Annotated in this window: 52 protein-coding genes, 1 tRNA gene and 4 pseudogenes (2 of these 57 only partly in view); 14 read left to right on the forward strand and 43 right to left on the reverse strand. The window is 70.1% G+C overall.

Annotation, left to right across the window (positions count from 1 at the left end; translation table 11 throughout):
* Positions 1-164, forward strand: partial view of an ABC transporter permease subunit gene (locus tag OG844_RS20420; RefSeq protein ID WP_406392113.1) — the 3' end only. Its footprint begins 751 nt before the window's first position; the window shows 164 of its 915 coding nt (coding positions 752-915); its start codon lies off the left edge, out of view; the stop codon is at positions 162-164.
* Positions 165-180: 16 nt separating this feature from the next.
* Here the strand turns inward: OG844_RS20420 and OG844_RS20425 are convergent, their stop codons facing one another.
* A complete protein-coding gene (locus tag OG844_RS20425) occupies positions 181-510 on the reverse strand; it encodes an ATP/GTP-binding protein (RefSeq protein WP_329207283.1) in 330 nt (109 codons plus the stop codon).
* Between the two features lie 217 nt (positions 511-727).
* Between OG844_RS20425 and OG844_RS20430 the strand changes: the two genes are divergently transcribed.
* Entirely contained in the window at positions 728-1759 is a 1032-nt protein-coding gene (locus tag OG844_RS20430; RefSeq protein WP_406392115.1) for an LLM class flavin-dependent oxidoreductase, read from the forward strand.
* A 97-nt stretch (positions 1760-1856) separates the two neighbouring features.
* Here the strand turns inward: OG844_RS20430 and OG844_RS20435 are convergent, their stop codons facing one another.
* Positions 1857-2249 (reverse strand): SCO5389 family protein, encoded by a 393-nt coding sequence (locus OG844_RS20435; protein ID WP_014154035.1) that lies wholly within the window; start codon positions 2247-2249, stop codon positions 1857-1859.
* A 262-nt stretch (positions 2250-2511) separates the two neighbouring features.
* On the opposite strand from OG844_RS20435, the gene nucS reads away from it, so the two are divergent.
* On the forward strand, positions 2512-3183 hold the full coding sequence (nucS, locus tag OG844_RS20440; protein ID WP_406392116.1) for an endonuclease NucS: 672 nt from the start codon (positions 2512-2514) through the stop codon (positions 3181-3183).
* Between the two features lie 145 nt (positions 3184-3328).
* On the opposite strand, the gene OG844_RS20445 is transcribed toward nucS, so the two are convergent.
* The 3 genes from OG844_RS20445 to OG844_RS20455 all read right to left on the reverse strand — a co-directional run bounded on the left by OG844_RS20445 (position 3329) and on the right by OG844_RS20455 (position 7445).
* Positions 3329-5815, reverse strand: coding sequence for an ATP-binding protein (locus OG844_RS20445; protein ID WP_406392118.1), 2487 nt, complete (start codon positions 5813-5815; stop codon positions 3329-3331).
* A gap of 212 nt (positions 5816-6027) precedes the next feature.
* A complete protein-coding gene (locus OG844_RS20450; protein ID WP_329207290.1) occupies positions 6028-6351 on the reverse strand; it encodes an STAS domain-containing protein in 324 nt (107 codons plus the stop codon).
* A 245-nt stretch (positions 6352-6596) separates the two neighbouring features.
* Positions 6597-7445 carry a 3-hydroxyacyl-CoA dehydrogenase family protein gene (locus OG844_RS20455; RefSeq protein ID WP_329215049.1) on the reverse strand — a complete coding sequence of 283 codons (849 nt, stop codon included), beginning with the start codon at positions 7443-7445 and terminating at the stop codon, positions 6597-6599.
* A 314-nt stretch (positions 7446-7759) separates the two neighbouring features.
* Here OG844_RS20455 and OG844_RS20460 point away from each other — a divergent pair, with 314 nt between their 5' ends.
* Positions 7760-8332, forward strand: a complete 573-nt coding sequence (locus OG844_RS20460; RefSeq protein ID WP_406392121.1) for a cob(I)yrinic acid a,c-diamide adenosyltransferase — start codon at positions 7760-7762, stop codon at positions 8330-8332.
* 28 nt (positions 8333-8360) lie between these two features.
* Here OG844_RS20460 and OG844_RS20465 read toward each other — a convergent pair whose 3' ends face one another.
* Entirely contained in the window at positions 8361-8927 is a 567-nt protein-coding gene (locus tag OG844_RS20465; protein WP_406392123.1) for a hypothetical protein, read from the reverse strand.
* A 151-nt stretch (positions 8928-9078) separates the two neighbouring features.
* Here OG844_RS20465 and OG844_RS20470 point away from each other — a divergent pair, with 151 nt between their 5' ends.
* From OG844_RS20470 to OG844_RS20480, 3 genes are all read left to right on the forward strand, one after another.
* Complete coding sequence (locus tag OG844_RS20470) at positions 9079-10275, forward strand: sensor histidine kinase (RefSeq protein WP_406392124.1); 1197 nt, start codon at positions 9079-9081, stop codon at positions 10273-10275.
* Positions 10272-10922, forward strand: a complete 651-nt coding sequence (locus OG844_RS20475) for a response regulator (protein ID WP_406392126.1) — start codon at positions 10272-10274, stop codon at positions 10920-10922. The genes OG844_RS20470 and OG844_RS20475 overlap by 4 nt, the downstream gene beginning before the upstream one ends.
* Before the next feature lie 172 nt (positions 10923-11094).
* Complete coding sequence (locus OG844_RS20480; protein ID WP_406392128.1) at positions 11095-12975, forward strand: glycosyl hydrolase family 18 protein; 1881 nt, start codon at positions 11095-11097, stop codon at positions 12973-12975.
* A 157-nt stretch (positions 12976-13132) separates the two neighbouring features.
* Here the strand turns inward: OG844_RS20480 and OG844_RS20485 are convergent, their stop codons facing one another.
* From OG844_RS20485 to OG844_RS20610, 26 genes are all read right to left on the reverse strand, one after another.
* Entirely contained in the window at positions 13133-13579 is a 447-nt protein-coding gene (locus OG844_RS20485) for a DUF2550 domain-containing protein (RefSeq protein ID WP_406392130.1), read from the reverse strand.
* Between the two features lie 137 nt (positions 13580-13716).
* Entirely contained in the window at positions 13717-14091 is a 375-nt protein-coding gene (locus OG844_RS20490) for a F0F1 ATP synthase subunit epsilon (protein WP_351165886.1), read from the reverse strand.
* A 109-nt stretch (positions 14092-14200) separates the two neighbouring features.
* Positions 14201-15643: a F0F1 ATP synthase subunit beta gene (atpD, locus tag OG844_RS20495; RefSeq protein ID WP_329207307.1), complete on the reverse strand. Its 1443-nt coding sequence runs from the start codon at positions 15641-15643 to the stop codon at positions 14201-14203.
* Positions 15643-16560, reverse strand: a complete 918-nt coding sequence (locus OG844_RS20500; protein ID WP_329207309.1) for a F0F1 ATP synthase subunit gamma — start codon at positions 16558-16560, stop codon at positions 15643-15645. The genes atpD and OG844_RS20500 overlap by 1 nt, the downstream gene beginning before the upstream one ends.
* A 3-nt stretch (positions 16561-16563) precedes the next feature.
* Positions 16564-18135 carry a F0F1 ATP synthase subunit alpha gene (atpA, locus tag OG844_RS20505; protein ID WP_329207311.1) on the reverse strand — a complete coding sequence of 524 codons (1572 nt, stop codon included), beginning with the start codon at positions 18133-18135 and terminating at the stop codon, positions 16564-16566.
* 143 nt (positions 18136-18278) lie between these two features.
* Complete coding sequence (locus OG844_RS20510; RefSeq protein WP_406392133.1) at positions 18279-19094, reverse strand: F0F1 ATP synthase subunit delta; 816 nt, start codon at positions 19092-19094, stop codon at positions 18279-18281.
* Positions 19091-19636, reverse strand: coding sequence for a F0F1 ATP synthase subunit B (locus tag OG844_RS20515; RefSeq protein WP_406392134.1), 546 nt, complete (start codon positions 19634-19636; stop codon positions 19091-19093). Before OG844_RS20515 ends, OG844_RS20510 begins: the two co-directional genes overlap by 4 nt.
* A gap of 43 nt (positions 19637-19679) precedes the next feature.
* The gene (gene atpE, locus OG844_RS20520) at positions 19680-19910 is read right to left on the reverse strand and encodes an ATP synthase F0 subunit C (protein WP_024884520.1); all 231 of its coding nucleotides are present in this window, start codon (positions 19908-19910) and stop codon (positions 19680-19682) included.
* A 70-nt stretch (positions 19911-19980) separates the two neighbouring features.
* Entirely contained in the window at positions 19981-20802 is an 822-nt protein-coding gene (gene atpB / locus OG844_RS20525; protein ID WP_406392135.1) for a F0F1 ATP synthase subunit A, read from the reverse strand.
* Positions 20803-21027: 225 nt separating this feature from the next.
* On the reverse strand, positions 21028-21465 hold the full coding sequence (locus OG844_RS20530; RefSeq protein ID WP_406392137.1) for a hypothetical protein: 438 nt from the start codon (positions 21463-21465) through the stop codon (positions 21028-21030).
* A gap of 265 nt (positions 21466-21730) precedes the next feature.
* A complete protein-coding gene (locus OG844_RS20535) occupies positions 21731-23116 on the reverse strand; it encodes an MraY family glycosyltransferase (protein ID WP_406392139.1) in 1386 nt (461 codons plus the stop codon).
* 84 nt (positions 23117-23200) lie between these two features.
* Positions 23201-24481, reverse strand: coding sequence for a serine hydroxymethyltransferase (gene glyA, locus OG844_RS20540; protein ID WP_406392141.1), 1281 nt, complete (start codon positions 24479-24481; stop codon positions 23201-23203).
* 190 nt (positions 24482-24671) lie between these two features.
* Positions 24672-25313, reverse strand: coding sequence for a protein-tyrosine-phosphatase (locus OG844_RS20545; RefSeq protein WP_351165903.1), 642 nt, complete (start codon positions 25311-25313; stop codon positions 24672-24674).
* Complete coding sequence (locus OG844_RS20550) at positions 25310-25957, reverse strand: L-threonylcarbamoyladenylate synthase (RefSeq protein WP_329207325.1); 648 nt, start codon at positions 25955-25957, stop codon at positions 25310-25312. The genes OG844_RS20545 and OG844_RS20550 overlap by 4 nt, the downstream gene beginning before the upstream one ends.
* A gap of 67 nt (positions 25958-26024) precedes the next feature.
* On the reverse strand, positions 26025-26870 hold the full coding sequence (gene prmC / locus OG844_RS20555) for a peptide chain release factor N(5)-glutamine methyltransferase (protein WP_329207327.1): 846 nt from the start codon (positions 26868-26870) through the stop codon (positions 26025-26027).
* Positions 26871-26912: 42 nt separating this feature from the next.
* Entirely contained in the window at positions 26913-27989 is a 1077-nt protein-coding gene (prfA, locus tag OG844_RS20560; protein ID WP_351165908.1) for a peptide chain release factor 1, read from the reverse strand.
* A 159-nt stretch (positions 27990-28148) separates the two neighbouring features.
* Positions 28149-28373, reverse strand: a complete 225-nt coding sequence (gene rpmE / locus OG844_RS20565) for a 50S ribosomal protein L31 (RefSeq protein WP_328905900.1) — start codon at positions 28371-28373, stop codon at positions 28149-28151.
* 178 nt (positions 28374-28551) lie between these two features.
* Entirely contained in the window at positions 28552-29655 is a 1104-nt protein-coding gene (locus OG844_RS20570; protein ID WP_406392145.1) for an LCP family protein, read from the reverse strand.
* A gap of 429 nt (positions 29656-30084) precedes the next feature.
* On the reverse strand, positions 30085-31866 hold the full coding sequence (locus tag OG844_RS20575; RefSeq protein WP_406392147.1) for a trypsin-like serine protease: 1782 nt from the start codon (positions 31864-31866) through the stop codon (positions 30085-30087).
* A 210-nt stretch (positions 31867-32076) separates the two neighbouring features.
* Positions 32077-34167 carry a transcription termination factor Rho gene (gene rho, locus OG844_RS20580; protein WP_406392149.1) on the reverse strand — a complete coding sequence of 697 codons (2091 nt, stop codon included), beginning with the start codon at positions 34165-34167 and terminating at the stop codon, positions 32077-32079.
* 390 nt (positions 34168-34557) lie between these two features.
* A complete protein-coding gene (gene thrB / locus OG844_RS20585) occupies positions 34558-35475 on the reverse strand; it encodes a homoserine kinase (RefSeq protein ID WP_384613476.1) in 918 nt (305 codons plus the stop codon).
* 277 nt (positions 35476-35752) lie between these two features.
* Complete coding sequence (gene thrC / locus OG844_RS20590; RefSeq protein WP_329207338.1) at positions 35753-36823, reverse strand: threonine synthase; 1071 nt, start codon at positions 36821-36823, stop codon at positions 35753-35755.
* Positions 36824-36829: 6 nt separating this feature from the next.
* Positions 36830-38131 carry a homoserine dehydrogenase gene (locus OG844_RS20595; RefSeq protein WP_406392151.1) on the reverse strand — a complete coding sequence of 434 codons (1302 nt, stop codon included), beginning with the start codon at positions 38129-38131 and terminating at the stop codon, positions 36830-36832.
* Between the two features lie 95 nt (positions 38132-38226).
* On the reverse strand, positions 38227-39618 hold the full coding sequence (gene lysA, locus OG844_RS20600) for a diaminopimelate decarboxylase (protein WP_406392152.1): 1392 nt from the start codon (positions 39616-39618) through the stop codon (positions 38227-38229).
* A gap of 19 nt (positions 39619-39637) precedes the next feature.
* Positions 39638-40699, reverse strand: coding sequence for an ArgS-related anticodon-binding protein NrtL (gene nrtL, locus OG844_RS20605; RefSeq protein ID WP_406392154.1), 1062 nt, complete (start codon positions 40697-40699; stop codon positions 39638-39640).
* A gap of 102 nt (positions 40700-40801) precedes the next feature.
* Positions 40802-41284 (reverse strand): response regulator, encoded by a 483-nt coding sequence (locus OG844_RS20610; RefSeq protein WP_406392156.1) that lies wholly within the window; start codon positions 41282-41284, stop codon positions 40802-40804.
* A gap of 204 nt (positions 41285-41488) precedes the next feature.
* Here OG844_RS20610 and OG844_RS20615 point away from each other — a divergent pair.
* Positions 41489-41560, forward strand: a tRNA-Arg gene (locus OG844_RS20615).
* A 302-nt stretch (positions 41561-41862) separates the two neighbouring features.
* Here OG844_RS20615 and OG844_RS20620 read toward each other — a convergent pair.
* Positions 41863-42177, reverse strand: coding sequence for a hypothetical protein (locus tag OG844_RS20620; RefSeq protein ID WP_406392158.1), 315 nt, complete (start codon positions 42175-42177; stop codon positions 41863-41865).
* Between the two features lie 84 nt (positions 42178-42261).
* Complete coding sequence (locus tag OG844_RS20625; protein WP_406392160.1) at positions 42262-42789, reverse strand: tetratricopeptide repeat protein; 528 nt, start codon at positions 42787-42789, stop codon at positions 42262-42264.
* 74 nt (positions 42790-42863) lie between these two features.
* Between OG844_RS20625 and OG844_RS20630 the strand changes: the two are divergent.
* Positions 42864-43196, forward strand: a pseudogene (locus tag OG844_RS20630) (alpha/beta hydrolase-fold protein); the annotation flags it as partial.
* 462 nt (positions 43197-43658) lie between these two features.
* Here the strand turns inward: OG844_RS20630 and OG844_RS20635 are convergent.
* From OG844_RS20635 to OG844_RS20650, 4 genes and pseudogenes are all read right to left on the reverse strand, one after another.
* Positions 43659-44390, reverse strand: a complete 732-nt coding sequence (locus OG844_RS20635; RefSeq protein ID WP_406392161.1) for a hypothetical protein — start codon at positions 44388-44390, stop codon at positions 43659-43661.
* 170 nt (positions 44391-44560) lie between these two features.
* A pseudogene (locus OG844_RS20640) lies at positions 44561-44961 on the reverse strand (DNA-binding protein).
* 186 nt (positions 44962-45147) lie between these two features.
* Positions 45148-45810, reverse strand: coding sequence for a formylglycine-generating enzyme family protein (locus OG844_RS20645; protein WP_406396197.1), 663 nt, complete (start codon positions 45808-45810; stop codon positions 45148-45150).
* Positions 45811-45918: 108 nt separating this feature from the next.
* Positions 45919-46119: pseudogene (locus OG844_RS20650) on the reverse strand (2-oxoglutarate ferredoxin oxidoreductase subunit alpha); the annotation flags it as partial.
* 253 nt (positions 46120-46372) lie between these two features.
* On the opposite strand from OG844_RS20650, the gene OG844_RS20655 reads away from it, so the two are divergent.
* Positions 46373-46558 carry a DUF6059 family protein gene (locus OG844_RS20655; protein WP_406396199.1) on the forward strand — a complete coding sequence of 62 codons (186 nt, stop codon included), beginning with the start codon at positions 46373-46375 and terminating at the stop codon, positions 46556-46558.
* On the opposite strand, the pseudogene OG844_RS20660 reads toward OG844_RS20655, so the two are convergent.
* Positions 46530-46859 (reverse strand): annotated as a pseudogene (locus OG844_RS20660) (acyltransferase domain-containing protein); the annotation flags it as partial. The gene OG844_RS20655 and the pseudogene OG844_RS20660 sit on opposite strands and share 29 nt — an antisense overlap.
* Before the next feature lie 120 nt (positions 46860-46979).
* Here OG844_RS20660 and OG844_RS20665 point away from each other — a divergent pair.
* On the forward strand, positions 46980-48086 hold the full coding sequence (locus OG844_RS20665) for a winged helix DNA-binding domain-containing protein (RefSeq protein WP_406392162.1): 1107 nt from the start codon (positions 46980-46982) through the stop codon (positions 48084-48086).
* 78 nt (positions 48087-48164) lie between these two features.
* Here OG844_RS20665 and OG844_RS20670 read toward each other — a convergent pair whose 3' ends face one another.
* The 3 genes from OG844_RS20670 to glyA (OG844_RS20680) all read right to left on the reverse strand — a co-directional run bounded on the left by OG844_RS20670 (position 48165) and on the right by glyA (OG844_RS20680) (position 51700).
* Positions 48165-49124 carry a D-2-hydroxyacid dehydrogenase family protein gene (locus tag OG844_RS20670; RefSeq protein ID WP_406392163.1) on the reverse strand — a complete coding sequence of 320 codons (960 nt, stop codon included), beginning with the start codon at positions 49122-49124 and terminating at the stop codon, positions 48165-48167.
* 52 nt (positions 49125-49176) lie between these two features.
* A complete protein-coding gene (locus tag OG844_RS20675; RefSeq protein WP_406392164.1) occupies positions 49177-50268 on the reverse strand; it encodes a nuclease-related domain-containing protein in 1092 nt (363 codons plus the stop codon).
* 151 nt (positions 50269-50419) lie between these two features.
* The gene (gene glyA, locus OG844_RS20680; RefSeq protein ID WP_406392166.1) at positions 50420-51700 is read right to left on the reverse strand and encodes a serine hydroxymethyltransferase; all 1281 of its coding nucleotides are present in this window, start codon (positions 51698-51700) and stop codon (positions 50420-50422) included.
* A gap of 293 nt (positions 51701-51993) precedes the next feature.
* Between glyA (OG844_RS20680) and OG844_RS20685 the strand changes: the two genes are divergently transcribed.
* Positions 51994-52779, forward strand: coding sequence for an SGNH/GDSL hydrolase family protein (locus OG844_RS20685; RefSeq protein WP_406392167.1), 786 nt, complete (start codon positions 51994-51996; stop codon positions 52777-52779).
* Positions 52780-52870: 91 nt separating this feature from the next.
* Here OG844_RS20685 and OG844_RS20690 read toward each other — a convergent pair whose 3' ends face one another.
* Positions 52871-53962 (reverse strand): Ku protein, encoded by a 1092-nt coding sequence (locus OG844_RS20690; protein WP_406392168.1) that lies wholly within the window; start codon positions 53960-53962, stop codon positions 52871-52873.
* 59 nt (positions 53963-54021) lie between these two features.
* Here OG844_RS20690 and ligD point away from each other — a divergent pair, with 59 nt between their 5' ends.
* Together ligD and OG844_RS20700 are read left to right on the forward strand one after the other, a co-directional pair.
* On the forward strand, positions 54022-54915 hold the full coding sequence (ligD, locus tag OG844_RS20695; RefSeq protein ID WP_406392169.1) for a non-homologous end-joining DNA ligase: 894 nt from the start codon (positions 54022-54024) through the stop codon (positions 54913-54915).
* 180 nt (positions 54916-55095) lie between these two features.
* Positions 55096-57069, forward strand: the 5' portion of a protein-coding gene (locus OG844_RS20700; RefSeq protein WP_406392170.1) for a PBS lyase. 147 nt of this gene lie beyond the right edge of the window; the window shows 1974 of its 2121 coding nt (coding positions 1-1974); it begins with the start codon at positions 55096-55098; its stop codon lies off the right edge, out of view.

Below are 57069 nucleotides of genomic sequence, written 5' to 3' on the forward strand. Positions count from 1 at the left end.
AGGCGCTCTTCGAGTACTCGATCCCCAGCCAGCTCAGCGCTTTCTACGGTGAGTCGATGACCTCGTCGGGACCGACCGGCTGGGACCCGCTGTGGATCATCCTCGGCGTGACCGCTGTGGCCATGGCCGGCGCCTTCGCGTCCCTGGACCGGCGCGACGTGTGACGCACGCTCCGCGCGGTCAGTAGCGTGGCGCGTTCCTGGACCGCTGCACCCTCGTGGTGCGGCGGTCCTTCGCGTTCCAGCAGGCCTTGTGCCAGTGCCTGCGGTCGTCGATCCCGCCGAACTCCGGCCAGGCGACGAGGTGCGGCACACCGGACGGGATCTCCTGGTCGCAGCCGGGGCAGCGGTACCGCTTGCCCATCGCGCTCGCGCCGCTCACCGGACGCACCGACCACTCCTCGCCCTGCCAGCTCTCGGTGTCTCCGCCCCCGCCGTACCGCTCCGCCGCCTCGCGGGCGTTACCGGTGGGACTCTCGCCGCCTCGGGGGCGGTTGCGGCGCGGGGACACGTGACACCTCACGGGGCGGTACGGGCAGTACGGCAGATCCCGTCCAGCGTAGGGCCATCGGAAGAGCCTTCGTGTCCGGTTGTGGCGTGAGCGCACTCGCGAGACGGATGAGTTACCGGAAAATCGCAACAACTTCTCTCCGGACCGTGCCTTTGGCACGTGTCAGACGTTGTTGCGGGTAGGGGGAGCCGCGTCGGCCGCAAGGAGGCAATAGGCGATGCGCGTGGGAACATTCGTACTGGCAGCCCAGTTTCCGGGCCAGGGACAGGGAGAAGCCCTGCACCGGGCGGTCCGGTCCGCCGAGGTCGCGGAGGATTCCGGGCTCGATTCGGTCTGGCTGGCCGAACATCATTTCGTGCCGTACGGCGTCTGCCCGTCGGCCGTGACACTGGCCGCGCTGCTGCTCGGCCGCACCCGCAGGATCCGCGTGGGTACGGCGGTGAGCGTGCTGCCGTCCCAGCATCCCGTCGCGCTCGGCGAACAGGCGGCACTGCTGCATCTGACCAGCGGCGGCCGCTTCACGCTGGGCGTGGGGCGCGGCGGGCCCTGGGTGGACCTGGAGGTGTTCGGAGGCGGCCTGGAGGCGTACGAGAAGGGCTTCCCGGAGTCGCTGGAGCTGCTGCTCGACTGGCTGGGCAAGCCGCGGGTGGCGGGCCGCGGGGAGCGCTACGGCTTCCGGGAGGTGGCGGTCGTGCCGCGGGCGGACGAGCTCCTCGGGGACGGCCCCGCGGGCCCCGAGGTGATCGTGGCCTGCACCTCGCCAGAAAGCGTGAAACTCGCCGCCGGAAAGGGTTTGCCCATGCTTCTCGGAATGCATTGCGGTGACGAGGAGAAGGCCGACATGGTCGCGCTGTGGCGGTCGGCAGCACGGGAGGCCGGTCAGCCGGCGGACGTGGTGGAGACGGTCGGACATGTGTCCGCAGGGGTGGCCCAGATCGCGGACCGTCCCGCCGACGCGGTGGAGACACTCGTGAAGGCGATGCCGGGCTGGCTGCGGCAGGGCCTCGACGCCCATGTGACGGTCGACGGCAGGCACCGGGTGATGCGCGACCCCGTCGCGTACACGGAGTTCCTGTGCGGTCTGCATCCGGTGGGTCCGCCCCGGCTCGCGGCCGACCGGCTCGCGGCCACGGCGGAGCGCACGGGCATCACCCGCTTCGCACTCCTGGTGGAGGGCTCGGGCGATCTCGCGGCGACCGAGGAGAACGTGCAACGGCTGGGCACCGAAGTGCTGCCGTTGCTGAAGTGATCCGTTCATGCAGGTCGTCCCGGTGGTGCGGTGGTGCGGGAGCTGCCGCCCCGGAGCCAGTTGCACCTCCCGCGGCCCGAAGCGGCAGCAGGAGCGTTCAGCAGTCCCGTAGTTCGGGCGACTGATTGAGCAACTGGCCCCTCACCGAGGTGAATCGGGCCAAGCGCTCGTCGACCGAGGCGTCCAGCGGGAACACCGCGACGCGGTGGCAGTTCTGGAATGCCAGACGCACCCCGAAGTGCCGCTGCAGCGCGCCGCGTATCGCATCACTCGCGAGCGCGCGCAGCAGCTGACCACGTGCCTGCTCGTCCGGCGGGGGCGTCTGGTTGTCGGCGAACTGACCGCCGTCGACCTTCAGCTGGGCCACCAGAGAGCTGATCATCTCCCATGCGTAGGGCAGGGAAGTCCGGACGCAGTCGACGAAGTCGGCTTCGTCGACCTCGCCTCGCTCGGCCTGTTCCAACAGCGCCGGTGAGACGTCGAGCGACATGGGTTCTCCTCTCGCGACCCCGACAGGTGGCCGGGGCCTTACGGGCAGGGAAGGAGGATGGCGACGCTGTGTACACAGACGGCGACCTCCTGCTTCCACGTTAAGGGCGCAGTCCGGGCCGCACCAGGAGATTGGGAACACAACCGGCCAATTACGAACGGTTGCAAAGAGGGGCAAGCCAGATGCGCGCCCGTCAAGGGGTGTGACGGGCGCCCGTACGGGAATCGCGTGGACCGCCCGCAGTCGAGTAGCGTTGCCGACCATGCGTCTCGTCATCGCCCGTTGCTCCGTCGACTACGCGGGCCGGCTCACCGCCCACCTGCCCTCCGCCCCCCGTCTGATCCTGGTGAAGGCGGACGGCAGCGTCTCGATCCACGCAGACGACCGGGCCTACAAACCCCTCAACTGGATGTCCCCGCCGTGCACCCTGAAGGAGGGCGCCGACGACAACGGGGGCGTCTGGACCGTGGTGAACAAAGCGGGCGAGAAACTGATCATCACGATGGAGGAAATCCTCCACGACTCGTCCCATGAGCTGGGTGTCGATCCAGGGCTCATCAAGGACGGTGTGGAGGCGCACCTCCAGGAACTTCTCGCCGACCGGATGGAAATCCTCGGCGAGGGCTTCACCCTGATCCGCCGCGAGTACCCGACCGCCATCGGTCCGGTCGACATTCTTTGCCGGGACGCGGACGGTGGGACCGTGGCCGTCGAGCTGAAGCGGCGGGGCGACATCGACGGTGTGGAGCAGCTGACCCGCTACCTGGAGCTGCTCAACCGGGACCCCCATCTGGCGCCCGTCAAGGGTGTGTTCGCGGCCCAGGAGATCAAGCCGCAGGCCCGCGTGCTGGCGACGGACCGCGGGATCGGGTGTCTCGTCCTCGACTACAACGCGATGCGGGGCATCGAGGACGACAAGCTGCGACTGTTCTGAGCCGTGGCGGGGGCCTCGGCCGCCGGGCGGGCTTGAATTCCGGACCGTCCGGCGGTACGGGTCCCGGCCACCGCCGGGGCGTACGGGGCCCTCGCACGCCATCGCCGGACGGGCCCGGGTGTCCCCGTCCGGCGATGTTCCGGTTTCAGGCCACCGTGGCAGTGCTGTCGGGCGTCTCCGCACGGCCGGTGCCCGGGCTCGTCGCCGAGGCGGTCGCCGGCCCGCTGGCCGAGTTGGAGGTTGCCGGGTCGGTCGTGGGCGCCGGCGTGGTCGGCGTTTCCGTCGGGTCGGGAGACTCCGTCGGGGTCGTCGACGGCGTGGTGGGCGAAGTGGTGGGCGTCTTCGTCGGCTTCTTCGTCGGCGACGGGTTGCCGGACGTGGGCCGGCCGCTGGGACTGCCGCTCGACGTGGCGCCCGTGGTCGGGCCCGAGTCCGAACCCGATGTGCCGGGCGACGGGGTGTCGCTGCCGGACGGGGCGGCCCGGCCCGATGCGCCCGGGGTCGTGTCCTTGCCGGGCGTGGCGTCGCCGGAGGCCGTACCGTCGGTCGGCTCGTCAGCGGAGAGGCCGCTCTCGCTGTCGTCCTCGTTCGCCGACTGCTCGGTCGTGACGTTCTGGCCCTCGGGGTCCTCGCTTCCGGACGTCGCGCCCAGGGTCACCACCGTGCCGAGCACGGCGGCCAGCAGCGCGCCGGCACCCACGGCGACCAGATTGCGCCGGGCGCCCTGCAGTACCGCGACACGGCCGCTGAATCCGCCCTTGCCCGCCGCGGGGGAACTCTGCCGGGAAACCAGCGTGGCCGGCTCCTCCGCCTGGCGGGGGAACAGGGACATGGCCGCTGATATGCCGCCGGGCGGCGAGGCCGACTCGTCGTGGCGCGCGGCCGGTATCTCCTCGCCCGCGGGCGTGCGCTCGTTCTCTCCCGGACCGCCGGAGCGGTCCGCGACCAGGGCGAGCGCCCTGCGTCCGGCGACCGCGCCGGACTTGTCGGCGAGCGCGCCGCGCATGCCGATGGAGGCCTCCAGCTCGGCCCTGGCCCGGTCCAGATTGCCGGTGCACAGTGCCAGGACGCCCAACTCGTGGTGGAAGTAGGCCTCTTCGGCCACCTCTCCGGCGATCCTGGCGGCCTCCTGGCCGATTCTGAGGGCCTTCTCCCAGGCTCCCCAGTACATTCCCGCCGCGAAGGCCGGAGAGGCGCTGCGGGCCAGCAGGACCGCCGCGCTGGCCTGCCCTGCCCGGTCGCCCAGGACGAGGCGGGCCATGGCCGCGAGGACCGCGTCGGCCTCGGCGACCGCACGCTCGGGAGTGACGGAGGGGTGGCCCGCCCACCAGGCGTAGTGCTGGGCGGCGGTACGGGCGCGCACGTCCGCGTCCTCGCCGTATCCGCGCGCCTCCAGCTGGGCCAGGATGCCGGCGGCGAGCCGGTAGCGGGAGCCCGCCGGGGAGAGCAGTCCGCACGCGGCCAGTTCGCCCATCGCGGCATCGGCGTGGGTGTCCCCCACCAACGCCGGCAGGTGCGCCTGGTGCGGGACCTCGCCGCCGAGTGCGACGGCGAAGTGCAGGGTGTCCCGCGCGGCCTCGCTCAGCCGGGAGGCGAGCAGGGCGGCGGGCGCCGCGCCTTCCCCGAGGCTGGGCAGCGGTGTGTCCTGGGCCTCGGCCCGGCCGAACGGTGCGTCCCCGGGCTCGTCGTCGAATTCGTCGCCGAAGGTCTCCGGGTCGGTGCGCAGTTCGTCGCGCTGGCGCAGCAGCGCGCCCGCCTGGACGAAGCGCAGCGGCAGCCCTTCCGACTCGAACCAGAGGTCGCCCGCCCAGTTCGCCTCGTCGTCGGTGAGGGGGCGCTCCACGACGCGCTCGAGCAGCTCGATCGAGGAGCTGCGGCCGAGTCCGGCGAGGAAGACCTCTTCGAGGTTCGACTCGGCTGTGGGCGCGGCGACGTCGGGTGTCGTGCCGAGCAGGAACGCACACTCGGGCGTCGCGTCGAGGAGTTCCTGCAGCGCGACACCGCCGACTTCCAGGTCGTCGAGGACGACGACGGCGCCGATGCCGTGGACGAGCGCCAGAAGCCCTTCGCGGTCGGGCCGGTGCAGCGGAGCCTGGTGGACGGCTTCGAAGAGGTTGTACAGCAGGTCGGTGGTGGTGCGCTTGTAGCCGGAGAGGCGTACGACACCGTCGGGCGCCAGGTCCGCGCAGTCGGCGGCCACGGCACTGAGCAGCGCCGTGCGGCCGGAGCCGGCCGGGCCGGTCAGCCGCACCGAGCGGCCCCGTGCCAGCAGCCGCACCAGCCGCTCCCGCTCCTCCTGGCGCTCCAGCAGAGGCAGCTGCGGTCCCGGAGGCCCCGGCGGTACGGGCGGTGCGGTGGCGCGCTCGCGATCGGCGCGCTCCGCGGCCGTGTGCCGTACGGGCGTGGCGGGCTGCTCACCAGGCCTGCAGGGCTCGATCTCGCTGCCGTCGACCGGATTGACCGTGAGCAGGAAGTCGCCCGATATGAGCTGGACCGTGCGTGACTGCTGTGGCGTCTGGTGCCCGAAGTCGGGCGTCAGAGGATCGCGGGACTGCCGACGCCGCGCAGCGTCCTCCCCGGAACGGTCGTGTTCACGGCCGTACTCTTCCGGTCCCCGGTTGGTCGGGTCCATCGTCAAAGCCCCCCAGACGCGTAGCGCGCGGTTGCCCCTCCCGGCCTCGCACGCCCACTGTCGCTCCGGTCCGGTGTCTGCTCTTCGGGTCCGTCGTCGGCAGACGGCCGAACCCTAAACCTTCGCACAGTATCTACGAACGGGTGGGGGGCCGCGCCGCCCAAGACATCACAGTCTCGTGAGGATTGTGCGTGGTCCGCGACGCGGTCGCCTCAGACGCGCGGCAGGGAGTCTGCGGCGATTCCGCCCTCGATGGCCAGAATGCGATGCAGTCTGGTCGCCACCAGCAGACGCTGCATCTGCGGCGGCACCCCGCGCAGCACCAGCCGCCGGCCTGCCCGGCCGGCTCTGCGGTGCGCGCCCATGATGACGCCGAGTCCTGTGGCGTCCCACGAGTCCAGCTCGGTCAGGTCGAGCACGAGGTCGCCGGCTCCGTCGTCGACGGCCGAGTGCAGGACCGTACGGGCGTCCGCCGCGCTTCGGACGTCGAGGCGGCCCCCGACGACCAGCTCGGCATGGTCGCCCCTGATGTACATATGCGCTCCCCGGAAGTACTCCGTAGCAAGGTCGGTCTGTCTGGTTTTCTCTTCTGCCTCTGCCACCACTGACTGCCCCGGCGACGGAGAAGTTGCCGTCTGTAAGCGAACCGATACCGAATTCACCCTGAGGGGTGAATGTGGCCCGCCGGAGCTACGCGATCCGGATCCCGGCCGACGTGCCGGGCTCCGGGGCTCCCGGGCCTGATCGACGGCAGATCAGGCGGCCGGGGGCCCGGAAACGATCAGTAGGTGTAGAAGCCCTGCCCACTCTTGCGGCCGATGTCACCTGCATCGACCATCCGGCGCATCAGCTCCGGGGCGGCGAACTTCTCGTCCTGAGACTCGGTGTAGATGTTGCCCGTGGCGTGCAGGAGGATGTCGACGCCGGTCAGGTCGGCCGTGGCGAGCGGGCCCATGGCGTGGCCGAAGCCCAGCTTGCAGGCGATGTCGATGTCCTCGGCCGAGGCGACGCCCGACTCGTACAGCTTGGCGGCCTCGACGACGAGAGCCGAGATCAGCCGGGTGGTGACGAAGCCCGCGACGTCACGGTTGACGACGATGCACGTCTTGCCGACGGACTCGGCGAACTCGCGCGCGGTGGCGAGGGTTTCGTCGCTCGTCTTGTAGCCGCGCACCAGCTCGCAGAGCTGCATCATGGGCACCGGCGAGAAGAAGTGCACACCGACGACGCGCTCCGGCCGCTCCGTCACGGCCGCGATCTTGGTGATCGGGATGGCGGAGGTGTTGGAGGCGAGGACGGCGTCCTCCCGTACGACCTTGTCGAGCGTCCGGAAGATCTCGTGCTTGACCTCGAGCTTCTCGAAGACGGCCTCGACGACGACGTCCGCGTCCGCCACCGCGTCGAGATCGGTGGTCGTGGTGATCCGGGCGAGTGCGGCTTCGGCGTCGGCCGCGTCCAGCTTGCCCTTGGAGACGAACCTGTCGTAGCTGGCCTCGATGCCGCCGCGACCGCGGGCCAGGGCCTCGTCGGTGACATCGCGCAGCACGACGTCCCAGCCCGCCTGGGCGGAGACCTGCGCGATACCGGACCCCATGAGTCCGGCGCCGATGACGGCGAGCTTCCTGGCCACGTTCGCACCCCTATGCATTCAACAACCGGTTCTTCCACATGCTCTCCGGCGGAGATTAGTACCCGTGAGGGGCCCTGGGGCCGCGAAGAGATGCGCGTCACGTCTCACATGACGGACATCACACCGCCGGAGGTCATTCGGCGGCGCGCCGCGCGTAGTTGGGTACGCCTGCCGGCCGTCCCCGCCGCCTTTCCATGGACGTGCGGGCAACCGCTGGCGGGAGTGGGCCCGGCGTGCCGCTCTGCATCGCCTCCTGGCCGTGACGGCCGGCACACGTGTCCTCCGCGGGGCCGGAGCGTAACTAGGCTGGCCGCATGGTCAATCTGACGCGCATCTACACCCGTACCGGCGACCAGGGCACCACCGCCCTCGGCGACATGAGCCGGACCGCCAAGACCGATCTGCGGATCTCGGCGTACGCCGACGCCAACGAGGCCAACGCCGCCATCGGCGCGGCGATCGCGCTCGGGCAGCTCTCCGAGGACGTCGTGAAGGTCCTCGTCCGCGTCCAGAACGACCTGTTCGACGTGGGCGCCGATCTGTGCACGCCCGTCGTGGAGAACCCCGAGTACCCGCCGCTGCGGGTCGAGCAGTCCTACGTCGACAAGCTGGAAGGGGACTGCGACACCTTCCTGGAGGACCTGGAGAAGCTGCGCAGCTTCATCCTGCCGGGCGGCACCCCCGGAGCGGCCCTGCTGCACCAGGCATGCACGGTGGTGCGGCGGGCGGAGCGGTCCACCTGGTCGGCGCTCGAGGTGCACGGGGACTCGATGAACGCGCTGACGGCGACCTATCTGAACCGGCTCTCCGACCTCCTGTTCATCCTGGCGAGGACGGCGAACAAGGAGGTCGGGGACGTGCTCTGGGTGCCGGGCGGCGAGCGCTGAACCCGCTCGCCGGACGGCAACCGGGCGCTCAGCGGTCCGCCTTCACCCGCTTCGCAGGGTTGTCCGGTTCCGCCTTGGGGAACAGCGTGTAGCTCCCGGCGATGATCACGTTGATCCCGATCACCCAGAGCATCTTCTGCTGCCACATCCGCAGCGACCCGATGGCGCCGTCGCCGCCCACGTACCAGATCGCCAGCTGGAGCAGGGCCGTCGCAGTCACGGCGGCCACCGTCCAGCGTGCCGCGGTGCGCCACTCGTGGGCGGCCCGCGCCATCCCGTACTTCGGGGGCCTCACCGGCGGCGGGCCGCCCGCGAAGCGGTGGGCGACCCTGGCGTCGACCCACTTGATGGTGGAGTGGCCGAGTCCCACGGTGAAGCCGATGTAGACGGCGGCCAGGCCGTGCTTCCAGTCCGGCTCCGCGCCGTTCTTCAGGTCGATGGCCGTCACCACCAGCAGGACGACCTCCAGCAGGGGCTCGCACAACAGTACGGCCGCACCCAGCCGGGGCTTCCCCGCGACGTACCGCAGCGCCAGTCCGGCGGCGAGCAGCACCCAGAAGCCGACCTCGCAGAGCACGATCAGTGTGACGATCACGGCACTTCTCCTCCCGGTCCCCTCCAGCCTCCCGTCCGCTGGGCCCAGAGCCGTCGTCGGCAGTGACGAGTCGTGACTGCATCCTTCGATGTAGCCGCGCCTCACCCGTCGTACGGACGTCCGGCGCCGCCCCGACGTGTTGGATGGACGGGTGTCCCTCTCTGCGCGCCCGCACCGCCACGACGTACTGATCGCGGTCATCGGGCTGTCCGGCGGTCTGGTGCTCTGGCTTACGGGCCTGCACACGCAGAACGGCAGGCTCCTCGACGCGCACTGGGTGACCCTCGTGCCGCTCGCGGTCATGGCCGGGCTGGAACTGCTCCGGCGGAGCGCACCGCGCACGGCACTCGTCGTCGGCACACTCACCCTGGTCGCCGATCAGTTCACGACGGGCAGTCTGGCCACCGTGCTGATGTTCACCGACATCGTGTACGCCGCCGTGCTGTACGGAACGCCGGCCGCGGCCCGCCGGATCCCGGTGGCCACGTTCCTGGTCACCGTCGCGGTCACGATCGGCTTCCTCGCCTGGTACCGCACCGCGGAGGCGCTGCTGATCGGCGTCGTCACCGGACTGGTCTCGTTCGGCCCCGCCATCACCGGCGTCAGCGTCCGCAACCACCGCGACGCCGCCGAGACCGCCCGGCTGCGCGCCGACCAGACGGCGCTTCTGGCGGAGATGGACCGGGCCCAGGCGGTGACCGCCGAGCGCTCCCGGATGGCCCGCGAACTGCACGACATGGTCGCCAACCACCTCTCCGCGATCGCCATCCACTCCACCGCCGCGCTCTCCATCGACGAACCGGACACCTCGCGCGACGCCCTCGGGGTGATCCGGCAGAACAGCGTCGACGGCCTGGCGGAGATGCGGCGGCTGATCGGGCTGCTGCGCGCAGGCGGCGCCGACGCCCGGCCGAGCGCGGCACCGACCCTGGCGTCCTTGGACGCCCTCGTCGAACAGGCGGGGGCCAATTCCGCGTCCAGCGGACTGACCGTCACGCTCACCGACACCCGCGAGGAGCCGGGGCGGCTGCCCGCACCGGTGGAGCTGGCCGCGTACCGCATCGTCCAGGAGTCCCTGACGAACGCGTTGAAGCATGCCGCGCCGGGTCCGGTGGCGGTCGGCCTCGGCCGCTCGGGGAACCTGCTGACGGTGGAGGTCAGCAGCGTGTTCGGCAGCCGCCCGGGACCGCGTGCACCCGGTTCGGGATCCGGCCTCGTGGGGATGCGTGAGCGAGTGGCCCTGCTCGGCGGAACGATCGAGGCGGGGCCCGTTTCCGCGGGCGGCGGCACGAAGATCTGGCAGGTGCGGGCGGAACTGCCCGTCGAAGAAGGGACGTTGGGGACATGACGATCCGGGTACTGGTCGCCGAGGACCAGGCGGCGGTGCGCGCGGGGCTGGTACTGATCCTGGGCAGCGCACCGGACATCGAGGTGGTGGGCGAGGCGGGTGACGGCGAGAGCGCCGTGCGCCTGGCCCGCGAACTGCGCCCGGATCTGGTGCTGATGGACGTCCAGATGCCCCGGCTCGACGGGGTGTCGGCGACGCGGCAGGTCGTGGCGGAGCGGCTCGCCGACGTACTGGTGCTGACGACGTTCGATCTGGACGAGTACGTTTTCGGGGCGCTGCGGGCGGGCGCGGCGGGCTTCCTGCTGAAGGACACCGACGCGCACGACCTGCTGGAGGCGGTGCGTACGGTGGCGCGCGGCGAGGGGCTGATCGCGCCGGCCGTGACGCGGCGGCTGATCGCGGAGTTCGCCGGAACCGCGCCCGTACGCCGGCCGGATGCACCGGATCCGGCGGTGCTCGATGCGCTGACCCGACGGGAACGCGAGGTGCTGGGCGCTCTCGGTGAAGGGCTGTCGAACGCGGAGATCGCGGAGCGGCTCTCGATGGCGGAAGCGACTGCGAAGACGCACGTCAGCAGGCTGCTGGGCAAGCTGGAGCTGCGGAGCCGGGTCCAAGCGGCAGTACTCGCCCAGGAGTTGGATCGCTGAGATTGAGCTCTGATCTTTGGTCTGGACCTCTTGACGATTGGTCCAGACCTTCCTAATGTCACCGAACACGCACACTGCGGTGAGTACGCCATGACAAGGCGCTCTCAGGGCGACGCAGGGTTTGCAGTCCACGGACCACCCCCGTATGTCGGACCTCACCCGAGGAGCACCGTTGAGCACTGAAACCCCCCTACGCCGATCCGGACTCAGATGGAGATTCGGAGCCAGCGGAGCCACCAGATCGAAGGCTGTCGCGGGCTTCACCGCGCTGCTTCTGCCGCTCGCCGCGATGGTCGGCCTGGCCTCCCCCGCCGAGGCAGCCACCTCGGCGACGGCCACCTACGTCAAGAAGTCCGACTGGGGCACCGGTTTCGAGGGCCAGTGGACGGTCAAGAACACCGGCACCACGGCCCTCTCGTCCTGGACGATCGAGTGGGACTTCCCCTCCGGCACCGCGGTCGGCTCCGCCTGGGACGCCGCCGTCACCAGCTCCGGAACGCACTGGACCGCCAAGAACCTCAGCTGGAACGGTACGGTCGCCCCGGGAGCCAGCATCAGCTTCGGCTTCAACGGCACCGGCACCGGCTCCCCCTCCGGCTGCAAGCTGAACGGCGCCTCCTGTGACGGCGGCAGCGTTCCCGGCGACAACGCCCCGTCGAAGCCCGGCACTCCGACCGCCGGCAACGTGACGGACACTTCGGCGAAGCTCACCTGGGCCGCCGCCACGGACGACAAGGGCATCAAGAACTACGACGTCCTGCGTGACGGCGCCAAGGTCGCCACGGTCACCACGACGACGTACACCGACACCGGTCTCACCAAGGGCACCGACTACTCCTACACGGTGCAGGCCCGCGACACCGCCGACCAGACCGGTCCGGTCAGCTCCTCGGTGGCCGTCCGCACCACCGGCACCACGGACCCGGGCCCCGGCACCGGTGACAAGATCAACCTCGGTTACTTCACCGAGTGGGGCGTCTACGGGCGCAACTACCACGTGAAGAACCTCGTGACCTCCGGCTCCGCAGCGAAGATCACCCACATCAACTACGCGTTCGGCAACGTCCAGAACGGCAAGTGCACCATCGGTGACTCCTACGCCGACTACGACAAGGCCTACACCGCCGACCAGTCGGTCGACGGCGTCGCCGACACGTGGGACCAGCCGCTGCGCGGCAACTTCAACCAGCTGCGCAAGCTGAAGGCCAAGTACCCGCACATCAAGGTCCTCTGGTCCTTCGGCGGCTGGACCTGGTCCGGCGGCTTCCCGCAGGCAGCCCAGAACCCGGCCGCCTTCGCGCAGTCCTGCTACGACCTGGTCGAGGACCCCCGCTGGGCCGATGTCTTCGACGGCATCGACATCGACTGGGAGTACCCCAACGCCTGTGGCCTCACCTGTGACACCAGCGGTCCGGCGGCACTGAAGAACGTCGCCTCCGCCCTGCGGACCAAGTTCGGCGCCAACAACCTGGTCACCGCGGCGATCACCGCGGACGGCTCGACGGGCGGCAAGATCGACGCGGCCGACTACGCCGGCGCCGCGCAGTCCATGAACTGGTACAACGTGATGACGTACGACTTCTTCGGCGCCTTCGCACCGAAGGGCCCGACGGCCCCGCACTCGCCGCTGACCTCGTACTCCGGCATCCCGCAGGAGGGCTTCAACTCCGCCGCGGCCATCGCCAAGCTGAAGGCCCAGGGCGTCCCGGCCTCGAAGCTGCTCCTCGGCATCGGCTTCTACGGCCGCGGCTGGACCGGTGTGACCCAGTCCGCCCCCGGCGGCACGGCGACCGGTGCGGCCCCGGGCACCTACGAGGCCGGCAACGAGGACTACAAGGTCCTCAAGAACACCTGCCCCGCCACCGGCACCATCGCCGGCACCGCGTACGCCCACTGCGGCACCAACTGGTGGAGCTACGACACCCCGGCGACGATCACGTCCAAGATGGCCTGGGCGAACAGCCAGGGCCTGGGAGGCGCGTTCTTCTGGGAGTTCAGTGGTGACACCGCCAACGGCGAGCTCGTGAGCGCCATGGACAACGGCCTCAACTAGATCCCCACGCCGTAGGCACGCACGCCCCCGAAAAGCGCCGGGGAGACAGGTCCGCCCCCTGTCTCCCCGGTTTTCGCATGTCTGCGGGCCCTCAGGCCACGTTCACCATCCCCCGGACTCCGTCCGGGGGAACCCCCAACCAGCGGGGACCCTCTACTCAAGCCACATTGACTCGCTGGCCGGGCGGAGCCGCCTCGAGCCAGGCGAGGAAGCCGGTCAGCGCGTCCTCGCTCATCGCCAGCTCCAGGCGGGTCCCCCGGTGGAGACAGCCGAGCACGACGGAGTCGGACAGGAGTGCCAGCTCCTCCTCGCCCTCGGGCAGCCGGCGCGCGACCACCTCGATCGCGGAGCGCTCCAGGCCGCGGCGCGGACGGGGCGCGTAGGAGAAGACCCGGAACCAGTCGACACGGTCACCGCTGTAGCGCGCGACGCCGTACACCCAGCCCTTGCCGGACGGGTCCGGTTCCTGCGACACGTCCCAGCGCAGACTGCAGTCGAAGGTCCCGCCGGAACGCTGGATCAGCCGCCTGCGCAGACCGAAGACGAACAGACCCACCGCGACCAGTACGACGACCAGACCGCCCACCCACAAAGCGAGGACCATCTCCACCGACCTCCTCGCATCGTCGAGTAACGGATACCGAACCGAACCGGACTGCACCTGCATCGCCTCAGCCGCGACACGGTCTGGATAATTCCAGCTCGGGCCGCGGCTGAGTCAAAAAACACATCGTGGGGGTGTCAGGACACCGCCACCGCACGCAGTCGCACATCGGCACGCCGCTCGGCGGCGGCGTCCGTGTCCGACTTCGCACGGTCCAGCGCACGCTCCGCGCGCTGGACGTCGATCTCGTCCGCAAGCTCGGCAATCTCCGCCAGCAGCGAGAGCTTGTCGTCAGCGAACGAGATGAAACCGCCGTGCACAGCGGCGACAACAGTCCCGCCGTCGCTCGTACGGATCGTCACCGGGCCCGATTCCAGCACACCCAGGAGCGGCTGGTGACCGGGCATGACGCCGATGTCGCCGGACGTGGTACGTGCGACAACGAGGGTGGCCTCGCCGGACCAGACACTGCGGTCCGCGGCGACCAGCTCGACATGCAGCTCAGCAGCCAAGGGTGGCTCCTCGGGTCACCACCCGGCGGTCATGCCGGGTGTTGGGTCAATTCTACGGGGCGTGGTGAGGGGGGCGGGACACACCCACCCCCCTCGGTGAGCCGGAGGCTCAGGAGACGCCGAGCTCCTTGGCGTTGGCCTTGAGGTCCTCAATGCCACCGCACATGAAGAACGCCTGCTCGGGGAAGTGGTCGTACTCACCGTCGCAGATCGAGTTGAACGCGGCGATCGACTCGTCGAGCGGCACGTCCGAACCGTCCAGGCCGGTGAACTGCTTGGCGGCGTGGGTGTTCTGCGACAGGAAGCGCTCGACGCGACGGGCACGGTGGACAACGAGCTTGTCCTCCTCGCCCAGCTCGTCGATACCGAGGATCGCGATGATGTCCTGGAGGTCCTTGTACTTCTGCAGGATCCCCTTGACGCGGCTGGCCGTGTCGTAGTGGTCCTGCGCGATGTAGCGCGGGTCCAGGATGCGGGACGTGGAGTCCAGCGGGTCCACGGCCGGGTAGATGCCCTTCTCGGAGATCGGACGGGAAAGAACCGTCGTCGCGTCGAGGTGGGCGAACGTGGTGGCCGGGGCCGGGTCGGTCAGGTCGTCCGCGGGAACGTAGATCGCCTGCATCGAGGTGATCGAGTGACCACGCGTCGAGGTGATGCGCTCCTGGAGCACACCCATCTCGTCGGCCAGGGTCGGCTGGTAACCCACTGCGGACGGCATGCGGCCGAGCAGCGTGGAGACCTCGGAACCGGCCTGCGTGAAGCGGAAGATGTTGTCGATGAAGAGCAGCACGTCCTGCTTCTGAACATCGCGGAAGTACTCCGCCATGGTCAGGGCGGACAGCGCGACCCGAAGACGGGTGCCCGGCGGCTCGTCCATCTGGCCGAAGACCAGTGCGGTCTTCTCCAGGACGCCCGAGTCGGTCATCTCGTCGATGAGGTCGTTGCCCTCACGGGTGCGCTCGCCGACACCGGCGAACACCGACACACCGTCGTGCAGCTTCGCCACACGCATGATCATTTCCTGGATGAGGACCGTCTTGCCGACGCCCGCACCACCGAACAGACCGATCTTGCCGCCCTTGACGTACGGGGTCAGCAGGTCGACGACCTTCAGGCCGGTCTCGAACATCTCGGTCTTGGACTCGAGCTGGTCGAAGGCCGGGGCCTTGCGGTGGATCGGCCAGCGCTCGGTGATCTGCGACTCGGCCTCGGGCTCGTTCAGGATCTGACCGAGGGTGTTGAACACCTTGCCCTTGGTGATGTCACCGACCGGCACCATGATGCCCTTGCCGGTGTCGGTCACCGGGGCCTGGCGGACCAGACCGTCGGTGGGCTGCATCGAGATCGCGCGGACCACGCCGTCACCCAGGTGCTGGGCGACCTCGAGGGTCAGCGTCTTACGAGCGCCGGCCTCGGCCGGGTCGTCGACCTCGACGTGCAGGGCGTTGTAGATCTCCGGCATCGCGTCGACGGGGAACTCCACGTCGACGACCGGGCCGATGACCCGGGCGACGCGGCCCGTGGCAGCGGCCGTCTCAACTGTCGTCGTCATTACTTGTCACTCCCCGCGGACGCGTCGGCCAGCGCACCTGCACCGCCGACGATCTCGCTGATTTCCTGGGTGATTTCGGCCTGGCGGGCCGCGTTGGCAAGCCGGGAGAGGCTCTTGATCAGATCCCCGGCGTTGTCGGTCGCCGACTTCATCGCGCGGCGGCGGGCAGCGTGCTCGGAAGCGGCTGCCTGCAGCAGTGCGTTGTAGATGCGGCTCTCGACGTAGCGCGGCAGAAGGGCGTCGAGGACGTCCTCGGCCGACGGCTCGAAGTCGAACAGCGGAAGGATCTCGTCCTTCGCACCGCTCTCCTCCGCGACCTGGTCGAGCGAGAGCGGCAGCATCCGGCCGTCGACCGCGTTCTGCGTCATCATCGACACGAACTCGGTGTAGACGATGTGCAGCTCGTCGACGCCACCCTCGGCCGTGTCCTTCTGGATGGACTCGATCAGGGGCGCGGCGATCTTCTTGGCGTCCGCGTACTCCGGGCTGTCGGTGAAGCCGGTCCACGACTCCGCGACCTTGCGCTCACGGAACCCGTAGTAGGCGACACCCTTGCGGCCGACGATGTACGTGTCGACCTCCTTGCCCTCGGCCGCCAGCCGCTCACGCAGCCGCTCCGCCGCCTTGATGGCGTTGGAGGAATAGCCGCCGGCCAGACCGCGGTCGCTCGTGAGGAGCAGGACCGCGGCCCGCACCGGGGCGTCGGCCTCGGTGGTGAGCGGGTGCTTGGTGTTGGAGCCGGTCGCCACCGCGGTCACCGCGCGGGTGAGCTCGGTCGCGTACGGCATCGACGCCGTCACCTTGCGCTGCGCCTTGACGATGCGCGAGGCGGCGATCATCTCCATCGCCTTGGTGATCTTCTTGGTCGCGGTGACGGCTTGGATGCGGCGCTTGTAAACGCGAAGCTGAGCGCCCATCGATCAGCCCTCGCCCAGAAGCTTGCCGTCCGAGGTCTCGAACTGCTGCTTGAAGGCTGCGATCGCGTCGGCGATCGACTGCAGCGTGTCGTCGGACATCTTGCCGCCCTCGGCGATGCTGGTCAGGAGGTCCTTGCGCTCACGGCGCAGGTACTCCAGCAGCTCGCCCTCGAAGCGGCGGATGTCCTCGACCGGGACGTCGTCCATCTTGCCCGTGGTGCCGGCCCAGACGGAGACGACCTGCTCCTCCATCGGGAACGGGGCGTACTGGGGCTGCTTCAGCAGCTCGACCATGCGCTTGCCGCGCTCCAGCGAAGCCTTGGAGGCCGCGTCCAGGTCGGAACCGAAGGCGGCGAACGCCTCCAGCTCGCGGTACTGGGCGAGGTCCACGCGCAGACGGCCGGAAACCTGCTTCATGGCCTTGTGCTGGGCGGAGCCACCGACTCGGGAGACCGAGATACCGACGTTGAGCGCCGGACGCTGACCCGCGTTGAACAGGTCGGACTCCAGGAAGCACTGGCCGTCGGTGATGGAGATGACGTTGGTCGGAATGAACGCCGACACGTCGTTCGCCTTGGTCTCGACGATCGGGAGGCCCGTCATCGAACCGGCGCCCATGTCGTCGGAGAGCTTGGCGCAGCGCTCCAGCAGACGCGAGTGCAGGTAGAAGACGTCGCCCGGGTAGGCCTCACGGCCCGGCGGACGGCGCAGCAGAAGCGACACGGCGCGGTAGGCGTCGGCCTGCTTCGAAAGGTCGTCGAAGATGATCAGAACGTGCTTGCCGTCGTACATCCAGTGCTGACCGATGGCCGAACCGGTGTACGGCGCCAGGTACTTGAAGCCGGCCGGGTCGGACGCCGGGGCGGCGACGATGGTCGTGTACTCGAGCGCGCCGGCCTCTTCCAGGGCACCTCGCACGGAGGCGATGGTGGAACCCTTCTGACCGATGGCGACGTAGATGCAGCGCACCTGCTTGTTCACGTCGCCCGAGCGCCAGTTGTCGCGCTGGTTGATGATCGTGTCGACAGCCAGAGCGGTCTTACCCGTCTGACGGTCACCAATGATCAGCTGACGCTGGCCGCGGCCGATCGGCACCATGGCGTCGACGGCCTTGTAGCCGGTCTGCATCGGCTCGTGCACCGACTTGCGGACCATGACGCCAGGGGCCTGCAGCTCGAGGGCGCGGCGGCCTTCGGTCGCGATCTCGCCGAGACCGTCGATCGGGTTGCCGAGCGGGTCGACGACGCGGCCGAGGTAACCCTCGCCGACGCCGACGGAGAGCACCTCACCGGTGCGCTGCACCGGCTGGCCCTCCTCGATTCCGCTGAACTCGCCGAGGACGATCGCACCGATCTCGCGCTCCTCGAGGTTGAGGGCGAGACCGAGGGTGCCGTCCTCGAACTTCAGCAGCTCGTTCGCCATGGCGGAGGGCAGGCCCTCCACCTTCGCGATGCCGTCGCCGGCAACGCTGACCGTACCGACCTCCTCGCGCGAGGCCGCGTCCGGCTGGTACGACTGGACAAAGTTCTCCAGTGCGTCCCGGATCTCCTCCGGCCGGATCGTGAGCTCCGCCATCTGGGTTCCCTGCTCTCCTTGTTGGGCCCGAAGTTTCTTAAGGGGGTCTGGGGGCGACCCCCAGGAATCTTCTGCAATTTCTGCACGGCCCAACCGGGCCGCTGTTCTTGCTCGTTCAGTTGGTGCGGTTGCGCTGCTCGCTGTCAGCCGGCCATCCGGCGGGTGGCCTCTTCGAGGCGCTCCGCGATCGTGCCGTTGATGACCTCGTCACCGACGCGCACCGAGATCCCGCCGAGGACCGCGGGGTCCACGTCCAGGTTCAGGTGCATCTGCCGGCCGTAGATCTTCGCCAGAGCGGCGCCGAGGCGCTGCTTCTGCCGATCGGACAGCGGCACCGCCGAGGTGACGACGGCGACCATGCGGTCCCGGCGCTCCGCGGCGAGCTTGGACAGGGAGTCGAGTCCCGCTTCCAGGCTACGTCCACGGGGCTGGGTCACGAGACGCGTGACGATGCGCTCGGTGACGGGCTGCGCCTTGCCGCCGAGCAGGCTGCGGAGCAGCTCGCCCTTGGCGGCGGTGGACGCCGTCCGGCTGGTCAGCGCGGAGCGCAGTCCCTTGTCGGAACCGACGATCCGGCCGAACCGGAACAGCTCGTCCTCGACGTCGTCGAGCGCGCCGCTGCGCTGGGCGGCGGTGAGGTCTGCGGTGTTCGCCAGTTCCTCGACCGAGTCGACCAGGTCACGCGACTGCGACCAGCGGGAGCGGACCATGCCGGAGACCAGGTCCACGGCTTCGCCGCCCACCTGACCGCGCAGCAGCCGTCCGGCCAGCTCGGCCTTCGCCTCGCCGCCCTGCGACGGGTCGGTGAGGACCCGGCGCAGCGATACCTCGCGGTGGAGCAGCGCGGTGACGGCTGCCAGCTCCTCGGCGAGCTTCGCCGCGTCGACCGACGTGTTGTCGGTCAGTGCGTCGAGACGCTCACGTGCGGCAGCCAGTGCCTCGCGGCTCGCTCCGTTCATCGGACAGCCTCGGCCTTCGCCTCGAGCTCGTCGAGGAAACGGTCGACGGTGCCGCTCTGCCGGGCGTGGTCCTCGAGGGACTCTCCGACGAGCTTGCCGGCCAGGGCGGTGGCGAGCGTGCCCACGTCCTGGCGCAGCGCGGAAGCCGCGGCCTTGCGGTCGGCCTCGATCTGGGCGTGGCCGGCGGCGATGATCTCTTCGCGCTGCCGCTGACCTTCCGTCCTCATCTCCTGGATGATGACGGCACCCTGCTCCTGCGCCTCCTGGCGCAGACGGGCGGCTTCGTGGCGGGCCTCGGCGAGCTGAGCCTTGTACTGCTCAAGAACGCTCTGGGCCTCGGTCTGGGCCGCATCGGCCTTTTCGATACCGCCTTCGATGGCCTCGCGACGCTCTTCCAGAACCTTGTTGATGTTCGGGAGGAGCTTCTTGGCGAGGAAGCCGAAGACGATGAGGAAGGCGATGAGGCCGATGACGAGCTCTGGAATCGGCGGGACGAGGGGATTTTCCATCTCCTCGGCCGCGACCGTAAGCAGCTGGCTCACATCAGTGCCTTTCGTCTAGGTGGCTGGTCGTGGATCCGAAGATCTACTTGCCGTAGACGAACGGCATGACCAGACCGATGAGGGCGAGCGCCTCACAGAAGGCGAAGCCGAGGATCTGGTTGGCGCGGATCAGGCCGGCAGCCTCGGGCTGACGGGCAAGAGCCTGGGTGCCGTTACCGAAGATGATGCCGACGCCGACGCCGGGGCCGATGGCAGCGAGGCCGTAACCGATGGAGCCGAGCGAACCGGAGACAGCGGCAAGGGTCTGGGACATGCCTGTTCTTCCTTTTCTTTACGTACCGGTGGGGGTTGGCCACCGACGACTGTGGTCAGGGAGCAGGTGCTCAGTGGTGCTTGGCGAGCGCGCCCTGGATGAAGGTGCAGGTCAGGAGTACGAAGACGTACGCCTGCAGCGCCTGGATGAAGAGCTCGAACGCGGTCATCACGATGACCATCACGAACGAGACGCCGGCGTAGGCGATACCGATGCCGTTGAGCAGGTACCAGCTGGCGATCGTGAACAGCAGCAGCAGGGTGTGACCCGCGAACATGTTCGCGAACAGTCGCACCGCGTGCGTGAACGGCCTGACCAGCAGGTTCGAGAAGAACTCGATGAACATGGCCAGCGGCAGCACCGGGCCGAGCGACTTGTCGTAGCCGGTGATGTTCTTCCAGCCACCGATGAAGCCGTGGCGCTTGAAGGTCAGGCTGACCCACAGCACGTAGACGATCGCCGCCAGCACCGCCGGGTACGCGATGATCGACGTCACGGGGAACTGGGCGACCGGAATGATCGACCAGAGGTTCATCATCCAGACGAAGAAGAACAGCGACACGACCAGCGGGACGTACTTCTCGCCCTCGCGCTTGCCGATGGTCTCGTAGACGATGCCGCGACGGATGAAGTCGTAGCCCATCTCCGCGATCGACTGCAGCTTGCCGGGGACCATCTTGGGCTTCCGGAACGCCGCCCAGAAGAAACCGACGATGATGAGCGAGCCGAGGAGCGCCAACAGCATCGGCTTGTTGAAGTACAAGTTGCTGTCCGGGTCACCCCACAGCGGCTCGAACAGGAACGAGTGCAAGCCGGGTGCCGGGAAACCACAACCGTCGAAGATGTGGCAATCGGTCTCGAAGGCGAGCACCTGTGTCGGGTCAGCACTCACCGCGGGCTCCTTCAGCGTGGCGCATAGGTACGGCAACCTCGATGTGTCGGCGCGGCGCACGGCCGCGGTTCGGCACTGGACTGGTGTTACGAATGTGTGAGCGGCAGTCAGGCATTGAGCCTCGCGATCGAGCAGGCGTCAGCTCACATGCCCGCGCCCGCAGTGCCGCAGTTGAAACCGGACGATAGCAGGGTCCGGAGAGCACCCTTATTCCGCCCCTACCCTTCACGCCGACGGGCCCTTCTTCTTGGGCTTGTCACCCTCGCTGGACTCGGGTTCGACGTAGAGGATCTTGGCCTTCATGTGCGCACGCGCCTGTGCGCCGATCCACACGAGAGTCGTCGCAACCAGCGTGATCGCGAAGGCCTTCGGGTTGAACAGCGAGGTGTCCTTGAACACGGCGACGAAAATGAACAGCAGCAGGAGCTGTGCCGTATACAGCATCAGCCCCATTGCCTGGAACAAGTGCGGCAGGGACTTGGCGGTCCGTTCCAGGACCACGAGTCCGATCCCCATGAAGAGAATCACGACCAGCGTCGCAACGACCGCACCCAGGGCTCCCTTGCCACCGGCGATGCCGGCGCTGATCGCGGCGGCAACTGCGCCGGCGACAGCGGTGGGCACGGCGGCCTGGAGGAGAGTCCGGACGTCGTTGGACGGCATGGCGGCAACTCCGCTTGTGCAGGGGGTGGGCAGTGGTGTCGTCATGGACGAGCGTAGGCCCGGTCCGAGTCGATGCCTCGGGCCGATGGACCGTCTCACTAGGGTCCTTCGGCTCCGTCACCGGGCTTAGTGAACGGTATCACAAACTATTTGATGAGGTCTTTACCTGGAAAGTGTGCCAACTGTCACACATGAGAGTTAGTCCGCGCGTGTGTGCAGGACAACACGGCACATTGCCTGGTAATGAGCCTCGGCGTCCGAATCGTCAACGCGACGAATCGGCGCGGTCACGATTGCCGAACCGAGAACGGGCGCCGATCGCGGTCGCCCCGTTGACGCCGGAGACGCCCACGGCCACCGGGACCTGTTCCGGGGTCCCGGAGGCCATCTGCGAGCCTGCGGGCTGCTGTTGATCCTTCGGGGCCTCCCCCGCAACGGCGTACGAGCCCCGCTCCCCCGCCTCGTCACCGCCGCGGCGCCGGTAGCGCGGCGGCACGAACGCCTCCGCCCAGCGGGGAGCGCGCGGGGTGAAGCGCGGCATGAGCAGCAGCACCAGACCCACGGCGCTGAGGCCCACGATCACCAGGACGATCCACAGCGACGCCGAGTGCACGGAGTAGCCGACCGCGCCGAACGCGATCAGCGCGGACCAGAAGTACATGATCAGCACGGACCTGCTGTGCGAGTGCCCGATCTCCAGCAGCCGGTGGTGCAGGTGACCGCGGTCGGCCGCGAACGGCGACTGTCCGTTCCAGGTGCGACGCACGATCGCGAGCACCAGGTCGGCAGCCGGGATCGCGATGATCGTCAGCGGCAGCAGCAGCGGGATGAAGACGGGCAGCATCGCGTGGGTCGCCTGCCGCTCGCTGCCCTCGAAGAGCTTCATGGCGTCCGGGTCGACCTGCCCGGTGACGGAGATCGCACCCGCGGCCAGCACCAGGCCGATCAGCATCGACCCCGAGTCGCCCATGAAGATCCGGGCCGGATGCATGTTGTGCGGCAGGAAGCCCAGGCACATGCCCATCAGGATCGCGGCGAAGAGCGTCGCGGGGGCCGCCGCCTCGATTCCGTACCCGTACCAGAGGCGGTAGGTGTACAGGAAGAACGCCGCGGACGCGATGCAGACCATGCCGGCCGCGAGGCCGTCCAGGCCGTCGACGAAGTTGACCGCGTTGATGGTGATCACGACCAGCGCGACCGTGAGCAGCGTGCCCTGCCACTGGGTGAGGGCGACCGTGCCGACGCCGGGGATGGGCAGCCACAGGATCGTCAGACCCTGGATGACCATGACCGCTGCGGCGATCATCTGCCCGCCGAGCTTGATCAGCGCGTCGATCTCGAACTTGTCGTCCAGGACGCCGATCAGCCAGATCAGCGCGGCGCCGGACAGCAGCGCACGCGGTTCGTTGGAGAGCTCGAAGACACCGTTCAGGTTGAACAGGTGGTCCGCGACGATCAGTCCCGCACACAGTCCGCCGAACATGGCGATGCCACCGAGCCGCGGTGTCGGTTCTCGATGTACGTCGCGCGCACGGATCGCGGGCATCGCCCCGACCGCGATGGCGAACTTCCGCACCGGCCCGGTCAGCAGATAGGTAACTGCGGCCGTGACACAGAGCGTCAGCAGGTAATCACGCACGGGCTGCCCCACAGATTTCGCCGACCATCTCAGCCCCACACCCTAGTCTCATGAACAAGGACTCCAAGGTACGGGTGATGGTTGCACAGACATCGCCTACCCCGGGTACGGCGGATTCCGCTCTGTGAGTTGACGCACCTCGGCCCGCAGCCGTTCCGCGTCGGCCCCGTCCCGTACGGCCGCGCCGAACAGGGCGGCGATCCGCGCCATGTCGGACTCGTCCATGCCCTGGGTGGTGACGGCCGCGGTGCCGAGCCGGATCCCGCGGGCGTCCCCGTACGGCAGGGCACAGGTGTCGAGGACCATGCCCGCCGCGACGAGCCGCTCCCGGGCGGTGCGGCCGTCGACGCCCAGCGGGCCGGGGTCGGCGACGACGATGTGGGTGTCCGTACCGCCCGTGGTGATCTCGAAGCCCTCGGCCTCCAGTCCGGCGGCGAGCACCCGCGCATGGGCGACCACCTGGTGGGCGTAGAGCGCGAAGGCCGGGGTCGCCGCCTCTCCGAACGCGACGGCCTTGGCCGCGACGGTGTGCATCTGGGCGCCGCCCTGGGTGAACGGGAACACCGCGCGGTCGAGCCGCTCGGCCAGCTCCGCGCCGCACAGGATCATGCCGCCGCGGGGCCCGCGCAGCACCTTGTGCGTCGTGGCGCACACCACGTCCGCGTACGGGACGGGGCTGGGCGCAGCTCCCCCGGCGATCAGGCCCATCGGGTGGGCGGCGTCGGCGATCAGATACGCGCCGACCTCGTCGGCGATGTCCCGGAACGTCTCGTAGTCGGGGTGGCGCGGGTACGAGATCGAGCCGCAGACGATCGCCTTGGGGCGGCGGGCGCGGGCCAGGGCGCGGACCTGTGCGTAGTCGATGAGCCCGCTGTCGGGGTCGACGCCGTATCCGGTGAAGTCGAACCAGCGGCCGGAGAAGTTGCCGGGGGCGCCGTGGGTGAGGTGCCCCCCGTACGGGAGTCCCATGGCCAGTACGGTGTCGCCGGGGCGCAGCAGCGCCGCGTAGGCGGCCAGGACCGCCGAGGAGCCGGAGTGGGGCTGCACGTTGGCGTGCTCGGCGCCGAAGAGCGACATGGCACGCCTGACAGCGACGCGTTCGGCCTCGTCGGCCTGTTCGCAGCCGCCGTGGTGGCGGGCGCCCGGGTAGCCCTCGGCGTACTTGTTGGCGAGCGGGGAGCCCAGGGCGGCGAAGACCGCGGGTGAGCTGAAGTTCTCTGCGGCGATGAGCTGCAGCGTGCTCGACTGGCGCAGGACCTCTTCCTGGAGGATGCCGGCGATCTCCGGATCCTGTCGGGCCAGCGCGCCGAAGTCCTGCGGCAGCGCGGTGTCGGACGGGGGCACGGCTGCGGGTGCGGCTGGAGTGGTGACCGGCATCTGACGGCTCCGGGCCTGGGAAGGGGGCTGGCTTCAGATCCAATGTAGGCCCGCTCCGCGCCCCTTGCCTGCCGCCGTGCGGCCCCGTACGCCGGTCGGGCGCACTCGGGGCCCGGGTGCCCGCCGGTGAGGGTCCGCGTACCCGTCGGCACGGGGCCGGCTCGGGCGGCTCCCGCGGCTCCCGGCGGTGTCAGTGCGGGTCGCGCACGCCCGTCAGCGCGGTCACCACGGGATCGAGCGCCTGGTTGATCTCGTCGCCGATGGAGCGGAAGAACGTGATCGGGGCGCCGTACGGGTCGTAGACCTCGTCCGCCTCGGCGGTGGGCGCCAGCAGCCAGCCGCGCAGTGCCGCCGCCGCGCGCACCAGTGCGCGGGCGCGCTCGACGACGCCCTCCTCGCGGGCGTCGGGCAGCGTCGCGGGGTCGATCGCCCGGACGAGCCGGGTGAACTCCTTCAGGGTGAAGGTCCGCAGGCCCGCCGAGTGGCCCATGGAGATCACCTGGGCGCGGTGGTCGCGGGTGGCGGTGAGGACCAGGTCGGCGCGGATCACGTGCTCGTCGAGCAGCTCGCGGCCGACGAAGCCGGTGGCGTCGGCGCCGAAGTCGGCGAGGACGACCTCGGCGTTGGCCTCCATGGGCGCGCCTTCGTGCCCCCAGGTGCCCGCGCTCTCCACGATCAGGCCGCCGCTGAGCGGATCGCCGAGGCGGTCCACCAGGGCATGGCGGGTCAGCCGCTCGGTGATGGGCGAGCGGCAGACGTTGCCGGTGCTGACGTGGAGGATGCGGAAAGTGTCGTGTCGCCCCGCTATGCCACGCCCCTCAGGGGCGGTCAATTGGCCACCTCGAGGTCGGGCACTACCTTCCGGAGGTCCTCGACGGACAGCGCGCCGGCCCGCAGCAGCACCGGGACCTTGCCGGTGACGTCGACGATGGAGGACGGGACGATGCCGGGGGTCGGACCGCCGTCGAGGTAGACGGACACGGAGTCGCCGAGCATCTCCTGGGCCGCGTCGCAGTCCTCGGGCGAGGGGTGTCCGGTGAGGTTGGCGCTGGAGACGGCCATCGGGCCGACCTCCGTGAGGAGCTCGATCGCGACCGGGTGCAGCGGCATCCGGATGGCGACGGTGCCCCGGGTGTCGCCGAGGTCCCACTGCAGTGAGGGCTGGTGCTTGGCGACGAGGGTGAGGGCTCCGGGCCAGAAGGCGTCGACGAGCTCCCACGCCTGCTCGGAGAAGTCGGTGACCAGGCCGTGCAGGGTGTTCGGGGAGCCGATCAGCACGGGCGTCGGCATGTTGCGGCCACGGCCCTTGGCGTCGAGCAGGTCGGCGACACCCTCGGAGCTGAAGGCGTCCGCGCCGATCCCGTACACGGTGTCCGTGGGCAGCACGACCAGTTCGCCGCGGCGGACGGCGGACGCGGCTTCACGCAGGCCGGTCGTACGGTCGGTCGCGTCGTTGCAGTCGTATCGCCGTGCCATCAGCCGGCCTCCTCGGACATGTACGGGTCTGGCGGGTAGGGGTGGTGCGCTTCCGGTGTCCCGGTGGTCACGGCATGGCCTTGCGTGCCGTGGCGAACCGGGGCCGGTTGTTCAGGTCGGGGTGGTCGGCCGCGTCGGCCCAGCCCCGCTCCTCGGTGAAGATCCACGGCACCTGGCCGCCCTGGGTGTCGGCGTGCTCGATGACGACGAGACCGCCGGGCCGCAGCAGACGGTGCGCGGTGCGTTCGATGCCCCGGATGGTGTCGAGGCCGTCCTCACCGGAGAAGAGCGCCATCTGCGGGTCGTGGTCGCGGGCCTCGGGCGCCACGTACTCCCACTCGGTGAGCGGGATGTACGGCGGGTTGGAGATCACCAGGTCGACCTGGCCGTCGAGCTCGGGGAGGGCGCTCAGGGCGTCTCCGCGGTGGATGGTGACCCTGGACCCCTCGGCGTTCTTCCGCGTCCAGCGCAGGGCGTCCTCGGACAGCTCCACGCCGTGCACGCGCGAGCGCGGCACCTCCTGGGCCATGGCGAGGGCGATGGCGCCCGATCCCGTGCAGAGGTCGACGATCAGCGGTTCGACGACGTCCATCGCGCGGACGGCGTCTATCGCCCAGCCGACGACCGACTCGGTCTCCGGGCGGGGCACGAAGACGCCGGGGCCTACCTGGAGTTCCAGGTAGCGGAAGAAGGCGCGGCCGGTGATGTGCTGGAGCGGCTCGCGGGCCTCGCGGCGGGCGATCGTCTCCCAGTAGCGGGCGTCGAAGTCGGCGTCCGGCACATGGTGCAGCTCGCCCCGCTTGACGTCGTGCACGAATGCGGCGAGTTCCTCGGCATCGAAACGCGGCGAGGGGACACCGGCGTCGGCCAGCCGCTGAGTGGCCTGGGCCACCTCGGCGAGCAGCAGGTTCATCGCGGTTCTCCGTACAGGTTCACGTGCGGGGCGGGGCGCAGCTTATGCGGCGGCGAGCTTGGCGGCGGAGTCGGCGTCCACGCAGGCCTGGATGACGGCGTCGAGTTCGCCGTCGAGCACCTGGTCCAAGTTGTACGCCTTGAAGCCGACGCGGTGGTCCGAGATCCGGTTTTCCGGGAAGTTGTACGTGCGGATCTTCTCGGACCGGTCGACGGTACGGACCTGGCTGCGGCGGACGTCGGAGGCTTCCTGCTCGGCCGCTTCCTGGGCCGCGGCCAGCAGCCGGGACCGCAGGATGCGCATGGCCTGCTCCTTGTTCTGGAGCTGGCTCTTCTCGTTCTGGCAGGAGGCGACGACGCCGGTCGGCAGGTGCGTGATGCGGACCGCGGAGTCGGTGGTGTTGACGGACTGGCCGCCGGGTCCCGAGGAGCGGTAGACGTCGATGCGCAGGTCGTTGGCGTGGATCTCCACGTCGACCTCCTCCGCCTCGGGCGTGACGAGCACACCGGCGGCGGAGGTGTGGATACGGCCCTGCGACTCGGTGGAGGGCACGCGCTGCACGCGGTGCACGCCGCCCTCGTACTTCATCCGGGCCCAGACGCCCTGACCGGGCTCGGTGGCACCGTTGCCGCCCTTGGTCTTCACGGCGACCTGGACGTCCTTGTAGCCGCCGAGCTCGGACTCGGTGGAGTCGATGATCTCGGTCTTCCAGCCGACGCGCTCCGCGTACCGCAGGTACATGCGCAGCAGATCGCCGGCGAACAGGGCGGACTCGTCGCCGCCCGCGCCCGCCTTGATCTCCAGGAGCACGTCCTTGTCGTCGCTGGGGTCGCGCGGGACCAGGAGGAGCCGGAGCTTCTCGGTGATCTCTTCGCGCTGCTTCTCCAGGACCTTGACCTCGGCGGCGAAGTCGGGGTCGTCGGCGGCGAACTCGCGTGCGGTGCCGATGTCGTCACCGGTCCGCTTCCAGGACCTGTACGTGGAGACGATCGGGGTCAGCTCCGCGTAGCGCTTGTTGAGCTTGCGCGCGTTGGCCTGGTCGGCGTGGACCGACGGGTCGGCGAGCTTCTTCTCGAGATCGGCGTGTTCGCCGATCAGTTCCTCGACCGCCTCGAACATCTTCGGGCTCCTGGTTCCGTGCGTCATACGTCTTCGGGCCTGCTGGACGGCGTGCTGCCGACCGTGCGGTCCCGAGGACGCCCCGGGACCGCACAGCCGGAAAAAACGCCGGCCCCGGCGCCCCCGCAAGAGGGCGCCGGGAACCGGCGCAATGGCTCGCTACTTGGCGGCGGAGCCGGCAGCCTTGCCGAAGCGGGCCTCGAAGCGGGCCACACGGCCACCGGTGTCGAGGATCTTCTGCTTGCCCGTGTAGAACGGGTGGCACTCGGAGCAGACGTCGGCGCGGATCGCACCGTTGTCGATGGTGCTCCGGGTGGTGAACGACGCACCGCAGGTACAGCTGACCTGGGTCTCGACGTACTGGGGGTGAATGTCGCGCTTCAAGGTGTCTCCTAGTTTCGGGAGGGCGCCGGGTCGTACGCGCGGATTGCGCGTCCGTGAACCGGGACCGACGTACCAGTCTGCCAGGACCGGCCGTATCTCCCAAAACGGAGGACCGGCCGCGCATATTCCCCGCGCGTTCCGGGAACACTCCGCGACCACCCGGTGACGAAAAGCGCCGTCACCGTACGACGTCTCCCGCTTCGCCCTTGTCGCCGGCCGACTTCGCGGTGGCGGACGCGGGGATCGGCAGGTCCCGCTTGAGCGCCGCCCACACCTGCCGGTCCGCCTTTTCCTGCGGCAGCACACGGTTCGGGTCGGCCGGGTCGTACTCGACGGGCAGCGTGACCATGTGGACGTCCTCGGAGCCGAGGCCCTTCAGTCCGTTCGCGAAGCCGGTGAGCTTCTTGACCGACGCCAGCTCCGAGTCGGTGGTGACGGCCTTCGTCGCGGTGTCGGCGAGGCCGAAGAGCGTCTTGGGGTTCGAGAACACCCCGACGCTCTTCGCCTGGTCCATCAGCGCCTTCACGAAGGCCTGCTGGAGCTGGATGCGGCCCAGGTCGCTGCCGTCGCCGACGTCGTGGCGCGTACGGACGAGGCCGAGCGACTGCTCCCCGCTCAGGGTGTGCGGACCGGGCTTCAGCGCGAGATGGCTGTCGGGGTCGTCGATCGCCTGCGAAGTGGTGATCCTGACGCCGCCGAGCTCGTCGACGAGCTTCTTGAACCCGGTGAAGTCGACCTCGACGTAGTGGTCCATGCGGATGCCCGACATCGACTCGACGGTCTTCACCGCGCAGGCCGGTCCGCCGACCTGGTAGGCGGAGTTGAACATCGTCCCGTGCTCCGCGCCGACCTGCTTCCCGGTCGTGTCGCTCGTGCAGGCAGGACGGTCGACGAGGGTGTCCCGCGGGATGGAGACCACGCTCGCGGAGGTGTGCCCCTCGTTGACATGGACGATCATCGCGGTGTCCGCCCGCGCGGAGCCTTCGTCGGCGCCGTACCCGGAGTTCGCGCCGGAGCGGGAGTCCGATCCCAGCACCAGGATGTCCTGCGAACCGTTGTCCACGTCGTCGGGGCGCTGCGTACCCAGTGCGGCGTTGATGTTGACGCCCTTGAGGTTGCCGTTGAGCGTGACGTACGCGTAACCGAGCCCGGATCCTCCGGCCACGACCACCGCGGCGGCGGTCCACAGCGCCACGGTCTTCACCCGGCGGCCCCGCGAGGGTTTCCTGCGGCGGCTGCCGGTGCCCCGTATTCGGCCGGTGCTCCTGCTCTGCTCGCTCATGCGGCTCCCTCGGTCGTCGGCTGCTCCCTGCTGCCCTGCCGCCTCGAGAAGAGGCTCGGCGGTGGCCGTGTCGACACGATGTCGGACCCCGAAGCAGGGAAAAGAGTTGCACAGGCGGACATGGGGCCCGGGTGACCGTTCCCGGCGGCACGGGGGCCTCCCTCGCTCCCGGCGTGCCCCGAATCAGGGCCTCACCTGCGTGTTCTCCGCGCGACACAGGGGCGCGTCCCGGCGGGGCGCCGGGTCCGCCGCTGTGGGAAAGGTCTCCCGGCAGATGCGAACCAGGTAAATTTCCGTACATATATGGACAGTTCATGCCCGCCCGGGCTGTCCGGCTGTCCGGGAAACAGTCCAGGAAGGGGTACGGGGAGAGAGAAACCGGCCCCGGACCATGAAGGTCCGGGGCCGGTTCCGGCCTGCGATGAACCATCAGCCGAGCAGGCTGTAGGACTTCCAGCCCGTGCCGAGCTTGATCCTCGCCGCAGTGGCGAACGGGACCGTGGCCGAGCCCGTGCTCTTGTACGCCCAGAGCTCGCCCGCGGCGTCGCGGACGATGAAGTCGGCGCGGCCGTCACCCGTCACGTCACCGGTCGTGGCGTACGCGGTGAAGTTCCAGCCGCTGCCCACCTTGACGCGTCCGGAGAACGGGGCGGAGGCGGAACCGGTGCCCTTGTACATCCAGAGCACCGCCTGGCCGTCGCGGGCGATCAGGTCCGGCTTGCCGTCCCCGCTGTAGTCGCCCTTGCCGTACACCTGGTACGAGCTCCAGCCGACACCGATCTGCACCTTGGGTGCGAACGTGCCGTTGCCCCGGCCCGTCCACAGGAACAGCTTGCCGGTCGAGTCGTTGGCCGTCAGGTCCACCAGACCGTCGCCCGTCACATCACCGGTGAAGGTGATGTTGCGCAGGTTGGTCCAGCCGGTACCGATCTTGTGCTCGGTGTAGGCGTCGGCGGCACTGTCGTAACCCCACCACCAGAGCTCGCCCGCCGTGGTGCGGTAGACGTAGTCCTGGAAGAAGTCACGGTTGACATCGGCCTGGCGGACCAGGTTGATGCCTTCCCAGTTGCCTACCGACTCGCGGCTGCCGACCGAGGTGCCCCGCGAGTAGTAGTTGAAGCCCTCGCCCGTCGACGCGCGGGCGAACAGGTCCGCCTTGTCGTCGAAGTTGAGGTTGGCGTCGTCGATGCGGGGGTTGACCAGCCCGGCGAACGTGGCGGTCTTGGCGTACACGCCGTACGCACCCGCTGCCACGCAGTCGGTCCGTCCCCAGGAGACGACACCGGCGATCCGGCCGTTGACCACGAGCGGCCCGCCCGAGTCGCCGTTGCACGGCGAGACCGTGCCGGCGTCCTGGCCGCTGGCCGGCGTTCCGGCGCAGACCATCTGCCCCGCAACGAAGTCGCTGCCGAAGTAACCGGAGCACGCCGAGTCCGCCTGCACGGGCACGGAGGCCTTGAGCAGGGTCGGCGAGATGTCGTCGCTGGTGGAGCTGGTGCGCCCCCAGCCGTAGACGGTCGCCGGCGTGCCGGTCTTGTAGCGCGCCGTGTCACCGGACGCTGCCGGCTGCAGCGTCTTGTACGGGAGCGCGGAGCCGAGCGTCAGAACGGCGACGTCGCCCTTGATGGCGGCGTCGTCGTAGTTCGGGTTGACCCACTGACGCCAGACGCCGACCGCCGTACCGCCGTGGAGGTCGTCGCCGACCGGAAGCTGCGCGGTGCCGCCGAGGACGGCTCCGTTCGCCTGCCAGTCCAGACCGTCCACGCAGTGCGCGGCGGTGAGGACCTTCGCGGGGGCGACGAGCGTGCCCCCGCAGAAGTAGCCCTCGTCATCGGTCTCGTCGGCCGTGCCCTTGTCGTCGTAGTAGTGCAACTGCACCATCCACGGGGCCTCGCTGAGCGTGGCGGGGGTACCACCGATGATCTTCGGGTCGATGGTCCGCCCGGAAGCCTCCGGCGTGGGCTCCGAGCCGTTGTCCGCTTCTGCGGGTGCACCGGACCCGCCCTGCTGCAGCTCCGCGACCGAACCCTTGACGGTTTCGCGCAGTTCGGCCTGCGAGGCCGTCGAGCGCTGCTGAACGCTCTGCTTTCCGGCCGGCTGGGGCGAGTCGGTGGCCTGCGCGGGAACTGCGGACAGGGCCGCGGTTCCCAGCGCGAGCGCGGCGACCGCCGCGGGGAAGGTGATGAAGCCCTTCCGTCTGCCAGATGTCACTCAAGAATCCCTTCGATCGACGCGGCGCAACGCGAGTACGGCGCCGGGTAGTTGCACTCGAAGGAGAGAGAAAGACGCCCACTGGAACACCACACAGTGGGCGTATCGAAAATACGTTCCCCCCCACATATAGCCAGCTGATCCTACAACGCAGAACTGCCCTCGTCACCAGTGTGACGAGGGCAGTTCTGCGTGACTCCTGATGCGACGTCAGTCGTTGCCGTTACCCGGCGTCGTCTTCTGGATCTGGAGCAGGAACTCCGCGTTGGACTGCGTCTTCTTCATGCGGTCCAGGAGCAGCTCGATCGCCTGCTGCTGGTCGAGTGCGTGCAGCACCCGGCGCAGCTTCCAGACAACCGCAAGCTCGTCGCTGCCGAGCAGGATCTCTTCCTTACGGGTGCTGGACGCGTCCACGTCCACCGCCGGGAAGATGCGCTTGTCCGAGAGCTTCCGGTCGAGCTTGAGCTCCATGTTGCCGGTGCCCTTGAACTCCTCGAAGATCACCTCGTCCATGCGCGAGCCGGTCTCGACGAGCGCGGTGGCCAGGATCGTCAGCGAGCCGCCGTCCTCGATGTTCCGCGCGGCACCGAAGAAGCGCTTCGGCGGGTACAGCGCGGTCGAGTCGACACCACCGGACAGGATGCGGCCCGAGGCCGGTGCGGCCAGGTTGTACGCACGGCCCAGGCGGGTGATCGAGTCCAGCAGGACGACCACGTCGTGACCCAGCTCCACGAGGCGCTTCGCGCGCTCGATGGCCAGCTCGGCGACCGTGGTGTGGTCCTCGGCGGGACGGTCGAAGGTCGAGGAGATGACCTCGCCCTTCACCGACCGCTGCATGTCGGTGACCTCTTCCGGACGCTCGTCGACCAGGACGACCATCAGGTGGCACTCGGGGCTGTTGACCGTGATCGCGTTGGCGATCGCCTGAAGGATCATGGTCTTACCGGTCTTCGGCGGGGCCACGATCAGGCCTCGCTGGCCCTTGCCGATCGGGGCGACCAGGTCGATGATCCGGGTGGTCAGGATGTTGGAGTCGGTCTCCAGACGGAGCCTGTCCTGCGGGTACAGCGGGGTCAGCTTCTGGAACTCGGGCCGGCCGCGGCCGGTCTCCGGCGCCATGCCGTTCACCGAGTCGAGGCGGACCAGCGCGTTGAACTTCTCGCGGCGCTCGCCGTCCTTGGGCTGGCGCACCGCACCGGTGACGTGGTCACCCTTGCGCAGGCCGTTCTTGCGGACCTGGGCGAGCGAGACGTACACGTCGTTCGGTCCCGGCAGGTAGCCGGAGGTCCGGATGAACGCGTAGTTGTCGAGGATGTCCAGGATGCCCGCGACGGGGATCAGGACGTCGTCGTCGGCCACCTGGACGTCGGTCGCGAAGTCCTCGCGGCCGCGACGGCCACGGCGGTCGCGGTACCGGCCCCGACGGCCCCGCCGGCCGCCCTCGTCGTCGTAGGCGTCGTCCTGCTGACCGCCGCCGCCCTGCTGGCCCTGGCTCTGGCCCTGGCCACCCTGGCCCTGGCTCTGGCCCTGGCCACCCTGGCCCTGGCTCTGGCCCTGACGGCGCTGGCCGCCGCCCTGCTGGCCCTGGTCGTCGCCCTTGCCGCGCCGGTCGCGCTGACGGTCACGGCGGTCACCGCGCTCGCCACGCTCACCGCGCTGGCCGCGGTCCTGGCGGTCGCCGCGGCGGCCCTCGGCGGTGTCGGCGGCGGACTCGGCCTTCGCGTCACCCTTCGCCTCGCCGCGCTCGTCGCCGCGGTCCTGACGGCCCTCGGTCTTCGGCTCGGCCTGCGGCTCCGTCTTGGCCTCGGCCTTGACGTCGCCCTTGGTGTCGGGGCTGCCCGCCTGCGCGGTCGCCCGGCGACGACGACGCTCGCCCGTGGGCTGGTCGTCGCTGGCCGGCTGACCGGGGATGTCGATCTGCTGCTGGGCCGCGGGCTTCTCGGCCGCGGCGGCGGACTCGTCCCCCGTACGCGACTTGGACGTGGCACGCCGCTTGGGCTTGCTCTCGGCGTCCGTACCGGCGGGGGCGGCAGCAGCCTTGGAGGCAGTCTTGGGTGCGGAGGAGCTCCCGGCCTGCGCCTCCTTGATGACCTCGATCAGCTGGCTCTTGCGCATCCGCGCAGTTCCCCTGATGCCGAGGCCGGACGCGACCTGCTGCAGCTCGGCCAGGACCATGCCCTCGAGGCCGGTGCCGGAGCGGCGGCGCCGTGCGGTGGTGCCAGTGGCAGCACCTTCGGCGGGCGCAGAGCTGTCGACGTTCTTGTCGGCAGTCACGCCCATCAGATCGGTGGTGTCGCTCACGAAGGGTCCTTCCCTGGAGCGGACGTCGGCCTTCTGGCTCGGCGACCGGTTGTGCTGTCCGACTACGGTCTGTTGATCTTTTCGATCGCGGACCTTGCCGGGGCGGTGGTCCGCCGGGTACGGCGGAGAGATGAATGTGCGGGGTTCCGGCTCGAGATCCCCCTGCTCGGCCCACTCCTGGACGAGCAAGAGGGTGTCGTGCCGGTTCCGGAGCGTGCTCGAAACTGCTCAGGCAGGCTGCTCAGGCAGTCGGGGAGGCTCCCGGAAGAGTGGTGGTCCCGAAGGGGGACGCGAAGCAACGCGCCACAAAGACGTCGATTGCTGACTTGAGGTTAACACTACCGGCTCCAACAAACATTCCCCCTCTCATGCACCGGCAATCACGTGCGCTTACGCAGCGAGCGGCAGCACGCTCGCGCCCGTGGTGTCGAGCGCGAGCCGGTTCGCGGCCCATCCCTCACCCGCCAGGCGGGTGACCTTGTCGGCCGAGCCTTCCTCCGTCAGCGCGAGCACGGTCGGCCCCGCTCCGGAGATGACAGCAGGGACGCCGTCGGCGCGCAGCCGGTTCACGAGTTCCACGCTCTGCGGCATCGCGGGCGCCCGGTACTCCTGGTGGATCCGGTCCTCGGTGGCGGCGAGCAGCAGCTCGGGGCGCCTGGTCAGGGCCTCTACGAGGAGGGCCGCACGACCGGCGTTGGCAGCGGCGTCCACGTGCGGAACCGTGCGCGGCAGCAGACCGCGTGCCGTCTCGGTGAGTACCGGCGTGGCCGGGACGAAAACCACCGGAACGACGGAATCCGCAGGATCCATCCTGATGGCCCTGGCCGCTCCGCCGTCCATCCACGCGAGCGTGAAACCGCCGAGGAGGCAGGCCGCGACGTTGTCGGGGTGCCCTTCGATCTCGGTGGCCAGCTCCAGCAGGGCCGCGTCGTCGAGGCGGGCGTCGCCGCCCGTCGTCACCGCACGCGCGGCGACGATGCCGGCGCAGATCGCGGCGGACGAGGAACCCATGCCCCGGCCGTGCGGGATGCGGTTGGCGCAGACGATCTCGAGGCCGCGGGGCTGGCCGCCGAGCAGGTCGAAGGCCGTGCGCAGGGAGCGTACGAGCAGGTGGCTCTCGTCGCGGGGCAGCGTCTCGGCGCCCTCACCCGCGATGTCGATGTGCAGCCCGGAGTCGGCGACCCGGACGACGACGTCGTCGTAGAGCCCCAGCGAGAGGCCCAGGGCGTCGAAACCGGGGCCGAGGTTGGCGCTGGTTGCGGGGACGCGCACCCGGACGGCGGCAGCTCGGAACGCGGGACCGGCCATCGGTTGGACGACTCTTCCTGTACGGCGGCGGGGATGTCGTGCGGGGTGATGCGGGCGGGGCCCTCGGCGTGCGTGAGGCGGGCGCCGAAGTGCCGGAATGGGGTACCCGGCAGCCACTACGGCGACTGCACCGCGGCGTATGCGCGGGGCGGGTTGACTACAGCTTATCGAAGGAAGGTTCTGTGGCGACATAGGGCGCACAGGAGGCGCACGATGCGTGTCGCACGCCTCCTATGCGCTCTCCACCCGAAAAGGCGGCTGAGCTGCGAAGTGCCGGTTACACCAGACCCAGCTTCTGGGCTGCGGTGACCGCGTCCACAGGGACCGTGACCGGCTGCGGAGCGCCCGCGACGGCCCAGTCGGGGTCCTTGAGGCCGTTGCCCGTGACGGTGCAGACGATCTTCTGGCCGGGATCGACCTTGCCCTCTTCGGCGGCCTTGAGCAGACCGGCCACGGAGGCGGCCGACGCGGGCTCGACGAACACACCCTCCTGGGAGGCCAACAGGCGGTAGGCGGACAGAATCTGCCGGTCCGTCACCTCGTCGATGAAACCGCCCGATTCGTCCCGGGCGTCCAGGGCGAACTGCCAGGAGGCCGGGTTCCCGATGCGGATCGCGGTGGCGATGGTCGCCGGGTCCTTGACGATCTCGCCGCGCACGATGGGCGCGGAGCCGGACGCCTGGAAGCCCCACATGCGCGGGGTGTGCGTGGACAGTCCGTCCCCCGCGTACTCCTTGTAGCCCTTCCAGTAGGCCGTGATGTTGCCCGCGTTACCGACCGGCAGGACATGGATGTCGGGGGCGTCGCCGAGCGCGTCGACGATCTCGAACGCGGCGGTCTTCTGGCCCTCGATCCGCACCGGGTTGACCGAATTGACCAGCGCCACCGGGTAGTTGTCCGAGAGGCTGCGGGCGAGGGTCAGGCAGTCGTCGAAGTTGCCGTCGACCTGGAGGATCTTCGCGCCGTGGACGAGGGCCTGCCCCATCTTGCCGAGCGCGATCTTGCCCTGCGGAACGAGCACGGCGCAGACCATGCCGGCCCGCACCGCGTACGCCGCGGCGGACGCGGAGGTGTTGCCGGTGGAGGCGCAGATGACGGCCTGCGCGCCCTCCTCCTTGGCCCGGGTGATCGCCATCGTCATGCCGCGGTCCTTGAACGACCCCGTGGGGTTGGCGCCCTCGACCTTGAGGTGCACCTCGCAGCCCGTGCGCTCGGAGAGAACCTGCGCCGGAACGAGCGGCGTGCCACCCTCACGGAGCGTGACGACCGGCGTCGTGCTCGTGACCGGAAGACGGTCCCGGTACTCCTCGATGATGCCGCGCCACTGGTGGGTGCCCTTGCTGGTCATGGGTCCTTACTCCCCTTCAACACGCATGATGCTGGCGACACCGCGCACGGTGTCCAGCTTGCGCAGCGCTTCGACGGTCCCGGAGAGGGCTGCGTCGGGCGCGCGGTGGGTGACGACGACGAGGGATGCCTCGCCGTCTCCGTCCTGTCGACTCTGCTGGCGGACCGTATCGATGGATACGCCCTGTTCGGCGAAGACCGTTGCCACCTGGGCGAGTACGCCAGGCTTGTCGGCCACGTCGAGACTGATGTGGTACCGCGTGACGACCTCGCCCATGGGGCTGACCGGCAGACGCGTGTACGCGGACTCACCTGGGCCGGTGGTCTCGCCGATCTTGTTGCGGCAGACGGCGACCAGGTCGCCGAGGACCGCGGACGCGGTCGGGGCGCCACCGGCGCCGGGACCGTAGAACATCAGCTGCCCGGCCGCCTCGGCCTCGACGAAGACCGCGTTGTACGCCTCGCGGACGGAGGCCAGCGGGTGGCTGAGCGGGATCATCGCGGGGTGCACGCGGGCGGTGACGGACCTGCCGTCGGCGGCACGCTCGCAGATGGCGAGGAGCTTGACGGTGCAGCCCATGCGGCGGGCGGAGGCGATGTCGGCTGCGGTGACCTCGGTGATGCCCTCGCGGTGCACCTCGCCGATCTTCACCCGGGTGTGGAAGGCGATCCCCGCGAGGATCGCGGCCTTGGCCGCGGCGTCGAAGCCCTCGACGTCCGCGGTCGGGTCGGCCTCGGCGTAGCCGAGCGCGGTGGCCTCGTCGAGCGCCTCGGAGTAGCCCGCTCCGCTCGTGTCCATCTTGTCGAGGATGAAGTTGGTCGTGCCGTTGACGATGCCGAGCACCCGGTTGACCTTGTCCCCGGCGAGCGACTCGCGCAGCGGACGTACGAGCGGAATGGCACCGGCCACGGCGGCCTCGTAGTAGAGGTCCCGGCCGTACTTCCCTGCGGTGGCGTGGAGGGCGGAGCCGTCCTCGGCGAGCAGTGCCTTGTTCGCGGAGACGACGCTCGCACCGTGCTCGAAGGCGGTCGTGATGAGCGACCTGGCGGGCTCGATGCCCCCGATGACCTCGACGACGACGTCGATGTCGCCCCGTTTGACCAGGGCGGTCGCATCGGTGGTGATCAGCGCGGGGTCGATGCCCTCCCGCACCTTGGAGGGACGGCGCACGGCGACACCCGCGAGCTCGACCGGCGCACCGATGCGCGCGGCGAGGTCGTCGGCGTGCGTCGTCATGATGCGAGCCACCTCTGAGCCGACCACTCCACAGCCCAGCAGCGCCACTTTCAGCGGACGCGTACGCATCATCCGACCTCGTTTCTCATACTTCAGATGTGTGGAACAGTCTCACTCACCGGACGGGAGTTTCTGTCACCCGTCCGGATCCTGAGACCTTTATTTCATCAGCCGACATCGAGACGCAGAAGATCTTCCTCCGTCTCGCGCCGGACGATCACCCGCGCCTCGCCGTCACGCACGGCGACGACCGGGGGGCGCAGGGCGTGGTTGTAGTTGCTCGCCATGGAGCGGCAGTACGCCCCGGTGGCCGGCACGGCGATCAGGTCGCCGGGGGCCAGGTCCGAGGGCAGGAAGGCGTCCTTGACCACGATGTCGCCGCTCTCGCAGTGCTTGCCGACGACGCGCACGAGCATGGGATCGGCGTCGGAGCTGCGCGAGACGAGGGAGACGCTGTACTCGGCGTCGTACAGCGCGGTGCGGATGTTGTCCGACATGCCGCCGTCGACACTGACGTACGTGCGCAGGCCCTCGAGGGGCTTGATGGTGCCGACCTCGTACAGCGTGAACGCGGTGGGTCCGACGATGGCGCGCCCCGGCTCGACGGAGATGCGCGGGGTCCGCAGCTTCGCCGACTCGCACTCGCGGGTCACGATGTCGCTGAGCGCCTTGGCGATCTCGTGCGGCTCGCGGGGGTCGTCCTCGGAGGTGTACGCGATGCCGAGGCCGCCGCCGAGGTCGATCTCGGGGAGCTCGATGCCGTGCTCGTCGCGGATCTCGGCGAGCAACTGCACCACGCGCCGCGCGGAGACCTCGAATCCGGCCATGTCGAAGATCTGCGAGCCGATGTGCGAGTGGATGCCGATGAGTTCGAGCCCGTCGAGCGTGAGTGCCCTGCGCACCGATTCGGCGGCCAGTCCGTCGGCCAGCGCGATACCGAACTTCTGGTCCTCGTGCGCGGTCGCGATGAACTCGTGGGTGTGGGCCTCGACGCCGACCGTCACGCGGATCTGTACGCGCTGGCGCTTTCCGAGCTGCTGGGCGACGTGCGCGACGCGGACGATCTCCTGGAAGGAGTCGAGCACGATCCGCCCGACACCGGCCTCGATGGCCCGCTCGATCTCGGCGACGCTCTTGTTGTTGCCGTGGAAGGCGATGCGCTCGGCGGGCATCCCGGCGTCCAGCGCGGTGACGAGCTCGCCGCCGGAGCACACGTCGAGGTTCAGTCCCTCTTCCTGGAGCCAGCGCACGACGGCACGCGACAGGAAGGCCTTGCCGGCGTAGAACACATCGGCGTCCGGCCCGAAGGCCTCGGCCCAGGCGCGGCAGCGGGCCCGGAAGTCGCTCTCGTCGAGGAAGTACGCCGGGGTGCCGAACTCCTCGGCCAGCCGGGCGACTTCGATCCCGCCGACGGTGAGCGCACCGTCCGTGTCACGGGTGACGGTGCGGGCCCAGACCTTCTCGTCCAGCACGTTCAGGTCGGTCGCCGGGGCGCTGTAGTGGCCCTCGGTGAAGACATCGGCGTGACGGGGCCCGGCGGGGTGTGCGGATCGGCTCATCGTTCTGCTCTCTCAGGTCTCAGAGGTGTTCGGGCGCGCTGATGCCGAGCAGGAACAGGCCGCCTGCCAGCACCCTCCCGGCGGCTTCGGCGAGAGCCAGCCGGGAGCGGTGGGCGGCCGAGGGTTTCTCGTCGCCGACGGGGAGCGGCGGGTTCGTGTCGTGGAGGTCGAAGAAGGCGCGCGCCACCGTCTCCAGGTGCCGGGCGACCCGGTCGGGAGCATGGTGGCGGGCGGCGGAGGCGAGTGCGCCGGGGTGGTCGGCGAGCGCGGCATGCAGTGCGGGTGCGTCCACGTCCTCGTCGTACGCGCCGGCGAAGCCGAGCTGCTGCGCGCTCCTTGTGAGGGCGCGGGCGCGCGCGTGGGCGTAGCGGACCAGGAAGAGCGGGTTGGCCTCACCCTGCACGAGGAGCTCGTCGCCCAGCGGGGCGTGGTCATGGGCCGCGGGCCGCAGCAGGCCCCACAGCGCGGCGTCCCGCCCGAGGCGCTCCAGCAGCTCTGCGGCGGTGGCGCGGGCGGGCACGGGGCGGATCTCGACGCTCTCCTCCGGCCCGTGGCGAGGGCCGACCACGACGCCCAGCCGTTCCCAGCCGGGGTCGGTCGCTCCGGTGCAGCCGATGAGCACCTGGCCGCCCTGCGTCCTCAGGAGGCGCCCGACCGCCTGGGCGTGGACCGCGGCCCGGATCTCGGGAGGGTGGTGGAGCCGGTGGAGCCGCCCGGCGTCGGTGGTGCACCGTCCGTACCGGAGGCCCTGTTCCCGTACGTCGCGTACGAGCGCGGCGCGGGCGGCCGTGTCGGCGGACGCGTCGAGCGTGAAGTTCAGAAAACCGGGCCCGGTGATCTCGACCCGTCCGATGCCGGGCGCCGCCGCCACCCGGTCGCGCAGGATGCTCGCGACCTCCCGGGCGGGGAGCGCGGCGGGTCCGGCCAGCTGGAGGGCTACGGCGCAGGCGTAGTCGCCGCTGCCACCGGGCCGTGTCCGCTCCACCCGCACGCGCGCGGGCACGGGCGCGCGCAGGACGTCCTCGTCGACCGCGCGGCGCACAGCGCGCAGCACGGTTCGGGAGAGCTCTGCGGGGGTCACGGGACAAGCGTATGGGAGGGAGGGGGGCACTTCGCGACCCCGTTTCGCCATCCGGTCACCCGCGCGGCCCGGGATGCGGGCGCGGAGTGGTCGCTCATGCCGTCATCCGGCCGTGCTCCCTGCCCTCCCGGCACCGTGTCTGCCGTCGACCGACGGCGCGTCCTTCCTGCGCATCAGGCGGTGGACTATCCGCACCAGGTCGCTCGGCTCGAACGGCTTCGCCAGGAAGGCGTCGATCCCGGCGGCCACCCCCGAGTCCACCTCGTGCGGCGTGCAGGCACTGACAACGGCGACGGGCAGATGGCGGGTCCGTGGATCGGCGCGCAGCCGGACAGCGGTCTGGATTCCGTCGAGGCGGGGCATCACCACATCGAGCGTGATCACATCCGGGCGGACCCGGTGGACCAGTTCCAGACACTCGACACCATCGGCCGCGGTCACGACCTCGAAGCCCTCCAGCTCGAGATTGACCCTGATCAGCTGCCGGATGACCTTGTTGTCGTCCACAACAAGCACGCGGCCGTACGCCCCTGACACCCTTCGAGAGTAGGTCCGCCGGAGGGGCTGCGTCCGGGTTTTGCCCACTTCCGCCCCGGAGGGGTGGCCCGGCGCCCCACGGCCCGAATTCGGCGCACGGTCCTCGGGAGCCTGAGCGCGGTCTCCGCGTCACTCCCCTGAGCCCGCGGCAGAGCGTCGGCGAAACGGTGCGCCGACGCGGAAATACCTGTTCCCGGACACCCCACCGAAGCTGGTAGGGTTTCACTCGTCGCCGCCAAGTGCAGCGATTTCGCCCCCGTAGCTCAGGGGATAGAGCATCGGCCTCCGGAGCCGGGTGCGCAGGTTCGAATCCTGCCGGGGGCACTCCAGCCGGACAGCGCGATCAACCCGCTGACCAGCTGAAGTGCCAAGCATGAAGGCCCGAACTCAGTCCTACTGAGTCCGGGCCTTTGTCGTTGTCTGTCACTGATCGCGAGTGAGTGGCGAGTGAGTTTTCAGGGCTGGTCGCAGCTCACTGGCCGGCCTCCTCACCCCAGCCCATGGACTTCTCGATCTTCCGGTTGTCAGCTCCTCGTGTCCGTCGATGCAGCCCGCGTACCGGCGGTGCACCACCTCCGGCGAGTTCCCGGCCCGGCGGGACACCTCCGCCACAGGGACGCCGGCGTTCAACCAGTTGGTGATGCAGGTGTGCCGTAGGTCGTACGGGCGGTGGGCGAGCGGGGAATCCGTCTTGTCCGGGGCAGCGCGAACGGCCTGGCCTCCTGCCACACCCGCCAGTAGCTGGTGGAGCCGAGGACTCCCCCGCGCTCGTTGGCGAAGAGCCGACCGTCCGTTGCCGTCCCGAACTCCTCGATATGGGCGCGGATCATGGCGACCAGCACGGGCGGGATCGGCACTGGACGGTCGGTGTTCGCCTCGCGGGATTTGAGCCCGCGCCGGTCGTGCCGGAGACCGGAGTCCGTCCACTTCGTTCCGACCACCGGGCGCGTCTCGCGAAGGGTCAGGGTGCCCCAACCTGTTTTGCGCGCTGTTGCGGGTTTCTCTACTTCATCAAGGCGGGCCGCTCACCCGTTTGCAATGCGGCTGGCATCCAGCGCTTCGCGGATGGTCACGATCCACCGATGGTCGTCGTCGAGAAGGGCGGATAGCGCGGAAAGGGTGCGTTCGAAGGCTGCCGTAGCTTCTGGGGGCGGGAGTATGCCCATGTCGAGCCGGCACTGGTCCCGCCGGAAGCCAGTCATGAGCGGTTCGATGTGATGCGCACCGAACTCGGCAGTCTCTCCAGACAAGACCTGTTCGTACAACTGCAGCGCCTCGGTCTTGTCCCCGTGCACTTGCAGCATCCTGGCCAGGCAGAAACTCGCACTCCGCGTTTGCTTGTTGTCCTGACCCAGGATCTGGGCGTACGAGGAGACCACTTGCCCAAGCTCGTTCTGGGCCTCGCCGTGCCGCTCCAGTTCCTCCAAGGTATGGGCCAAGCAATGGCGCTCGGATAGCACTACGGAGTCCTGCGAGTCCACGGTGCTTAGCCGGTCCGACAGCACCGCGCGGATCTCCAACTCAGAGTCTTCGGCGCGGCCGCTTTGCCGCATCAGATCGCCGCGCCTATGCCGAAGCCGCAGAGCCTGGGGGCGCGCTGGCGAGCGTACTTCGTCACTGCCATCGTTCCTCAGCGGCCGCGGAGCTGGGTGGTGGCACCGTCTACGGTGCGCCGCTCCGGGACGAGGCGAGGGTCACCGCCGACAATCCCGTGCAGCGCATCGAGAGCTATCGGAACAAGCGGATCTTCCTGGTCGCCGGCACGAGTCCCGCCCCGGTCAACTGGTTCGACACGGTCAACGAGACGCAAGTGCTAGCGTGCCAGCGGGAGTTCCGGGCCGGCCTCGGCGCAGCAGGTGTCCCTCACGAGTGGCACGAGGTACCCGGCGGGCACTTCGTGCGCCCGGACCTGTTCCGAAGGGATCTGGACGGCATCATCGCCCGGCTGCGCAGGGCGTAGCGCCACACCCCACCGGACGTGGCGGAGCCCGGGAGTCGTATCCAGCTCCCGGGCCCCTGGGGATGCCACCCAATTGCGCTTGCCAGCGCCGTTTAAGAGTGCGGATCAGTCGTCAGACCGTCGCGTTCTTCCATTGAACTACCGCGCCATGAAGAGGTGCAGGCCGGATTCGAACCAGCATTCAACGGTGTTCGTCCGTACCCGGTCGATCTGGCAGTCGGTGGCAATACTGAAGCTTGAGCGAGAGTCTGAGTGTGATCGCGGTTGCCTCTGCCATGTTGGGCCACCCCGGCCAGTGGTGCCGGGGGAAGGACTCGAACCTTCACCTGTGCCGCGTCTTCAGGCTGAACGTCAGTTTCAGTCTGCGCTCGTCACACGGACCGGACCTCAACCGGCCGCGTGATGGTGCGCACCCCCACGACAGTGCGCGGGGGCGTTTGTGGATGCTACCTGCGTCCGGTGCTAGCCGAACAGGTAGCCGAACACCGCGTCGCCGACCCGCTGGTCGGTGACCTCGGCGCTGTTGGCCTCCTCGCGTGCGAACTTGACCGCGTGCTGCAGCTTCTCGACCCGCTCCAGCAGCTCGTTCACCCGCTTCGCCGGAAGCGATCCGGAGAACTTCACGGTCGTCCAGTACCCGATCGGCACGTCCTCGTAGTACACGTCGACCTGCGCCGGGTGCTTCTCGGTCGCCTCGGCCTTGACGTGGTTGCGCGGGACCTTCTTCGTCCGGATCGTGCGGACCGGGTCGGTCTTCCACCAGTCCGTCGACGGGTCGAGCGACCAGGACTCGGAGGCGTCGAGGACGGGGAGCTTCTTCACGAAGGTGTGCAGGTCGGTGAGCTGCTTCTCCAGGAAGAGCAGGTAGGAGACCGGCACTTCGCGGACGATCGTCCGTCCGTCGACGGTGACGTCGGCGCGGGCGGAGCAGTTGGCCCAGTCCTTGGTGGCGGTCACGTCGAACAGCCGGGTCAGCGACACGGACATCTCACGCAGCACGTCCTCGGTCTTGACCTGTACGCGCGTGGACTCGGGCGGCAGCTGCTCGCCCTCCTCGTCCTTCGGCTGGTACGTGCGCGAGATGCCGGCCAGCTGTACGGGCTTCTGCACCTTGTGGTGGGCCGCGGTGATGTCCTGGAGCGACTTGCTCTTGACACCCTTTTCCACGGCGATGATCTGGTTGAGTTTCGCCACTTCGCCCCCCTTCGGACGAGAGGAACGTACCTCACCGGGAGTCGATCGTCCGTATGGTTTACGGGCCGCCGGACGGATCGGCGCGGCCCTCCCGCAGCGCACGACACGGTGGTGCGGCAGCTGACGACCGGAGAGCGATTCAGCCCGGCCCACGGGTGGACAGGCTGAGCTCAGGCCTTCTCGACAAGGACACGGATATGCCCGGCGGTGAGCATCGCGATGTCCTCCACTTCAGATGTCAGGATCGTCACCCGCCCCGGCAGCCCCGACGCCGTCGCGCACGGCATGGCGTCGATGGCGTACTTGTGGCCGTGCATGCCCGCAGCACGCAACAGGGCGGCGAGGCGGACTGCGCCAGAGCCTGCGTGACCGGCTCCACCCGGAGCCTGGGCAGCGTCCACTTCAGTGCGGCGTCATTGATCCCGGGATGGAAGACCTCGACGAGAACTGCGGCCGATGTGACAGCCGGGAGGTCGGCCTCGCGAGCCGCCGCAAGCCATTCATGCACCTCCCGGTCACGCTGCACCGCCTTGGCCGAGCCCTCGCTGTCCAGGATCAGGGCACCACTCATGCGGCGGCCTCGGGGGCGGGCTCCTGCCCGGTGGGCCTGGCCCGCTTGGCAGCCACAGAGCCGCCGGGTCGGCCGGCCCGTTCACCTCGTCGAAGTCCGCAATCAGCGCATCCAGACTGTCACGCTCGATCTGGCGCTGCGCCGCGCGCTCCAGATGGCCGGGGTCGCCTGAGAACCGTGGATCGATCAGTTGTTCACCTGGAGGGCAGCGCCGCGGGCAAGCCGGAAGCCGAGGTCGTCGATGGTGAACGTGGGGTGGCTGCGGCGGCGTACCGTGGCGCCGCAACCCCGCTCCGACTCGGCCCAGCCGCCTCCGCGGAAGATGCGGTACGCGCCGTAGATCTCCTCGTCGTAGAGGTCCCAGCACCACTCCCAGACGTTGCCCAGCATGTCGTGCAGCCCCCACGCGTTGGGCGTCCGGCCGCCGACGTCGTGGGCGCGGCCCCCGGAGTTGGCCTCGTACCAGGCGATCTCGTCGATCTCGCCGTACCGGTATCCGGTGGTCCCCGCCCTGCAGGCGTACTGCCACTCGGCCTCGGTCGGCAGGCGGTAGCCGTCGGACGTCCGGTCCCAGGTCACTTCCCCGCTCCGTACGTCATGGCAGTAGGCCCGGTCCAGCCCGGCCCGCGCCGAGAGCAGGTTGCACACCTCGACGGCGTCGAGCCAGCTGATGTTCGTGACGGGCGCAGCGTCGCTCGCGGAGGGGGCGGGGTCCGTTCCGGTGACGGCTCTGTGCTGTCCGGAGGTGACCGGGTACCGGCCGAGCAGGAAGGGCGCGATCTCCGCCTGCCAGCGGGTGCCCCGGCGGTCGTCACGGAGGTCGACGGTGCCACCGGGGATCTCGGCCATCGCGACGGTCATCGGGTCGTCGGTGAGCGGGTGCACGCCGTGGCCTCCTCTGTTCGCGGCGGCCGACAGGCCGCCGAGGCCCACGATACGGAGAGGCGGGTCGGCCCACGAAGGTCCAGGCGTCCTTGCCGGCGAGGAGCGTGTCGGTTCCCCCTCCGGGAAGTTCGGCAGCGTCGACAGGTCATTCCCGAACGACGCCGTTTCCGACGTGAACCGGTCACCCGTCGACGGCATGCCGTCACCCGAGTCACCCGCGAAGCGGATGATCACCCGCCGGCAGGCGCCGCTCGCTCCGCCTGGGCGCCGGCGCGGTGACCCCGCTCCTCCCGGCCCGCGCCGGTACGTCCGAGGCCGACCGCCAGTCCGTGCTCACGGCAGCGGCCCGCATCTGGACCGAGGACCCACGACCTGGACCTGAACGCGGTGGCCAGGCTGTGGACCTGGAGCAAGGAGTGGCAGTCCGCGGGCACCGCGGCGCCCCGTGTCCAGGCAGAGGCGGGAGGTACGGCTCGCAGGAAGTACGTGAGGTGAGCCCTGCGCGAGATCTACAGCTCACAGCTCGCTGACCGCGGCGGGCTGGATCTGGCTGGGCCTGCCCCATAGGGGACCGCCGGTACCGATGGCCGCGACGCGCCTGCAGGAACCGCCCGACGGCCATCCGGAGAGGCTCTGCCCGGACATCCCGCTGACCCGTACGGAACTCGCTCCGCAAAAGCAGCTCATGGCACCGATCGGGGAGCGGGAGTGAACTGGATTCGCCGTCCGGACCGGGCGAACTCGGTGAGGGGCCTCTTCGAACCCGCGAGCATCACCTGCTGGTTGGCGTTGACGGCCGCGATGCCGACGTCCTCGGTCAGGTACGGAAGCAGCTGCTCCTCGCTCGCGGCGACCGCTAGCATGCCGCCCGCCAGAACCTTCACGGCCTCCCGTACCCGGCCCTGCACCATCCGCGCCGCGTCGCTCAGGGAGACGACCCCGGCGAAGGCCGCGGCGACGAGCTCCCCCGGGCTGTGGCCGAGGAAGGCCGTCGGGCGGATCCCCACCGCTGAGTACGAGGCGGCCGAGCGCGTAGTCGATCGCGCACAGGAGGGGCTGGGCCCGGCGTACGTGGTCGATGCGTGCCCCGGGGCACCACCGACTTTTCATGAACACGAGGAGAGGATCCGGTCATGGTGACAGGGGACCGAGACGTGCTGGACCGACGGGCGCTCAACCGGAGCCTGCTGGCCCGGCAGCTACTTCTGGAGCGCGTCGATGTGCCGGCCGTGCGGGCGGTCGGGCATCTGGTGGGGATGCAGGCCCAGGCGCCCGACCCGCCCTACATCGGGCTGTGGACCCGGCTGGCCGGATTCCGTATCGAGGACCTGGCGGACAGGGTCAGGGCCCGCGAGGTGGTCCGGCTGGTGCTGATGCGAGGCACGATCCACCTGGTCACGGCGCAGGACTGCCTGGCGCTCAGGCCGGTGCTCCGGGGCGCACTGGAGCAAGGGCTGAAGGGCACCTTCGGCCGGAAGCTGGCCGGTCTCGACACCGCGGAGGTGGCGGCGCTGGGCCGTGAGCTGGTCGAGAAGGAGCCCCTCACGCTGGGCGGTCTCGGCACCCTGCTGGCCGAGCGCTGGCCCGACCGGGATCCGTTCGCCCTGGCCAACGCCGTGCGCAACCTGGTGCCGCTCGTGCAGGTGCCGCCGCGCGGCCTGTGGGGCGAGAGCGGCCAGGCCGTGCACACGACGGCGGAGTCGTGGCTCGGCGGAACGCTCGCGGAGTCCACCTCGCCCGACGCGATGGTCGAGCGGTACCTCGCGGCCTTCGGGCCCGCCACCGTCAAGGACATCCAGACCTGGTCCGGAATGACACGGCTCGCCGACTCGGTGAACCGGCTCAGGCCCCGGCTGCGTACCTTCCGGGACGAGAACGGGCTGGAGCTGCTCGACCTTCCCGACGCCCCCCGGCCCGACCCGGGTATGCCCGTTCCGGTGCGCTTCCTGCCGGAGTTCGACAACATCCTGCTGTCGCATGCCGACCGCAGCCGCACCCTCACCGACGAACAGCGGGCGCTCGTCTTCACCCGCAACGGCCTGATCAGGTCGACGTTCCTCGTGGACGGTTTCGTACGCGGGCTGTGGCGCATCGAGCAGGCGCGCAAGGCCGCGACCCTCGTGATCGAGCCGTTCGGCGCGCTGAGCAGGGAGGACCGCGACGCCGTCGCCGAGGAGGGCGGCAGTCTGCTCGCCTTCGCGGCGGCCTCCGCCACCACGCGCGACATCCGATTCGGCTGAGGCCGTAGGGCGGCGCCCCGCCGAGGCGCAGCAGGACGCGCCCGCTCCCCGCTCCCCGCTCCGGGACGGCCCGCGGCGTCAGCCGAGCCGGCGGACCGGCTCCCCGTCGAGGAACGCGCGGATGTCCTCGACGGCGTGCGTGTAGTACGTCGCGTAGTTGGCCCGGGACACATAGCCCAGGTGCGGGGTCGCCAACAGGCGCGGCGCGGTGCGCATCGGGTGGCCGGCGGGGAGCGGCTCGACGTCGAACACGTCGATTCCGGCTCCCGCGATGGACCCCTCGTGCAGCACGTCGAGCAGCGCGTCCTGATCGACGATCGCCGCCCGCGAGGTGTTGATCAGATAGCTGCCGGACCGCATCAGACCGAGCTCCTTCGCCCCGAGCAGCCCCCGGGTGCGATCGCTCAGCACCAGGTGCACGGAGACGAAGTCGCTGGTCTCCAGAAGCTCTTCCTTGGACGCGGCGAGCACGACACCTTCCTCCGCCGCCCGTTCCGCCGTCAGGTTCCGGCTCCAGGCCACGACGTCCATGCCGAAGGCGAGGCCGACCCGGGCGACCCTGCTGCCGATCTTCCCCAGTCCGAGGAGCCCCAGCCTGCGTCCGTGCAGATCCGCCCCGACGGTCGACTGCCAGGGACCACCGTCGCGCAGGGCGTTGGCCTCGGGCACGATTCCGCGCGCCAGGCCGAGCAGGAGCGCCCAGGTGAGCTCGACGGGCGGGGTGGTGGTGCTCGCGGTGCCGCAGACGGTGACCCCGTGCCGCTCGGCGGCGGCGTAGTCGATGACGGAGTTGCGCATGCCGGACGCGACGAGCAGCCGCAGCCGGGGCAGCCGCTCGACCAGGGAGGCGGGGAAGGGCACGCGCTCGCGCAGGGTGACGACGATGTCGAAACCGGCGAGTGCGGCGGCCAGTTCGTCCTCGGAGGCGAAGTGCTCGGCGAAGCCGACGACATCGACGTCGTCGGCCACGGGCGACCAGTCCGCGGCGGTGGTGGCGACCGACTGGAAGTCGTCCAGCACGGCACAGCGAAGTTTCACGGCGTCTTCTCCCTCGGCGGCTCCCGAGGAATCTACCGGCCGTGTTCCGGGCTCACGCGTCCGGCCAGGCGTCCCGGTTCCGGGCGACGTCGTAGACCCTTTCGACCTGGGTGGGGGTGAGGACGTCCTTCAGCGGGGCGAGTGCGGACAGATGGCGGTCCCGGCAGACCCGGACATCCGGCGGGGTGGCGAGCACATCGAGGGAGGCGACTCCGACGAACACCAGCACGAGCTGGACCGGCACGGCGAAGGCGCAGTGCGTCTCCAGCACCGTACGGGCAAGCCTGGTCCCCGGACCGGCTTCGAGCGCGTACGTCTGCGGGGAGCCCTCGTCGATCCGCAGCGTCCCGTCCCCGATCCGTACCGAGGCACCGGGCCGGTGCTCGGTGCGCACGGCGAACACCCCTCCGGGGCCGATCAGCAGATGCCCGATCTCCGCACCGCCCGGCAGGGGCAGTGAGTGCAGCACCCGCCAGCCATGCCGCGTCAGCCGCCTCAGTTCGGCCCCGACCCGCCGCTCCCCGGCGAGCGCGACCCGGCGCGGATCCGCCTCCTTGCTCCGCCGCAACGCCCCGGTGGTGGCCCGCACGAGCAGCCCGGGGCCGTTCTCGGCGAGCTGAGCCCGGAGCGCGGCACCGGGCCGTCGGGTCGCCAGGTCGTTCGCGGCGGTGAGCGCGGGCAGCACGGGCCGCCGCCCCGGTTCCCGCGGCTGCCCCTCCTGCACCTGTTGTCCGGGCTGCCCTGCCGGTACCCGCGGTTCGGTCTGGCGTCCCTGTCCCTGCTGCTCGGGGGCGGGCGCGGGCTGCCGGGCCTGTCCCTGCTCCGGCACCCGTAAGCCGCCCGGCTCCCGGCCCGACTCCCCGTCCGGCAGGGCCGGGCGGGGAGCGGCGGGCTTCCGCATCCGGCGGAGCGGCGGGATCCGTGGGGCCGGTGGCGGCCCCGGCGGCGCCGCCTCGCCGAGCGTTGGCATGTCCGGGACCTGTCGCGCGAGCGCGTCGGTCACGGCGTCGCGGTAGCGCGGGTGCAGGACCGTGATCGTGCCGTTGGCCAGATCCGCCCATCCGATCGCCGTGCCGTCCGGCAGGTTCACATAGAGCCGGTCGTGCCCGAAGAGCTGCCATGACGTGACCTTCAGATCCTGCATTCGTGCCCCCTCGCGTTCACGCTTGCGCCACCCGACTCCCCCAGCCTGTACGGCAGTTCGACGAACGGGCAGGGCGCAGAGCGGGCGCGCGGAGTCGAGCCCCCGGCGGTCCGGGCCGCCCCGCGCCCTCGGAGGTCCCCGAGGGCGCCTCTCAGCGGGGCGGCAGACCGGGCGCCGGCCAGGCGTCCATCAGGGCCTTCACCTCTTCGCGGACCTTGGACACGGTGGCCTCGTCACCGGTGCGGGCCGCCTCGACCACGAGGTCGATCCACTGGGCGACGGCGCTCATCTCGGACTCCGGGATGCCCCGGGACGTCAGCGCCGGCGTACCGATGCGGATGCCGGACGGGTCGAAGGGCTTGCGCGGGTCGTACGGCACCGTGTTGTAGTTGACGACGATCCCGGCCCGGTCCAGGGCCTTGGCCGCGACCTTGCCCGGTACGTCCTTCCCGGTGAGGTCGACCAGCAGCAGGTGGTTGTCCGTTCCTCCGGACACCAGGTCGAAGCCGCGTGCGGCCAGTTCCTCCCCCAGAACCCGTGCGTTGGCGACGACCTGATGGGCGTATGCACGGAACTCCGCCCCGGCCGCCTCCTTCAGCGCGACCGCGATCGCCGCGGTGGTCTGGTTGTGCGGACCGCCCTGGAGGCCGGGGAAGACCGCACGGTCGATGGCGCGCGCGTGCTCGGCCCTGGACAGCAGCATCGCTCCGCGCGGCCCCCGCAAGGTCTTGTGGGTGGTGGTGGACACGACGTCCGCGTACGGAGCGGGCGAGGGGTGCGCGCCCCCGGCGATCAGCCCGGCGATGTGGGCGACATCGGCCACCAGCACCGCCCCCACCTCGCGGGCGATGTCGGCGAACCCGGCGAAGTCGATCACCCGGGGCACCGCGGTGCCGCCGCAGAAGATCAGCTTGGGCCGCTCGGCGCGTGCCAGGTCGCGCACCTCGTCCAGGTCGATGCGCCCGGTGTCGCGGCGCACCCCGTACTGCACGCCCCGGAACCACGTGCCGGTCGCGGAGACACCCCAGCCGTGCGTGAGGTGGCCGCCCATCGGCAGCGACATCCCGAGGACTGTGTCGCCCGGTTCGAGGAAGGCCAGGTACGCGGCGAGGTTGGCGGGCGAGCCGGAGTACGGCTGCACATTGGCGTGGTCCATCCCGAACAGCGCCTTGGCCCGTTCGACGGCCAGCGTCTCCACCTGGTCGATGATTTGCTGGCCCTCGTAGTAGCGCTTGCCGGGGTAGCCCTCGGAGTACTTGTTCTGCAGGACGGTGCCGGTCGCCTCCAGAACGGCGGCGGACACGTAGTTCTCACTGGGGATCAGGCGCAGGGTGTCCGCCTGGAGCCGCTCCTCGGCGCTCACCAGGGCTGCGAGTTCCGGATCGGCTGCGGTCAGGGCGGGTCGGCGGTCATCGGACGGCTGTACGGCCACGGGGTCCTCCCGGGTCGGTCGCACTGCTGCGACATGGACCCGGATGCCCAGGCGGACGGCCCTCCGGCGATGACGCCCCGGGCAGGCCCGGGGTGTGCCGCTCCCTCGTGGTCGTTTCCACGGAGCACCCTTCCGGGCGCGCGCCAGTCGCGGCGTTCCGCACTTTACTGCCCGGACGTCCGCGGTGGGTGTCGGTCGGACACGGTCGGCGATTTCACCGATGTTCCGGGAGAGCGGACGGCGCGATGGTGTGCAACGGCACCCGCCCCCATCCGCTCCCCCGGAGGAATCCCATGCGCATCCCCCGCGTGCTCACCGCAACCCTGCTGGCCATCGGGCTGGCGGGCATCTCGGTACCCGTGTCCGCGGCCCCGTCCGGCACCGCGGCAGCCGGGCAGTACGTGGCCCTCGGTGACTCGTACGCCTCCGGTACCGGTGCGGGCGACTACTCGGACACGGCCTGTACCCGGAGCAGGAACGCCTATCCGCAGCTCTGGGCGGACGCCAACGCCCCGGCCTCCTTCACCTTCGCCGCCTGCGGCGGGGCGAAGATCCCCGATGTCCTCGCCAACCAGGTGCGGCACCTGGGTTCGGGCACGACCCTGGTGAGTCTCAGCATCGGCGGCAACGACTCCGGCTTCGCGTCGACGATGCTCAGCTGCAAGTACTCCACCCTGTCGGCCTGCGAGCGGGCCCTGGACACGGCGGCGGAGTACGTACGCGACGAACTTCCCGGTGAGCTCGACCAGTTGTACGCGACGGTGCGCGACCGGGCACCCGGTGCCCATGTCGTCGTCGTGGGCTACCCCCACCTCTACAAGGAGGGCGGGCTCTGCCTCGGCGGTCTCAGTTCGTCCAAGCGCACGGCGGTGAACGAGGGTTCCGACCTTCTGAACGCGACGATCGCGGGCCGCGCCGCCGCGGCCGGTTTCGCCTTCGCGGACGGCCGGCCCGCGTTCGCGGGCCACGAGATCTGCACGAGCGACCCGTGGATCAGCGACTCGAACGTGCACCCCACGGCGGAGGGGCACGAGAAGGCCTACCTGCCGGCCCTCGAAGCGGCGGTCCCGGCAGGCTGACGGGCCGGCCCGGCGGTCCTCCACGGCGTTGTCCACCGGTGGAGGACCGCGCCGCGCGGCCGGCGGTGCGCCGCCGGGTCCGCGAGGGCCCTCAGGCCGTGGAGCGGGACCGGCTCGATGCGGCCCGCTTCCCGGCCGCCTTCCCCGTGGTCTTCGGCGTCGTCTTCTTCGCCGCGGTCTTCTTCGCCGACGTCTTCTTCGCGGCCGTCTTCTTGGCCGTTGTCTTCTTTGCCGCCGTCTTCGTCGCTGTGGTCTTCTTCGCCGTGGTCTTCTTCGCCGCCGTCTTCCCCGCAGCGGTCTTCTTCGCGGTGCCGCTCCCACCGGTGGCGGCCTTCGCCCCCGTCTTCTTCCGGCCCTCGATGGGGTGGACGTCCGCCACGTCGTCCCCGTCCTCGTCCCCGTCCTTGCCGTGGGACTCCTTCGCCGCCCGCACGCTGCTCTCCAGCGCCGCCATGAGGTCGATGACCTGGCCCCCGCCGCCCTCGTCCTCCGCCGTCTCCACGGTCTCCCCGGCGGCCTTCGCCGCGACGAGCTCCTCCACCGCCTCGCGGTAGTCGTCGTGGAGCGTGTCCAGGTCGGCTTCGCCGAGGGTGTTCATCAGGGTGTCCGCCAGGTCGAGTTCGGCATCGCGGACCTTGATGCCGGCGTCCGGAGCGATGCCTTCGGGGGTGCGGATCTCGTCCGGCCAGAGCAGGCCGTGCATCGCGATCACGTCGTCGACCACACGCAGCATGCCGAGCCGTTCGCGGCCGCGCAGCGCGAACTTCGCGACGGCGACCTTCTCGCTCCGCTTCAGGGCCTCGCGCAGCAGCGCGTACGGCTTGGCCGCGGGCCCTCCGTTGGCGGAGAGGTAATACGCGGAGTCGAGCTGGAGCGGGTCGATCGCGGAGGCGGGTACGAAGCCCTCGATCTCGATCGTCTTGGCGGTGGGCAGCGGGAGTGAGGCGAGATCCTCGTCGGTCACGGGGATCACACTGCCGTCGGCGTCCTCGTACGCCTTGCCGGTCTCGGCGCCGGTCACCTCCTGCTCATCGAGTTCGCAGACCTTGTGGTACCGGATCCGGCCACCGTCGGCGAGGTGGATCTGCCGGAAGGAGATCGAATGGTTCTCCGTGGCGTTCATCAGTTTGACCGGGATGCTGACCAGCCCGAAGGAGATGGCGCCGTTCCAGATGGACCTCACCGTTCACCCCTCATGCCCACTAAGCCCTCATCAGTACGATTTCATGTGATTCTTATCGTATGACGCCGATCACGGAGGTGGAGGGGCGGCGCCTGGCGCTCAGCAATCTCGACAAGGTGCTGTACCCGGCCACCGGCACCACCAAGGGCGAGGTGCTGCACTACTACGCGGCCACGGCGGCGGACGTCCTCCTCGCCCATGTGCGCGACCGGCCGCTGTCCTTCCTCAGATATCCGGACGGCCCGGCGGGACTGCGCTTCTTCACCAAGAATCCGCCCCCCGGTACACCCGACTGGGTAGGCACGGCCCCGGTGCCCCGGCACGACGATGCGAACGCCCGGCAGATCCTCGTACAGGACCTGCCCTCGCTGATGTGGGCCGCGAATCTGGTGGTGGAGTTCCATACGCACCAGTGGTGCCGGGACGCGCCCGCGGTCGCCGACCGGATGGTGTTCGACCTGGATCCGGGGGCGCCCGCGAGCATCGTCGAATGCTGCACGGTGGCGCTCTGGCTGCGGGAGCGGCTGGCGGCGGACGGGCTGTCCGCGTACGGGAAGACCTCGGGCTCCAAAGGGCTGCATCTGCTCGTCCCCCTGGAGCCCACCCCCAGCGAGGACGTGACGGCCTACGCGAAGGCCCTGGCCGTCGAGGCCCGGAGCGAACTGCCCGAACTGGCCGTGCACCGGATGACCCGTGCGCTGCGCCCGGGAAAGGTCTTCGTCGATTTCAGCCAGAACGCCGCGGCCAAGACGACCGCGGCCCCCTACACCTTGCGCGCGAAGGACAGCCCGACCGTCTCCGCACCCGTCACCTGGGACGAGATCGAGGCGTGCGGGACCCCCGCCGAGCTGGTCTTCCTCGCCGGGGACATCGCCGCGCGGCTGGACCGGCACGGGGATCTGCTCGCCCCGCTGACCGATCCCGGCCAGGCGCGTCCGCTCCCCGGGGACTGAAGCGGACGGCGGACGGACAGGCGGGTCACAGCCCTTCCCTGCTGCCGTGCCACCTGGCGAGGAAAGGCCACAAGTGGAGGGTGGATTGTCCTGGCAGTGGTGCACACTCTGCGCAGAGATGCTTCCTGAACACGGTGTCCGCCGGATTCGGGGCAGAGCATGACACGGGGAGGGAATGGCGTGTTCGCGGGGATCGACGAGGTCGACTGGGCCTCGATGGAGCATGCCTACGGGCCGGCCGACGATGTGCCGGGGCTCCTGCAAGGACTCGCGTCCGCCGATCCGGCGGAGCGCGAGAGCGCGCTCGACGGGATGTACGGCGCGGTTCACCACCAGGGCGACGTGTACGCGTGCACGCTCGCCTGCATTCCGTTTCTCTTCGAACTGGTCGCGGATCCCGGCATTCAGGACCGGGGCAGCGTCGTGGAGCTCCTCACCAGCATCGGCGGCATCGATCTGGACGAGGACGACGAGGACGAGCTGGACGAGGACGAGATGGAGGGGGCGGCGAACTACGCGATGGCGGCTGCTGCCGTCACCGCAGGAGCGGGGGTGTTCTTCGAGCTGATCGCCGACGAGGACTCGGGGGTGCGGCTCGCCGCCCCGCTCGCGCTCGCCACCCTGCACGGTCACCCGGTCAAGGTGCTGGCGCTGCTGCGGGAGCGCCTGCCGGTGGAGGCCGACGACGAGGTGCGGCTCGCCCTCGTCGAGGCCGCGGGGCGGGTCGCCCTGCGCCACCGCCCGCTGGCCGGGCAGGCCGCGGACTGGCTGAGCAGGCTCGCCGCGGAGGCGTACGCGCCGGGACTGCGGCTCGCCGCCCTCGCGCAACTGGCCCGGTGCGCTCCGGACGCCCTGCCCGGCGATGTCGTACGAGTGGTGTCCGGACTGCTGCGGGAACTGCGCTCGCGGCCCGGACGGCCGGATCCGCACCCCGTGGAGGCCGCGGGCGGTGACACCGCGTCACTGGATCGCACCTCTGCGTCGACGCTCCTGGGACAGCTGCGGGCCCTGTCGGCGGAGGAATCGGCGGGCCGCAGCGCCCCCTGGGCCGCCGACCTGCTGCGGACGCTGCACGTCGGCCTGGACGACCGCGTCGAGGACCGTACCGCGCTGCTGACCGACCAGCTGTGCAGCCCCGATCCGTGGCAGCGGATCGATGCCGTACGGATGAGCAGCGGGCTGATCAGGGCCTGGCGCGGTTCGTACGAGGGACTGGTCCGGCTCGTCGGCGTTCAGCTGGCCGATCCGGAGCCGCGGCTGGCCGAGGCGGCCTCTCACGTGCTGGAGGAGCTGTTCGGTCTGGCCGGGCCGGCCGCCGACGCCCTGGCGGAGCGGGTGGCCGGGGATCCCGGTGGCTGGGTGAAGGAGTGGGCGAGCGGGCCGCCCGGACTGGGTTCCGCGGTGAAGGCGCTGGCCAGGCTGGGCGACACCCGGGTGCTGCCCGCACTGGCGGCGGCCCTGGAGCGGCCGGAGGTGCCGCACGACGTGGGGTTCGCCATCGGGTACCTCGGTGACACCGCGGCCCCGCTCGCCGGGGTGCTCAGGCGCAGGCTCGGCGAGGTCGGCCTGGACGAGGGCGCGTACGACCGGGCGAGTCCGCTGCTCGGCGGGCTGACGGCGCTGCGGGCGGGCGAGGCCGCGCCGGAGGTGCTGCGGGTGCTGCGGGGGGCACCCGAGTACCGGGGCGAGTGGCTGCGCACGGCGGCGCTGCGGGCACTGAGCTCGTTCGGGCCCGCGGCGCGGTGTGCCGTACCGGAGCTGCGGATGCTGATCAGGCGTCCGGGCACCGCGGCGGCGACGGAGGCGGCAGAGGCCCTCTGGGCGGTCGACGGGGATGCCGGTGCGGTGCTTCCGGTGCTGATCGAGGGTCTCGGAGCGGACCAGGTGCACGACTGCCGGGCTGCGGCGAGCGCGCTGGGCGGGCTGGGGAGGCTCGCGGCGGTGGCCGCACCCCGGCTGCGCGCCCTGTTGACGCACGACGAGCTGTGGCTCCGGGTCGACGCCGCGATCGCCCTGTGGGAGGTCACGGGGCGGACCGGTGAGTCGGTGCCGGTACTCCTGGCAGCATGGGAGAAGAACCGTCACGTCAGGGTCCGGGTGGCTGAATGCCTGGCCCGGATGGGTGTGGCGGGGGCAGGGCCGGACGCGGCACAG

Source organism: Streptomyces sp. NBC_00887 (assembly GCF_045207585.1).

Bases quoted from the DNA above. Each gene is read 5' to 3' on its own strand.
- OG844_RS20645 (WP_406396197.1), bottom strand. From the start codon at position 45,810: ATGGCCGAGATCCCCGGTGGCACCGTCGACCTCCGTGACGACCGCCGG.
- OG844_RS20450 (WP_329207290.1), bottom strand. From the start codon at position 6,351: ATGTACATCAGGGGCGACCATGCCGAGCTGGTCGTCGGGGGCCGCCTC.
- OG844_RS20550 (WP_329207325.1), bottom strand. From the start codon at position 25,957: ATGGCACGGCGATACGACTGCAACGACGCGACCGACCGTACGACCGGC.
- prfA (WP_351165908.1), bottom strand. From the start codon at position 27,989: ATGTTCGAGGCGGTCGAGGAACTGATCGGCGAACACGCCGATCTCGAG.
- OG844_RS20675 (WP_406392164.1), bottom strand. From the start codon at position 50,268: ATGCAGGATCTGAAGGTCACGTCATGGCAGCTCTTCGGGCACGACCGG.
- OG844_RS20595 (WP_406392151.1), bottom strand. From the start codon at position 38,131: ATGATGCGTACGCGTCCGCTGAAAGTGGCGCTGCTGGGCTGTGGAGTG.
- OG844_RS20485 (WP_406392130.1), bottom strand. From the start codon at position 13,579: ATGGTCCTCGCTTTGTGGGTGGGCGGTCTGGTCGTCGTACTGGTCGCG.
- OG844_RS20510 (WP_406392133.1), bottom strand. From the start codon at position 19,094: ATGAACGGAGCGAGCCGCGAGGCACTGGCTGCCGCACGTGAGCGTCTC.
- OG844_RS20445 (WP_406392118.1), bottom strand. From the start codon at position 5,815: ATGGACCCGACCAACCGGGGACCGGAAGAGTACGGCCGTGAACACGAC.
- nucS (WP_406392116.1), top strand. From the start codon at position 2,512: ATGCGTCTCGTCATCGCCCGTTGCTCCGTCGACTACGCGGGCCGGCTC.
- thrB (WP_384613476.1), bottom strand. From the start codon at position 35,475: ATGGCCGGTCCCGCGTTCCGAGCTGCCGCCGTCCGGGTGCGCGTCCCC.
- atpA (WP_329207311.1), bottom strand. From the start codon at position 18,135: ATGGCGGAGCTCACGATCCGGCCGGAGGAGATCCGGGACGCACTGGAG.
- OG844_RS20665 (WP_406392162.1), top strand. From the start codon at position 46,980: ATGGTGACAGGGGACCGAGACGTGCTGGACCGACGGGCGCTCAACCGG.
- atpD (WP_329207307.1), bottom strand. From the start codon at position 15,643: ATGACGACGACAGTTGAGACGGCCGCTGCCACGGGCCGCGTCGCCCGG.
- thrC (WP_329207338.1), bottom strand. From the start codon at position 36,823: ATGACCAGCAAGGGCACCCACCAGTGGCGCGGCATCATCGAGGAGTAC.
- ligD (WP_406392169.1), top strand. From the start codon at position 54,022: ATGACGCCGATCACGGAGGTGGAGGGGCGGCGCCTGGCGCTCAGCAAT.
- OG844_RS20475 (WP_406392126.1), top strand. From the start codon at position 10,272: ATGACGATCCGGGTACTGGTCGCCGAGGACCAGGCGGCGGTGCGCGCG.
- lysA (WP_406392152.1), bottom strand. From the start codon at position 39,618: ATGAGCCGATCCGCACACCCCGCCGGGCCCCGTCACGCCGATGTCTTC.
- OG844_RS20685 (WP_406392167.1), top strand. From the start codon at position 51,994: ATGCGCATCCCCCGCGTGCTCACCGCAACCCTGCTGGCCATCGGGCTG.
- atpE (WP_024884520.1), bottom strand. From the start codon at position 19,910: ATGTCCCAGACCCTTGCCGCTGTCTCCGGTTCGCTCGGCTCCATCGGT.
- OG844_RS20500 (WP_329207309.1), bottom strand. From the start codon at position 16,560: ATGGGCGCTCAGCTTCGCGTTTACAAGCGCCGCATCCAAGCCGTCACC.
- prmC (WP_329207327.1), bottom strand. From the start codon at position 26,870: ATGAACCTGCTGCTCGCCGAGGTGGCCCAGGCCACTCAGCGGCTGGCC.
- OG844_RS20460 (WP_406392121.1), top strand. From the start codon at position 7,760: ATGGTCAATCTGACGCGCATCTACACCCGTACCGGCGACCAGGGCACC.
- glyA (WP_406392141.1), bottom strand. From the start codon at position 24,481: ATGCCGGTCACCACTCCAGCCGCACCCGCAGCCGTGCCCCCGTCCGAC.
- OG844_RS20530 (WP_406392137.1), bottom strand. From the start codon at position 21,465: ATGCCGTCCAACGACGTCCGGACTCTCCTCCAGGCCGCCGTGCCCACC.
- OG844_RS20625 (WP_406392160.1), bottom strand. From the start codon at position 42,789: ATGCGGCAAAGCGGCCGCGCCGAAGACTCTGAGTTGGAGATCCGCGCG.
- OG844_RS20570 (WP_406392145.1), bottom strand. From the start codon at position 29,655: ATGAGCGAGCAGAGCAGGAGCACCGGCCGAATACGGGGCACCGGCAGC.
- OG844_RS20435 (WP_014154035.1), bottom strand. From the start codon at position 2,249: ATGTCGCTCGACGTCTCACCGGCGCTGTTGGAACAGGCCGAGCGAGGC.
- OG844_RS20430 (WP_406392115.1), top strand. From the start codon at position 728: ATGCGCGTGGGAACATTCGTACTGGCAGCCCAGTTTCCGGGCCAGGGA.